Origin of the sequence: Dolichospermum sp. UHCC 0406 (genome assembly GCF_009712025.1) — a bacterium.
In the GTDB taxonomy this organism is placed as follows: Bacteria; Cyanobacteriota; Cyanobacteriia; order Cyanobacteriales; family Nostocaceae; genus Dolichospermum; species Dolichospermum lemmermannii.
Map to the genome: position 1 here is coordinate 1 of NZ_VILA01000026.1, position 57671 is coordinate 57671.

At 38.5% G+C, this 57671-nt stretch carries 54 protein-coding genes and 2 pseudogenes (1 of these 56 running past the window's edge); 40 read left to right on the forward strand and 16 right to left on the reverse strand.

The features are described from left to right. Positions 1 to 134: 134 nt before the first annotated feature. The 7 genes from FJR09_RS20190 (at position 135) to FJR09_RS20220 (ending at position 4816) form a co-directional block, all read left to right on the forward strand. Complete coding sequence (locus FJR09_RS20190) at positions 135 to 302, forward strand: hypothetical protein (RefSeq protein ID WP_371260342.1); 168 nt, start codon at positions 135 to 137, stop codon at positions 300 to 302. A 121-nt stretch (positions 303 to 423) separates the two neighbouring features. Next, on the forward strand, positions 424 to 1380 hold the full coding sequence (locus FJR09_RS20195) for a ribonuclease Z (protein ID WP_015080459.1): 957 nt from the start codon (positions 424 to 426) through the stop codon (positions 1378 to 1380). Positions 1381 to 1430: 50 nt separating this feature from the next. Continuing rightward, positions 1431 to 1907 carry a peroxiredoxin gene (locus FJR09_RS20200; protein ID WP_168650487.1) on the forward strand — a complete coding sequence of 159 codons (477 nt, stop codon included), beginning with the start codon at positions 1431 to 1433 and terminating at the stop codon, positions 1905 to 1907. 41 nt (positions 1908 to 1948) lie between these two features. After that, positions 1949 to 2314 (forward strand): four helix bundle protein, encoded by a 366-nt coding sequence (locus tag FJR09_RS20205; RefSeq protein WP_015080461.1) that lies wholly within the window; start codon positions 1949 to 1951, stop codon positions 2312 to 2314. A gap of 39 nt (positions 2315 to 2353) precedes the next feature. Then, on the forward strand, positions 2354 to 2980 hold the full coding sequence (locus FJR09_RS20210; RefSeq protein WP_015080462.1) for a type I restriction endonuclease: 627 nt from the start codon (positions 2354 to 2356) through the stop codon (positions 2978 to 2980). Between the two features lie 13 nt (positions 2981 to 2993). Then, entirely contained in the window at positions 2994 to 4166 is a 1173-nt protein-coding gene (locus FJR09_RS20215; RefSeq protein WP_015080463.1) for an IscS subfamily cysteine desulfurase, read from the forward strand. Between the two features lie 113 nt (positions 4167 to 4279). Next, positions 4280 to 4816 carry an amino acid permease gene (locus FJR09_RS20220; protein WP_051155184.1) on the forward strand — a complete coding sequence of 179 codons (537 nt, stop codon included), beginning with the start codon at positions 4280 to 4282 and terminating at the stop codon, positions 4814 to 4816. 218 nt (positions 4817 to 5034) lie between these two features. On the opposite strand, the gene FJR09_RS20225 is transcribed toward FJR09_RS20220, so the two are convergent. After that, positions 5035 to 10470 carry a translocation/assembly module TamB domain-containing protein gene (locus FJR09_RS20225; RefSeq protein ID WP_168653553.1) on the reverse strand — a complete coding sequence of 1812 codons (5436 nt, stop codon included), beginning with the start codon at positions 10468 to 10470 and terminating at the stop codon, positions 5035 to 5037. A gap of 357 nt (positions 10471 to 10827) precedes the next feature. Between FJR09_RS20225 and FJR09_RS20230 the strand changes: the two genes are divergently transcribed. Next, a complete protein-coding gene (locus FJR09_RS20230) occupies positions 10828 to 11247 on the forward strand; it encodes a DUF3110 domain-containing protein (protein ID WP_015080465.1) in 420 nt (139 codons plus the stop codon). A gap of 7 nt (positions 11248 to 11254) precedes the next feature. Here the strand turns inward: FJR09_RS20230 and FJR09_RS25530 are convergent, their stop codons facing one another. Beyond that, on the reverse strand, positions 11255 to 11485 hold the full coding sequence (locus FJR09_RS25530; protein WP_235081828.1) for a hypothetical protein: 231 nt from the start codon (positions 11483 to 11485) through the stop codon (positions 11255 to 11257). Then, on the reverse strand, positions 11476 to 11601 hold the full coding sequence (locus tag FJR09_RS26000; RefSeq protein ID WP_256370277.1) for a hypothetical protein: 126 nt from the start codon (positions 11599 to 11601) through the stop codon (positions 11476 to 11478). Before FJR09_RS26000 ends, FJR09_RS25530 begins: the two co-directional genes overlap by 10 nt. Positions 11602 to 11619: 18 nt before the next feature. On the opposite strand from FJR09_RS26000, the gene murQ reads away from it, so the two are divergent. Further along, positions 11620 to 12567, forward strand: coding sequence for an N-acetylmuramic acid 6-phosphate etherase (gene murQ, locus FJR09_RS20240; protein WP_015080466.1), 948 nt, complete (start codon positions 11620 to 11622; stop codon positions 12565 to 12567). Positions 12568 to 12733: 166 nt separating this feature from the next. Here murQ and rpiA read toward each other — a convergent pair whose 3' ends face one another. Then, positions 12734 to 13444 (reverse strand): ribose-5-phosphate isomerase RpiA, encoded by a 711-nt coding sequence (gene rpiA, locus FJR09_RS20245; protein ID WP_015080467.1) that lies wholly within the window; start codon positions 13442 to 13444, stop codon positions 12734 to 12736. A gap of 312 nt (positions 13445 to 13756) precedes the next feature. Here rpiA and FJR09_RS20250 point away from each other — a divergent pair, with 312 nt between their 5' ends. Continuing rightward, positions 13757 to 14428 carry an S-layer homology domain-containing protein gene (locus tag FJR09_RS20250; RefSeq protein ID WP_168653580.1) on the forward strand — a complete coding sequence of 224 codons (672 nt, stop codon included), beginning with the start codon at positions 13757 to 13759 and terminating at the stop codon, positions 14426 to 14428. On the opposite strand, the gene FJR09_RS20255 is transcribed toward FJR09_RS20250, so the two are convergent. From FJR09_RS20255 to FJR09_RS20270, 4 genes and pseudogenes are all read right to left on the reverse strand, one after another. After that, entirely contained in the window at positions 14425 to 15642 is a 1218-nt protein-coding gene (locus tag FJR09_RS20255) for a M20 family metallopeptidase (protein ID WP_015080468.1), read from the reverse strand. The genes FJR09_RS20250 and FJR09_RS20255 overlap by 4 nt on opposite strands. Positions 15643 to 15712: 70 nt before the next feature. Then, positions 15713 to 16390 carry a dethiobiotin synthase gene (bioD, locus tag FJR09_RS20260; protein ID WP_041458052.1) on the reverse strand — a complete coding sequence of 226 codons (678 nt, stop codon included), beginning with the start codon at positions 16388 to 16390 and terminating at the stop codon, positions 15713 to 15715. A 58-nt stretch (positions 16391 to 16448) separates the two neighbouring features. After that, a pseudogene (locus FJR09_RS20265) lies at positions 16449 to 17674 on the reverse strand (RNA-guided endonuclease InsQ/TnpB family protein). Between the two features lie 290 nt (positions 17675 to 17964). Further along, positions 17965 to 19647 (reverse strand): serine/threonine-protein kinase, encoded by a 1683-nt coding sequence (locus tag FJR09_RS20270; protein ID WP_015080471.1) that lies wholly within the window; start codon positions 19645 to 19647, stop codon positions 17965 to 17967. Positions 19648 to 20192: 545 nt separating this feature from the next. Between FJR09_RS20270 and FJR09_RS20275 the strand changes: the two genes are divergently transcribed. After that, positions 20193 to 21209: a ribose-phosphate pyrophosphokinase gene (locus FJR09_RS20275; protein ID WP_015080472.1), complete on the forward strand. Its 1017-nt coding sequence runs from the start codon at positions 20193 to 20195 to the stop codon at positions 21207 to 21209. 142 nt (positions 21210 to 21351) lie between these two features. Here FJR09_RS20275 and FJR09_RS20280 read toward each other — a convergent pair whose 3' ends face one another. Both FJR09_RS20280 and FJR09_RS25535 read right to left on the reverse strand, forming a co-directional pair. Next, positions 21352 to 21924: an HD domain-containing protein gene (locus FJR09_RS20280; RefSeq protein WP_015080473.1), complete on the reverse strand. Its 573-nt coding sequence runs from the start codon at positions 21922 to 21924 to the stop codon at positions 21352 to 21354. Between the two features lie 106 nt (positions 21925 to 22030). Then, complete coding sequence (locus FJR09_RS25535; RefSeq protein WP_254433170.1) at positions 22031 to 23323, reverse strand: serine/threonine-protein kinase; 1293 nt, start codon at positions 23321 to 23323, stop codon at positions 22031 to 22033. A 284-nt stretch (positions 23324 to 23607) separates the two neighbouring features. On the opposite strand from FJR09_RS25535, the gene typA reads away from it, so the two are divergent. Beyond that, positions 23608 to 25398 carry a translational GTPase TypA gene (typA, locus tag FJR09_RS20290; RefSeq protein WP_168652910.1) on the forward strand — a complete coding sequence of 597 codons (1791 nt, stop codon included), beginning with the start codon at positions 23608 to 23610 and terminating at the stop codon, positions 25396 to 25398. Positions 25399 to 25475: 77 nt separating this feature from the next. Here typA and FJR09_RS20295 read toward each other — a convergent pair whose 3' ends face one another. Next, positions 25476 to 28085, reverse strand: a complete 2610-nt coding sequence (locus FJR09_RS20295) for a chloride channel protein (RefSeq protein WP_168652911.1) — start codon at positions 28083 to 28085, stop codon at positions 25476 to 25478. Positions 28086 to 28489: 404 nt separating this feature from the next. Between FJR09_RS20295 and FJR09_RS20300 the strand changes: the two genes are divergently transcribed. Then, positions 28490 to 28720 carry a hypothetical protein gene (locus FJR09_RS20300; RefSeq protein ID WP_168652912.1) on the forward strand — a complete coding sequence of 77 codons (231 nt, stop codon included), beginning with the start codon at positions 28490 to 28492 and terminating at the stop codon, positions 28718 to 28720. Further along, positions 28717 to 28980, forward strand: a complete 264-nt coding sequence (locus tag FJR09_RS20305; RefSeq protein ID WP_168652913.1) for a type II toxin-antitoxin system RelE/ParE family toxin — start codon at positions 28717 to 28719, stop codon at positions 28978 to 28980. Before FJR09_RS20300 ends, FJR09_RS20305 begins: the two co-directional genes overlap by 4 nt. A gap of 412 nt (positions 28981 to 29392) precedes the next feature. Here the strand turns inward: FJR09_RS20305 and FJR09_RS20310 are convergent, their stop codons facing one another. The 5 genes from FJR09_RS20310 to FJR09_RS20330 form a co-directional block, all read right to left on the reverse strand. Then, on the reverse strand, positions 29393 to 30817 hold the full coding sequence (locus FJR09_RS20310) for a serine/threonine-protein kinase (protein ID WP_168652914.1): 1425 nt from the start codon (positions 30815 to 30817) through the stop codon (positions 29393 to 29395). 102 nt (positions 30818 to 30919) lie between these two features. Continuing rightward, positions 30920 to 32233, reverse strand: coding sequence for a TldD/PmbA family protein (locus tag FJR09_RS20315; RefSeq protein WP_015080480.1), 1314 nt, complete (start codon positions 32231 to 32233; stop codon positions 30920 to 30922). Positions 32234 to 32365: 132 nt separating this feature from the next. After that, a complete protein-coding gene (locus FJR09_RS20320) occupies positions 32366 to 33223 on the reverse strand; it encodes a Tab2/Atab2 family RNA-binding protein (protein ID WP_371260343.1) in 858 nt (285 codons plus the stop codon). 192 nt (positions 33224 to 33415) lie between these two features. Beyond that, positions 33416 to 34102, reverse strand: a complete 687-nt coding sequence (locus FJR09_RS20325; protein ID WP_015080482.1) for a uracil-DNA glycosylase family protein — start codon at positions 34100 to 34102, stop codon at positions 33416 to 33418. A 144-nt stretch (positions 34103 to 34246) separates the two neighbouring features. Further along, complete coding sequence (locus FJR09_RS20330) at positions 34247 to 34453, reverse strand: glycogen debranching protein (protein WP_168651771.1); 207 nt, start codon at positions 34451 to 34453, stop codon at positions 34247 to 34249. 218 nt (positions 34454 to 34671) lie between these two features. Here FJR09_RS20330 and FJR09_RS20335 point away from each other — a divergent pair, with 218 nt between their 5' ends. The 26 genes and pseudogenes from FJR09_RS20335 to FJR09_RS20455 form a co-directional block, all read left to right on the forward strand. Further along, positions 34672 to 35970, forward strand: coding sequence for a competence/damage-inducible protein A (locus FJR09_RS20335; RefSeq protein WP_015080484.1), 1299 nt, complete (start codon positions 34672 to 34674; stop codon positions 35968 to 35970). Positions 35971 to 36521: 551 nt separating this feature from the next. Further along, positions 36522 to 37787: a glycosyltransferase family 4 protein gene (locus tag FJR09_RS20340; protein ID WP_371725674.1), complete on the forward strand. Its 1266-nt coding sequence runs from the start codon at positions 36522 to 36524 to the stop codon at positions 37785 to 37787. Positions 37788 to 37977: 190 nt separating this feature from the next. Then, positions 37978 to 38403, forward strand: a complete 426-nt coding sequence (locus FJR09_RS20345) for a hypothetical protein (RefSeq protein WP_015080486.1) — start codon at positions 37978 to 37980, stop codon at positions 38401 to 38403. Between the two features lies 1 nt (position 38404). Beyond that, a complete protein-coding gene (locus FJR09_RS20350) occupies positions 38405 to 39361 on the forward strand; it encodes a GDP-mannose 4,6-dehydratase (protein WP_168652916.1) in 957 nt (318 codons plus the stop codon). Between the two features lie 103 nt (positions 39362 to 39464). After that, on the forward strand, positions 39465 to 39920 hold the full coding sequence (locus tag FJR09_RS20355; RefSeq protein ID WP_148764150.1) for a DUF29 domain-containing protein: 456 nt from the start codon (positions 39465 to 39467) through the stop codon (positions 39918 to 39920). Positions 39921 to 39977: 57 nt separating this feature from the next. Next, the gene (locus FJR09_RS20360; RefSeq protein ID WP_015080489.1) at positions 39978 to 40598 is read left to right on the forward strand and encodes a hypothetical protein; all 621 of its coding nucleotides are present in this window, start codon (positions 39978 to 39980) and stop codon (positions 40596 to 40598) included. 143 nt (positions 40599 to 40741) lie between these two features. Continuing rightward, the gene (locus FJR09_RS20365) at positions 40742 to 41578 is read left to right on the forward strand and encodes an ABC transporter permease (protein ID WP_168652917.1); all 837 of its coding nucleotides are present in this window, start codon (positions 40742 to 40744) and stop codon (positions 41576 to 41578) included. Between the two features lie 148 nt (positions 41579 to 41726). Continuing rightward, positions 41727 to 42560: a Uma2 family endonuclease gene (locus FJR09_RS20370; protein ID WP_015080491.1), complete on the forward strand. Its 834-nt coding sequence runs from the start codon at positions 41727 to 41729 to the stop codon at positions 42558 to 42560. 43 nt (positions 42561 to 42603) lie between these two features. Continuing rightward, positions 42604 to 43068 (forward strand): DUF29 domain-containing protein, encoded by a 465-nt coding sequence (locus FJR09_RS20375; RefSeq protein WP_041458422.1) that lies wholly within the window; start codon positions 42604 to 42606, stop codon positions 43066 to 43068. 14 nt (positions 43069 to 43082) lie between these two features. Continuing rightward, positions 43083 to 43172: a DUF29 domain-containing protein gene (locus FJR09_RS24825; RefSeq protein ID WP_148279050.1), complete on the forward strand. Its 90-nt coding sequence runs from the start codon at positions 43083 to 43085 to the stop codon at positions 43170 to 43172. 161 nt (positions 43173 to 43333) lie between these two features. After that, positions 43334 to 43645, forward strand: coding sequence for a DUF5678 domain-containing protein (locus FJR09_RS20380; protein WP_168652918.1), 312 nt, complete (start codon positions 43334 to 43336; stop codon positions 43643 to 43645). Positions 43646 to 43786: 141 nt separating this feature from the next. Next, positions 43787 to 44566 (forward strand): ABC transporter permease, encoded by a 780-nt coding sequence (locus FJR09_RS20385; RefSeq protein WP_168652968.1) that lies wholly within the window; start codon positions 43787 to 43789, stop codon positions 44564 to 44566. Positions 44567 to 44593: 27 nt separating this feature from the next. Continuing rightward, a complete protein-coding gene (locus FJR09_RS20390; protein WP_168652919.1) occupies positions 44594 to 45817 on the forward strand; it encodes an ABC transporter ATP-binding protein in 1224 nt (407 codons plus the stop codon). A 51-nt stretch (positions 45818 to 45868) separates the two neighbouring features. Beyond that, a complete protein-coding gene (locus FJR09_RS20395; protein ID WP_217361135.1) occupies positions 45869 to 46126 on the forward strand; it encodes a hypothetical protein in 258 nt (85 codons plus the stop codon). A 452-nt stretch (positions 46127 to 46578) separates the two neighbouring features. Then, positions 46579 to 47421, forward strand: coding sequence for a 3-deoxy-8-phosphooctulonate synthase (gene kdsA, locus FJR09_RS20400; protein WP_168652921.1), 843 nt, complete (start codon positions 46579 to 46581; stop codon positions 47419 to 47421). Next, the gene (locus tag FJR09_RS20405) at positions 47418 to 47930 is read left to right on the forward strand and encodes an HAD family hydrolase (RefSeq protein WP_168652922.1); all 513 of its coding nucleotides are present in this window, start codon (positions 47418 to 47420) and stop codon (positions 47928 to 47930) included. Before kdsA ends, FJR09_RS20405 begins: the two co-directional genes overlap by 4 nt. A gap of 148 nt (positions 47931 to 48078) precedes the next feature. Continuing rightward, positions 48079 to 49383, forward strand: a complete 1305-nt coding sequence (locus FJR09_RS20410; RefSeq protein ID WP_168652923.1) for a cytidylyltransferase domain-containing protein — start codon at positions 48079 to 48081, stop codon at positions 49381 to 49383. Then, a complete protein-coding gene (locus tag FJR09_RS20415; protein ID WP_168652924.1) occupies positions 49383 to 50327 on the forward strand; it encodes an SIS domain-containing protein in 945 nt (314 codons plus the stop codon). The genes FJR09_RS20410 and FJR09_RS20415 overlap by 1 nt, the downstream gene beginning before the upstream one ends. A gap of 97 nt (positions 50328 to 50424) precedes the next feature. Continuing rightward, positions 50425 to 51300, forward strand: coding sequence for a 6-hydroxymethylpterin diphosphokinase MptE-like protein (locus FJR09_RS20420; protein WP_168652925.1), 876 nt, complete (start codon positions 50425 to 50427; stop codon positions 51298 to 51300). Between the two features lie 315 nt (positions 51301 to 51615). Further along, a complete protein-coding gene (locus tag FJR09_RS20425) occupies positions 51616 to 52662 on the forward strand; it encodes a glycosyltransferase (protein WP_168652926.1) in 1047 nt (348 codons plus the stop codon). Positions 52663 to 52958: 296 nt separating this feature from the next. Next, positions 52959 to 54098, forward strand: coding sequence for a glycosyl transferase, group 1 (locus FJR09_RS20430; RefSeq protein ID WP_168652927.1), 1140 nt, complete (start codon positions 52959 to 52961; stop codon positions 54096 to 54098). Between the two features lie 12 nt (positions 54099 to 54110). Continuing rightward, positions 54111 to 55391: a glycosyltransferase family 1 protein gene (locus FJR09_RS20435; protein ID WP_168652928.1), complete on the forward strand. Its 1281-nt coding sequence runs from the start codon at positions 54111 to 54113 to the stop codon at positions 55389 to 55391. A gap of 43 nt (positions 55392 to 55434) precedes the next feature. After that, on the forward strand, positions 55435 to 56535 hold the full coding sequence (locus FJR09_RS20440) for a glycosyltransferase family 1 protein (protein WP_168652969.1): 1101 nt from the start codon (positions 55435 to 55437) through the stop codon (positions 56533 to 56535). Between the two features lie 62 nt (positions 56536 to 56597). Further along, a pseudogene (locus FJR09_RS26265) lies at positions 56598 to 56888 on the forward strand (DUF4351 domain-containing protein). 178 nt (positions 56889 to 57066) lie between these two features. Beyond that, positions 57067 to 57210 (forward strand): hypothetical protein, encoded by a 144-nt coding sequence (locus FJR09_RS20450; protein ID WP_168652826.1) that lies wholly within the window; start codon positions 57067 to 57069, stop codon positions 57208 to 57210. Between the two features lie 2 nt (positions 57211 to 57212). Continuing rightward, positions 57213 to 57671: the beginning of a DUF2887 domain-containing protein gene (locus FJR09_RS20455; protein ID WP_015080501.1), read on the forward strand. 525 nt of this gene lie beyond the right edge of the window; the window shows 459 of its 984 coding nt (coding positions 1-459); it begins with the start codon at positions 57213 to 57215; the stop codon falls past the right edge of the window.

Consider the following 57671-nt stretch of genomic DNA (forward strand, 5'->3'; position numbering starts at 1 on the left):
AACTGAGTTTCTCAAATATATACTTAGAAGATTTCCTTTTTTCATCTTTGCTATTTATGTATCAAATAAACTTCCTTTTTTTCGCTTTTTATGAATATTTTTTTTCGCTTGTGAGAAATCCGGGTCTAAGCATTATGGATAATGGTTTAGGAATTAACTCATCAAAAGAAGGTTGGGGGACAAAACAATTTAAAAATTTAGCCCAACAAATTAAAGGTAAATTTAGGCGAGTTTCCCTTTATCCTCAAGGTACTCTTTGTGAATTATCTTGGCCTTTAGCAAATTCTTTTTGGTGGCAATAAAAACTAGGAAAATTAGAAAATCTTGATATTTTACTTTTTCTCAAATAGCTGACTGTGCCAATACTGTGCCAAGATAGAGAATCAACAACTATATTGAGCAAAAGGACAGCTAAAAAACGCCGTGCAGATTACATTTTTAGGGACTAGTTCCGGTGTACCTACAAGATCACGCAACGTTTCCAGCGTGGCACTGAGGTTACCACAACGAGCAGAATTGTGGTTATTTGACTGTGGGGAAGGAACTCAGCATCAAATTTTGCGGAGTGATTTAAAAGTTAGCCAACTATCCCGAATTTTTGTCACCCATATGCACGGTGATCATATTTTTGGCTTAATGGGATTGCTTGCCAGTTGCGGTTTAGCAGGTAATGTAGACAAAATTGATATTTATGGTCCATCGGGATTAAACGAATACTTACAAGCCGCTTCCCGTTACTCTCATACCCATTTTTCTTACCCCATTAAAGTGCATACTGTGCAGTCGGGGGTAGTTTATGAAGATGATGAATTTACAGTTAGCTGTGGTCTTTTACATCACCGCATTCCTGCTTTTGGCTACCGAGTAGCAGAAAAAGATAGAACCGGACGCTTTGATATAGACAAAGCCAAAGCCTTAGAAATTCCTTCAGGTCCAATTTATGGACAACTCAAGCGCGGTGAAACAGTCACCCTGGCAGACGGAAGAGTAATTAATGGCAGTGAATTATGTGGTTCCACAGAAATTGGTCGGAAAATTGCCTATTGTACAGATACAGTTTATTGTGATGGTGCAGTACAATTAGCACAAGATGCAGATGTGTTAATTCATGAAGCAACGTTTGCTCATCAAGATTCAGAAATGGCTTTTCAGCGGTTACATTCTACAACCACAATGGCCGCGCAAACAGCATACATTGCCGGAGTTCGCAAACTGATTATGACACATTTTAGCCCCCGCTATGCTCCAGGTAATACCATTGAATTAAAAGACTTACTTAAAGAAGCAAAGGCAATTTTTCCGAAAACAATTATGGCTCATGATTTTATGGTTTATGATGTCCCTCGCAGACGAGAAATTGAATCCAGTGTGAGTGCCTAATTTCACTATAATTTTCATCTATTCCCAATTTATCACCCTCTAACTAATATATGAGCAATATTCCCCAAATTGGCCAACCTGCACCAGATTTTTCGACCCCAGACCAAAACAATAATTTAGTTAATATTGCCGATCTAAATCAGTGGCTAGTTCTCTATTTTTACCCTAAAGATAATACACCTGGCTGCACCACAGAAGCTCAAGACTTTACAGAATTATCCTCAGAATTTACTACAGTAGGCGCGAAAATTATCGGCGTTAGTCCCGACTCTGCCGCATCTCATTGTGAATTTATTGACAAACACAATTTATCAATTACCCTCTTAACTGATCCTAAACATCAATTAATAGAAGCTTATGGTGCATGGCGTTTAAAGAAGTTTATGGGTAAAGAATATATGGGGGTTGCCCGTTCCACCTTCCTGATTTCACCTAATAAAAGCATCGCCTACGCTTGGCCGAATGTCAAAACAAAAGGTCATGCTGAAGCTGTACTTAAAAAAATCAAGGAATTAGCAGCTATTTAAACTTTTATCAAACAGGAGTCAGGAGTCAGGAGTTAGAATAAATGCAACCTGCGAGAACATTTGAAGATTTAATAGTTTGGCAAAAAGCACATCAATTTGTGTTAGAAGTATATCAGATAACTGGGAATTTTCCTAAATCCGAAATATATGGACTCGCTTCTCAATTTAGACGCGCATCAATTTCTATTCCTGCAAATATCGCTGAGGGCTTTAAGAAAAAAGGAGATTTAGATAAAGTAAGATTTATGAATATTGCACAAGCTTCTCTGGAAGAATGTAGATACTATCTTATTCTCACAAAAGATTTAGGATATGCTAATACATCAGAATCAATGTTAAAACTACAAGAGGTTAGTAGATTATTAGATAGTTATGCAAAAGCTATTCTCAACAATTCTACCTCCTAACTCCTAACTCCTGACTCCTGACATCCTATTATTTGTATTATGGTTCAGTTCATCCAAGCACAAAATATAGGCATTGCCTATTTAGAAGAAAGATTTAGTTTAGAACAAACCGACAGTGAAGCGTTTTTTCCTGAATGGTGGGAACATTTGCCAGAAATTTCTGATTTAGAAAAGCAATATCTAGACAAAGTAAAATTTCATTTTCTCCGATTGGTTAAACATCCTCCTTTATCAGAAGAAACCGTAAAGTTAGTTGTTTTATCTCCCTTACTCAGTTTAGCTGGATTTTATGATGAACCTTTCTTGATTAGAAGTGAATCATCAATAGAAATTGCCGTCGAAAATGAAGACGAAGTTATCAGAGGCCGAATTGATGTTTTAGTGATTCAGCAACAATTATGGTTATTGGTAATTGAATCTAAAAAAACTGCTTTTTCCCTTGCACAAGCCATACCTCAAGCACTTACTTATATGCTGGCTAATCCTCATCCTGATTATCCTGTATATTCATTAGTCATTAATGGAGAAGATTTTCAATTTATCAAACTTCTGCAAAAAGATCAACCTAGATATGCTTTGTCAGACAGATTTACTTTGTATCGTCGAGAAAACGAACTTTATCAAGTTTTCCGAATCTTAAAAAAACTAAGTCAAATTTTGAATTAACTCTGAATTAATTATGTCCAGTCGTCCTATCTATCTCGATTGTCATGCTACTACCCCCGTTGATGAAAGGGTAATGGCTGCTATGATTCCCTATTTTACCGAAAAGTTTGGTAATGCGGCGAGTATTAGCCATATTTACGGTTGGGAATCGGAAGCTGCTGTTAGACAAACACGGGAAATTTTAGCAAAAGCAATTAATGCTACCCCCGAAGAAATTGTTTTTACCAGTGGTGCAACGGAAGCAAATAATTTAGCTATTAAAGGTATTGCTGAGGCTTATTTCCAAAAAGGTCAGCATATTGTGACTATTGCCACGGAACATAAAGCAGTTTTAGATCCTTGCGAATATTTAAAAAGTCTTGGTTTTGATATTACAATTTTGCCAGTACAAAAAGATGGACTAATTGATTTAAATCAGTTAGCAAAAGCTTTGCGTCATGATACAATTTTAGTATCTGTAATGGCTGCAAATAATGAAATTGGGGTTTTACAACCAATAGCCGAAATTGGAGAAATGTGCCGGCAAAGGCAAATTATTTTGCACACAGACGCAGCCCAAGCTATTGGTAAAATCCCTTTAGATGTAGAAGAGATGAATATTGATTTAATGTCTCTCACAGCCCATAAAGTCTATGGACCAAAGGGAATTGGGGCTTTATATGTCCGCAGACGTAACCCTAGAGTTAAACTTGCTTCCCAACAACATGGGGGAGGACATGAAAGAGGAATGCGTTCTGGGACTTTATACACACCGCAAATTGTCGGTTTTGGTAAAGCTGTAGAAATTGCTGATTCAGAACAAGAAACCGAAAATCACCGATTAACAGCATTAAGAGCAAGATTGTGGCAACAGTTATCTACTGTCGGGGGAATTCATGTAAATGGACATCCTCAAAACCGATTAGCAGGAAACTTAAATATTAGTGTGGAAGGTGTAGATGGTGCAGCACTTTCATTAGGGTTACAATCAACAGTAGCGGTATCTTCGGGTTCTGCTTGTTCTTCTAATAATGTTGCCCCTTCCTATGTGTTGAAAGCATTGGGACATTCGGATAAATTAGCTTATGCTTCCATGCGATTTGGGATGGGGAGATTTAATACAGTTGAGGAAATTGATCAAGTTGCCAACCAAGTAATTTCTACCATTCAAGGTTTAAGAAGTGCTTCAGTAGTTAGTTTTCAGTAGCAATTATTAGTTAATTTGTCATAAATCTGCCAGAATTGTTATATTCTGTAAACTTAGGTTTGAGTTTACTTTCAGACAAGTATCAATTAACTTATTTACTAAGTGGACTTTTTATGTCCTTTTACCCACAGGTTAAAGAATTTTTTCTCGGTAAATCCTTACCAACAAGCGAGGCAATATCTGATGGGGTGTTAGCTTTTAAACCTCCAGAATCGAAAAATGCTCGGCTGACTTTGTTGTATTTAGGAGTAATTTTGGGATTCATGTTTGTAGGTATCACTTACTTGGCAAACATTTATCATATTGTTCCCGGAGAAGGACAAACAGTAGTTTCTCTTTTGGGGAGAGCAATTTTGGGAACAGGGCCTGTTTACTATTTCCTGCAAGTTGTTACCCTGTTGGTTTTGATGTTAGCTGCTAATACCAGTTATGCAGATTTTCCCAGACTGTGTTATTTTTTAGCCAGAGATGGATTTTTACCCCGCCAATTGTCTCTATTAGGCGATCGCTTGGTCTACTCTAACGGGATTATTCTCCTTAGTACCTGTGCAGGAATTTTAGCCATTATCTTCAAAGGTCAAGTTAACGCCATTATCCCTCTCTACGCAGTTGGTGTATTTACTTCCTTTACCTTATCGTTCAGTAATTGAGCCAATTGTAGATTTTATTGGTCAGTTCCAGGAAAGTCACTCAGGTGTTTTCACAACTATCATTATTCCCGTTTTTGTCCCTCGAAATTGGTGGGATAGTATTTTACATAACCAAACAACTTTGTTTTTGAAGACTGCTTTACGAGCAAACAAGAGTCGTATTGTCACAACTGTTAGATATTACTTGTGATTATTGGTAATTATCAATGATCAATTTTTTAAAACCTCCGTTCAAACTCAATTACAGCCCGGGTATCATCAGTTAAATTAGTGGAAGAACGAAGACGAAATTGATTATTTATCCGGTAATTAATCCCCCATTGTAAAGGATCATTTGCTGTTAAAATCTTAATAGTAGAAAGGGAAAATTTCGGAGAAATATCAATTCCGGCTTCTAAAGCTAATTCTAAAGATGAGTTATTTCTTCCCGCTTCTGGTCTTTCCGAAACAATAGTCGGAAATATCCGCAATTCACTTAAACCAAAAGCATCACCAATTTCATTAAATGCACCTTGGAAATTACTGAAAACAGCCGAACTAGCAATATTAATTAAACCCAGATTACTGTCACTACGTCCTTGATTGTCAATAAGTCCACCTCCTAACAAAGTGACAATTTGTGTTTGTGAACGAGAAGGATTACTTTTTAGTTGTAAGTTATCATTAATTTGACTAGCTAAACCATTAATACTGGCTTCAACTCGGACTGTTTCCAACCCGGCTAAACCTGTAGAACCTTGTCTGCTAATATCACTATTTTGAGTTACATCTAGAATCTTCGCAAATAGCCGAATATCCAAATTAGGATCACGGGGTTGACGAGGGCTAAAAGTAGCGGTGTGTTCATGACCTTTTGCTAAATTTAATTGGGTAGTAAATAAATTTACTGCACCTTTATTTAACTTAATAGTTCCTTCTGGTATCGGTTCAACTAAAGAACCGTTAACAATTAGATCTCCAGAAGCTTGGAATTTAAAAACTGGTGATTTGACAATTTGGATATTTCTACCTAATTTTAATCCTAAATTATTTAACCTAGTAATTTTATTTTCTGGATCTGGTTTGTTTTGGTTGCCAATTTTATTAGCTGCTGAATTCTCATCTGGAGATTCTGTTAACAATACTTGACCATCAAATAATTCTATATTACCGCCAATTATTGGTTTCAGAATAGAACCAGTAATTTCTAAATTACCATTAGCACCTCCTTGATATAACCCCTTGAGATTTAAAACTAATTGTTTTAAAGTCACAATTAGCGGCACATCTATTTTGGTATCTCGACTATTAAAAATTGGCAATTCTCCAGCAGCTTGAATATTACCATCACTAAATTTACCTTCGAGACTTTTTATAAACACACGGGTTAAATCAAAAATTGCTTTACCATTCACATTGGTTAACTTTCCTGGTAAGGTTGGGGATCTAAAAGTAGCATTATCGAGAGAAGCAGTTCCTTTAACGAAAGGTTGTTGTTGAGTTCCCCGAACTTTTAAATCTAATTCCCCTTGTCCTTTTTCAAAAGATATCTCATTAGTAAACAGATTGAGAATTGTTAAACCTTCATTTTTGACATTGATATCTAAGGTAATTTGATTACTGTTTGATTTTTCAGAAGCAAAGGGCAAAGTATAGGGAATACTACCATTAATATTTGCAGGTTCAGTCCCTACTCCCACTCCCGTTACCTGACTACCAAAGTTTAAACGTCCGTCAGCATAACTGAAACTAGTATTAGCTGATTCCACTGATTTCTGATCAATTGTTCCTTCTGTAATGTTTAATTCTCCTCTAGCTTGAGGATTGATAATACTCCCAGCTATTGCTGCGGTAATATTCAGCTTACCGCCAATTCCCAGTGGCAGTTTCACCAAATTATTTAGTCGCTGAATGGGAAAGTTTTCGATTTTTAATTGACCTGATTGCGCCTGACCACCAATGTTACCTGTAAAGGCAATTATTTTTTGCTGAGATTGAATTCGTAAAGGTCGGAACCGGAAAATTCCTTCTTCAAAACTACCTTTAGCTATGACTTGTTCCGCACGATAAAAGCGGCTTGGTTCTGTTGATTTACCCCAGGTGAAGTTTTCTCCTTGGAGGTTAAATTTTATCCTGGGTTCGTCCGTTGTGGCAGTATTAATAAAAATATTCCCATTCAAAATCCCCTTTAAGTCTCTTAAATCTGGGATAGGTTTAGCCGTAGACCGTTGTTGTTGTTGGGTAGTTAGTAGGGTATCAATTTCTGATAACCGTTGGATTTGGGTCAATAGAGACTCTAAAGGTAATCCTTGGGAGTTGGTGGTTAAGTCCGCAGACTTGCCGTAAGTCGGTGCTTTTAAACCACGTTGGAAGTCTTCTATGTCAAAGATTTGAGCCGCATTCAAAAAGTCTTGAATGTTGCCTTTTTCAATGTTGATTTTTGCTCGCAGTTGCGGTTTTTTTGCCCACGGTTTGATATTGGCATCAAAGCTATATCTGCTTTCACCTTTGCGAAGTTCGCTATCACGAAGGACGAATGTATTGTTATCATAGCGCAGTTCGGTCCTAAAGCGATCGCCTTTAATCCGGCCAAGTTCGGGTTTTTCAATGGCTATATTTCCTGCTGTGGCAAATGTCTGCGAATTAATTTGCAAATTTGCTGTTAATAATCCTCTCACTCCTCCCGGACTTAAAGGAGTATTTGCTGGTACAGGTATATTTAAAGCTTTTAATGGGAAATTAGCCACATTCACACCCCAGTCAGATCCCGTTGCTGCACCTGATAGCAATGCTTGTTGCCACTGAACTAAAAACGATTTGGGGCGATTGTTACCATCTAAATTAATTGCTATCCGTTCCTTTACACCTGCAACATCTAAACTTAACCCCTGTCCTGATCCAGAATTCACATTACCAGTCAATAATGGTTCAAAAGCAAATTCCTGAACTTGGAAATTCCGTAACCCCAACTTACCTATAATATTTGGTGCAGTGGGTTTTCCTGTCACTTGTCCGCTAAAATCTAAGTTGCCAGCAATATCCGCAGTATCAGGTAGTTGCACTGGCAACCGTTGCAGACTATAATTTTTTGCCTGAACATTAAAATTTAATTGCGTAATTTCTGGGATACCTGCTTTCTTAGCATTAGCTAATAAATAACCTTTAGCTTGAAAGTTAGCATTATTAGAACTATCAACAGTTAGCTTTTCTCCATTCCACCCGATATCAGCTTGAATAGGTGAATCAAAACCTTGTAAACCTTGACTAAAGCGCACCTGACCAACAGCAGCCACATCTGCTAATTTAGAAGCAGTCACATTTCCCGATACTTGCAACTTTCCTCCCAACTGTCCTTTTAACTGCTGATTGAAAGGGTTTAATTGTAAACCTGAAGTAGCCAACAATGCTTGATAATTACCATTATTAAGTTGAATAGAAGAGGCTGTAACTGTACCACTTGGTAATTTCAAGCTGCCTTTTCCCTCCCCTTGAATAGTTTCTGGTTGGAACGACTCGACCGAACCAGTTACTTGCAACTGACCGGCTATATTTCCTTGGAATTGTGGTGGTACAGATGCTAACTTTGTCAGGGGGACATTTTCCGCTTGAATTTTCGCCTGATAGCGACCTTCTGCAACTTGAATATTAGCAGCTTTAATTCTCCCTCCACCAACAGAGAGGAATCCTTCACCTGTTCCAGCAAAGGTTTTGAGGTTAAAATTTTCCCTATTACCGACAATAGTGAAATTACCTGCGAGGAGATTATTTAAAATTGGGTTAGCCTGTTTTAAAATTGTTCCTAAACGTAAATCTTTCCCAACTAATAAAGTTGTAAAATTTTGGTCTTGTAACTTAATTTGCGAAATATTAACTGTGCCACCAGCAATGTTGATATTGGCATTTTTAGGAATAATCGTCTCTATTTGAAATGGTGAAGAATTTCCTGATAATTGCAAATTACCGTTAAATTCTACCCCAGCTAGAGAAATATTTTCCTGCTGTTTTTGGTCAACAAAAGATGTTAATTTAATCTTGCTAGATTGAGCCGAAGCCTGCCAACGCTTGCTATCATGACTATAAATACCACTACCATTCACTACACCTCCACCAACAGTTGCAACTACATCACGAAAAGAAACTGTGCGGTCAGGATTAATAATACTTGTCCCTGTTACTGGATATTGGGCTTGAGGAGCTTGCCATTTAACGAAAGTGTGGGTATTATCAGCTACACCTTTTATTTCTGCGGTGGCTGTGATCATGCCAATGGGGAATCCTGTTTTGATATTATATACTTGAGCGATCGCATCCCCTGGCATATTTTCCGCTCGGAGTTGAAAATTCAGTGCAGATACTTTACCAAGTTTAATAATTCCCCCGCCTTTAACCTCACCCCCATAGGTAGTTTTGCCTTGAATATCCGTAATTCTCAGGAGAGATTTACTACTAATAAGCTCAAATTTACTACTAACTTTCCCAAAATCAACTTGATCAATTCGAGCAGTTTTCAACGTCCTCACATTACCAGATAGCACTGGTTTAGTAGTTGCTCCCATTAGCTGCAAATCGGCTTGAGCTATACCACTCACAGGAAATGGTAACTTTACCTTTAAAGTTGCTTGAGCATTGGCCAAACTTACCGCATTCACACGTGCTTTTAAATTAAACCCTGCTTGTTGATCAATAGTCCCCGATGTTGTGAACGGGATTTGTCCGTAGTTTGTGACTATATTATCTAATTTAATTACCAGTCCATCAAAAATGAGATTTCCCTGACTATGATTGAATAATTCGGGGATTTTTGCGATTTGTAGTGTTACCCCCTCCATCATAGCATTGCCATAGAGTAAGGTTTTCTGCTTTGGTGTTATCTTAATTCGCAAATCACCATTTACTCTCCCACTTTGTAAAGTCAGTGGTAAAGTTACAAGCCGAGTAATATCTGCGGACAGGAGATTTTGCCCTCGCACTCGAAAATCCCCTGCTAAAACTTTCTGAGGAATTAAATCTCCGACAATGGAAATATCACCCCCACTTACTGCCTTAGCAGCCAAGTCTAATTTAATTAGTTTATTTTGATTTAAGAGTTGAGCAGTTCCATTAATCCCAGAAAATTTTACAGGAACTTGTAAAGAAAAATCTCCCCCCATTTTTCTCGGTACTAATACCAAATTTGCATCCCGAAACCGTAACTTATCCAAATCAGTTTTAATCAATCCCTTACCAGTAGCTGGGGTGATAGTAGTCGTTAACCAGCGGGCTTGGGGATCTTGTTGAACATAAACATCTGGATTAATTAAAGTTACATCCAATCGGAGATTGCGGTTAATAACTAACTTCCAAATATCAAAACCTACATCTACTGCTTTGATATTTGCCCTATCTGGATCTGTGGCTGTAGCGGGAATCTCAGAAGCGGCAAACTGAACGCCAGTCAGGGAAAAGGACTCAATTGCTCCCAGTTTTACCGGACGGTTGAGAGTAGTAGTCAGACTTTGGGTAGCTAATGGTACTAGTTCCTGGTAAACAAAATTCTGCAATCGCCAAATACTGAAAATAATTCCTATCAATAGCAAAGCACCTACACCTAAACAACTACGGTTCAATATCATTAACCATAGAAGCCTAAGCCCAGAATCAGCGGGGCGAGAATTTTGACTAGGAGAGTTAGACATAGGTTTTCACTCTTGGATTACCAGATATCTGGAAGAATACAAAATACTAATTTTGACATAATTTTACGTTTAACTACTAGTAGTTTGTTGTAGTGTGAGCGTCTCGCTCACGCGGGCAAGATGCCCACACTACTGTAGTGTCTTGCTGACCCGTATTTAATTTTCACCAGATGTCTATTAGAGTATAGCCAAATGATGGCAAAAATTACAGCTAGGTTTTTGGCAAAATTAGAGAACTATATCTTTTGGTCTATGCCTGATTTCCCGCAATCACACAAAAATTATTAGAGATTTTCCCGAATGTACAACCTAGAACTTTAAGATAAATTAGAGAACTAATCAATCAAGGGATGGATAATGCGTGTTTTTGTACTGATTTTCAATGCTGGTACTGATAATGAAGGAATTCACAGCATTCGGATTAGCAATGGCCAAGGTTTAGAAGGCAATAAAATCCTCATGTTTGAATCAGAGGACGATGCCACCCGTTTTGCTTTAATGTTAGAAGCTCAAGACTTCGCTATCCCGACAGTGGAGATGATGAATGCTGATGATGTTCAGGAATTTTGCCAAAGCACTGGCTATACTTGGGAAATTGTGGCTGAAAACAGTGAATTAGTAATTCCACCCGAAACGAACGTGGAACAAACTGATTGGCAAGCCCAAGCACAAATAGAGGATGCTGATAAAAACTTCTTCCCTACCAGTCTATCTGCCCCAGAAAGTGTTAATTCTGATTTAGACAGTATTCGTCGTCAACTGGAAGGTTTATTGTAGTTTGTTATTAGTTATTAGTTATTGGTGATTGGTGATTGGTGATTGGTGATTGGTGATTGGTGATTGGTGATTGGTGATTGGTGATTGGTGATTGGTGATTGGTGATTGGTGATTGGTGATTGGTCGTAAATAACAACTGACAACTGACAACTGACAACTGTACGGGCGAAGCATTTGGAGAACTATTTTTGGCAATGACCGATAATTTATCTTCCAAATGCTTCGCCCCTACTGACAACTGACAACTGACAACTGTACGGGCGAAGCATTTGGAGAACTATTTTTGGCAATGACCGATAATTTATCTTCCAAATGCTTCGCCCCTACTGACAACGGACAACTGACAACTAACAACTGACACAGTATACACAAATGACAAATTTCCAGGAACGCGGGCATCTGCTCACCGAACAAGTTAATCCCCATAGTCTCAATTTAGACCAGCTCAACTCTTTAGAATTGGTAGAATTATTTAATAGCGAAGACCAAAAGGCAGTAGCAGCAGTAGCAGCGGCTAAAGTTCAGTTAGCAGCAGCTATTGACCTCGCAGCAGAAAAACTGCGTCAAGGTGGCCGTTTATTTTATGTGGGTGCAGGGACAAGTGGCAGATTAGGAGTATTAGATGCTGCCGAGTGTCCACCTACTTTCTGTACTTCCCCAGAATTGGTACAAGGGATTATTGCTGGTGGTGCGGGAGCATTAGTCCGCAGTTCCGAGGATTTGGAAGATCGAGCGGAAGATGGGGAAACTGCGATCGCGCAACGACAAATCACGCAACTGGATGTAGTCGTCGGCATCACGGCTGGGGGAACAACGCCTTTCGTTCACGGTGCCATTAATGCAGCGCGTCAACGGGGGGCTAAGACTATTTTTATAGCCTGTGTTCCCACAGAACAAGTCGGTATTGAAGTTGATATTGATATTCGTTTATTGACAGGACCAGAAATTTTAGCTGGTTCTACTCGCTTAAAAGCGGGGACGGTGACAAAATTAGTGTTAAATACCCTTTCGACTGGGGTAATGGTTAAACTAGGTAAAGTGTATGGGAATCGCATGGTTGATGTCGCTGTCACGAATCAAAAATTACATGATCGCGCTTTACGGATCTTACAAGACTTAACTAGTTTAAGTCGAGAAGCAGCCGGGTTTTTACTAGAACATAGTGGTAAATCGGTTAAATTGGCATTATTAATGCACTGGACTGGTTTAGACCAAGAATTTGGGAAACAACTACTAGCCAGCCATCAAGGCAATCTTCGACTGGCTGTAACTAGCTGTCAACCAGACATAAAAGCCAAGAATAAGAAAAGTCAGGAATAATTCAATCTAAATTCTGATTCGGTGACGAACTGTTTTTTTCGGGCTACGCATCTTTTAAAAACATCTTTTTTTTGACAGAAGCTCTAAACTGGTGCAAATGAGTGTTTCTTATCTGTTCCCAGTTAAGAGTTTCCTTCTTTTGTAATTTATGTGATTAGGTACTAATTTAAAGTTGTCTGACTACAGGTTTACCGTCAATAACTTCACCAACAAGCACGATATCTGCACAATTGACGAAAATGCCATTTTCCAAAACACCAGGAATATTATTCAGGGTTTTTTCCAGGTTTACAGGGTCATCAATGCTATCGAATGTGACATCCAAAACCATGTTACCTTGATCAGTGATCACAGGTCCGGCTTTTCTCACACCCATCCGCAATTCTGGCTTACCACCAAGTGCTTTAATGGCATTAGTGACGGGGGTAAGTGCCATAGGAATAACTTCAACTGGTACAGCGAAACTAGAACCCAAGCGCTCTACTAACTTACCACCATCAACGACGACAATAAACTGTGTTGCTAGGTAATCTACAACTTTTTCGCGGGTATGTGCCGCACCACCACCTTTAATCAAGTTTTTGTGGGGGTCTACCTCATCTGCCCCATCTATGGCAATATCAATATGGTCTACAGCGTCTAAAGTGGTGAGGGGAACGCCATACTCTTTTGCTAACACTTCTGATTGAAATGAGGTGGGGATACCGACAATATCTTTGAGTTCCCCTGATTTGAGGCGTTCTCCTAAATACTGAATGGTGTAAGCTGTGGTTGAACCTGTACCCAAACCAACTATTGAACCGGATTTTACTAAATTGGCGGCCGCTTTGCCAACTTCTTGCTTCATCAATTTAACTGGATCTGCTGGTATGGACATTCTTTAACTCCTGAACAATTAAGGCTATAGAAAATACTATCACAGCCAACTATATTATAAAATTGGTAATGAGAATTTAGAATTTAGAATTTAGAATTTAGAATTTAGAATTGAGGATTGAGAACTAAAACTCCCTTGATTTTTGATTTCTGAGCGAAATTTTGGATTTTATTTACAGACAATTTGTTATAAAGATAAAGGTTTATCAATTATATTTAAAAAATCTTTATTTTTAATTATCTAGAAAATCAGCAACTTCAATTATGCAATCACCGTCAATATTAGTAATACAGTTATAAAATAATAGTCGCAATGAAAAAATTACTAGGGATATTGACTTTAATCACACTTCTCCAAAATTCCCCAATTATTGCCCAAGAACAATCACTAGATCCAATACCTGTTACCAGTTCAGAATATATCCAAAAGGTAGTTGATTCTAAGTTAATGGATAATTTTCCCGATGGTAAATTTTATCAGGATAAGTTAATTAGTCGTGCAGAATTAGCGTCAATTTTAGTGAAGGCATTTTATTTAGATAAACGGGCTATTCTGCCAGAAAAAAAATCTGTATTCATCCCGGATGTTCCTCCTTCTCATTGGGCATATAAAGATGTTCAGATAGTTTTGAAAACTGATATTATGAAAGGTTATCGAGGAAATCTATTTTTCCCAAATCAACGGGTTACTAGAGGTGAAGGTTTAGCGATTTTTGCCCAAGCTTATGGGGTTTTCCAATTTCCTGATCAAAGCGTTGATAAGATTCTCTCATCACATCCAGATGCCATAAATATACCTGATTGGTCTAGAAAAGCGATCGCTACAGTCATTGCTGAAGAATTTGTGAATATGGATACACAAGGTAATATTTACCCACTAAGCCCCATGACAAGAGGAGATTTAGCTTATGTGCTGAGTAAGTATTTACAACGTCAACAGCAGGAATCAGAAACACCTGTAATTCCCAGTATTTCTCCATTTTAAGCCAAAAACTTGTTTACACAGCGAACAAACATTTCCACACCCATTGGTAAAGCCGTTTCATCAAAATCAAATCGGGGATGATGATGAGGATAATCTAATTTTTTCTCTGGATTTGCAGAACCAAGAAAAAAGTAACAACCGGGAACTTCTTGCAAGAAAAATGACATATCTTCCCCACCCATTGTTTGACACTCAGGAACGATACCAATGGGGGTTTCTATCACTTCCTCTGCAACTGAACGAACTAATGCCGCGATTTCCGTATCATTGATAACTGGTGGATAAAGATGAATATAATCTAAGTCATAATTTGCACCGTGACTTTGACAAATTCCCCCAACAATTTGTTGAATGCGTTCTTTAAAAAAACCTGCTAAATCAGGATTAAAATATCTCACTGTCCCACCCATTCTTGCGGTATCAGCAATCACATTAACTGCTGTGCCGGCGTGGAGTTCTCCCACTGTCACCACAGCCGCATCAATGGGGTTAATATTACGGGAAACAATAGTTTGTAAAGCATTGACTATTTGCGCCGCTATCACGATAGAATCTACTGTTTGCTGAGGAATTGCCCCATGTCCACCTTTACCAAAAATGGTGCAGCGAAACAATTCTACAGCGGCCATTAATGCCCCAGCGCGGACTCCCACAGTTGCCAATGGCAGATTATTCCATAAGTGTAAACCGATAATGGCATCAACATCAGGGTTCTTCAATACACCTGCTGCGATCATCGGTTTTGCCCCACCGGGACCTTCTTCGGCGGGTTGGAAGATAATTTTTACTGTGCCACTAAAGTCTTGTCGGTGTTGATTGAGGTAATATGCCGTACCGAGAGCGATCGCTGTATGTCCATCATGTCCACAAGCGTGCATCACACCATCATGTTGAGAACAATAGGGAACTTCATTCTCTTCTTGAATAGGTAAAGCATCCATATCCGCCCGTATTGCTAATACTTTACCATGTCCAGATTTTTCACCTTTAATAATCGCCACAATTCCCGTTTCTGCAATACCTGTTTGATGTGCAATTCCCCAACTTTGCAACTTTTCGGCAATAAACTCAGCGGTAATTTTTTCCTGAAAACCTAATTCTGGTTTTTGGTGAATTTGTCTTCTCCACTCTACTAATTGCGGTTGCAAAGCCCGAATTGCTAACCGCACATTTTTAAGATTTACCGTTGAAGCCAAAGGAAATGTAGAAACCATATTTATCAATTAAAAATTAAAAAAACTCTTCCCCATTACCTATTACCAATCACCAATTACCAATCACCCATTAGCTACAATATATTTCCCAATCTAAAGCCGCAGCAACTTTTGCAAGTTGTTCCAAATCTCTGGGATTTTCCAGATAGGGAACATAACCTAAAACGGGAATATTTGTCAATGATTGAATTAACTCTGGTGGTGTTAAATCAGCAATTTCTTCCTTGGTGCGGGGTTGGGTGTAATTAAGAATAATTCCGCGCAGATTGATTTTATGTTGCCTAGCTAATGCTACATTAGCAACAGCCTGAGCGATCGCCCCCAATCTGACCGGCACCACCAAAAAAGTCTGTAATCGCCATTCACCCGCCAAATCAGCCACCGTCAACTCATCAGTAATCGGTGAACCCAAACCCCCCAAAGATTCCACCAACACAAAATCACGTTGTTTCTGCAAAGCCAACAAAGTTCGCCAAACTATCGCTAAATCAATTTGACGATTTTCCTTAGCCGCAGCTATGGGAGGGGCTAAAGGGGCTTGAAAATACAAAGGTGTAATTTCTTCTGGTGACTGGTCCAAATTAAACAGAGTTTGGTACAGTTCCCTATCACCCAACCCCGATTGAATTGGCTTCATCATCCCCAAACTACGCTGGGGATAATATTTTTGCCAATAAGCGGCTATTGCTGCTGTGATAACAGTTTTACCAGCATCCGTATCAGTTCCCGCAATCAGTAAAGTATTCAACAACGTTTTTTGCTAAAAATGACAACTTAATTTGCTTCTTTTCTTGACACTCCCCGGTCTAAAGACACGGGGATTCTACATTCACTGACTCGCCATTAGACGACAGGTTTGCACCAATCGCCCAAGAGGGCAAATCTCCTGTAGCGTAGCTGACCGTATCCCTACCGTAGTTAATCCTAATCTTAGGATGTTGATACTAGCATTAATATCTCTATCTTCTACAAACCCGCAATGATGACAATTATGGGTTCTGGTTGATAGGGATTTTTTCACTTTTTGACCACAATTAGCACAATTTTGAGAAGTATTATGGGGAGGAACAGCAACTGTTGCCTTCCCATATTTGAGTCCAAAATATTCTACCCATTGCCGAAAAGTTGCCCAGCCAGCATCAGAAATTGATTTAGCTAAATGTCGGTTTCTTACCATGCCTTTAATATTTAAGTCTTCATAAGCTACCAAATCGTTAGACTGGATCACGGAATATGCTAATCTCTTGCAATATTCTTTTCGCTGCCTACTTACTCTTAAATGTTTACGGGCATACCTATTTTTAGCTTTTAAATAGTTCTTAGATTGTGGTTGTTTAGCTTTTTTCTTATCTCTGTCAAACTTCTTAGATTTTTTACGATTAGCTCGACTTAACTGTTTCTCTGATTTTCTATAGAATTGTGGGGCAGGTTCTACATTACCTTTTGAATCGGCAATAAAGTATTTTAACCCCACATCTAAGCCAACTATTTGATTCGTTGGTTGAGATTCGATTCTAATCTTGACATCAATTGCAAATTGAGCATAATATCCATCAGCCCGACGGACTAAACGAACTCGCTTAATTTGCTTGATGTCATAGAAATTAAGATCATAAGTACCTTTTAATTTCAGAGTACCTATACCTTTTTTATCAGAAAAAGTAATTGCTTTTCTGGTTTCAGATAACTTCCAGCCGCTAACCTTATATTCAACTGAACGGCAATTCTTTTTGAATTTTGGAAATCCCTTTTTACCCTTAACTTTCTTTTTACAATTGTCGTAAAATCGAGCTATTGTACTCCAAGAACGCTCCGCAGCAGATTGTCTTGCCATTGAATTAAGTTCATCGGCGAAAGGAAATTCAGATGCCAAAATCGCGCAATATTTATTGAGATCATATTTCGTCGCACCTTTATTGTCCATCCAATATCTTAAACATTTATTTTGGATGAATTGAGATGCACGAATAGCCTCATCTATTGCGCGATACTGCCTATCTTTTCCTTTGACTTTGAACTCATAAATTATCATGGTTACTGAGCCTGTCGATAGCGTAGCGTGGCGTTAGCCATAGTATGGCTACGACCTAAACACCACGAAGCTATGCTAACTCACAAAGTATAATCTTGTCAACAGGAAAAACTTTCAGTGGAGGCTGAAGCCTCTATCTGGCTTTCATCCCTTGCCTAAAGGACAGTTGAGTTTTTCCGCAGTTCGACAAGTGTTACAGTGAGCTTGCCGAACTGCTCACTGACCACTACGCTCCAAAACTCAACTTCAAGGGTTTTCAGCCTAGTCTCTTATAATTTAACGTTAAAACGTTAATTTGTCCCATTAAACCCTGGAGTTGACGTTTCTGTAGGAGTTGGTGTTTCTGTGGGAGTTGGCGTTTCTGTGGGAGTAGGGGAAGTCGTAGGAGTTGGCGTTTCTGTGGGGGTTGGCGTTTCTGTAGGAGTTGGCGTTTCTGTGGGGGTTGGCGTTTCTGTGGGAGTTGGCGTTTCCGTTGGCATTGGTGCTTCTAAAGCTACATTCAAACTATAATTAACCTCCGAAACACCCCCAGACAAACCTAATCGAATAATATATCTCCCATCATTAGCTAATATTCCTTCATAAGAAGTAGATTGTTGATCTTGAGTATTAATGATTTCACCATTAGCAGTTAAAATCGTCAGTACAATCCCACTGTTTTCATTTACAGATACAGTTAATTTTTCCCCAACCTTACCTTGTAAACTATATTCAACCAATTCATTTTCCCTCAGTGTTCCGTCAATTGTCGCCTTGTTAGATTTGTCTAATCTCAGCCGTTGACGATTAATCACAGGTTCACTATTAGTTACTGTGGGTGTTGGAGTTGGTGTTGGTGTTAATAATGTCCCACTAGGAATAACTGGAGAAGGAAATGATTGTGGGGTTGTGATTGTTTCTGTTGCTGGACGAGACTGATTTTTCAGTGAATTCACCAAAGTCCAAGAACCAAACCCTGCTAAAATAATCACAACACCGCCAATTCCTGCCAACGCCCAAGCATTATCCAAAATAGAGCTACTTTGTCCAGAATTAACTGAAGGTTGCGGCTTTTCCGATGTTTTTGATATCGGCTCAGGACGATGCCCGATAGCGATAGTTTGTAGATGAGATAAATTAGCAGCAGGTTGGCTACTATAACCTAAGTTAAGCAGTGCCTGAGTAACATCAGCGGCACTTTGATACCGTTCCCCCGGCAGATAACTCAACATTCGCTGCAAAATTTGAGCGAATTCCGGTTTTACTGTTGCCCACTGTTGCCAATTCCATATTAGTTCCTGCTCATCAAATAAATCTGCGGGTTCTTTCCCCGTCAACAAAACTATCGTCGTCACAGCCAACGCATACAAATCACTACTAGGATATGCCCTACCCGTTTGCATTTGCTCACTAGGCGCATAACCCAATTTACCTACAGTAGTTACTGATGTGGGGACTGAGGATTGTAATTTTGTGACTAACTCCTTGACTACTCCAAAGTCAATTAATACAGGCAGGGAATCACTTTCCCGTAAAATCATATTCTCTGGGGAGATATCCCGATGAATAATTCCCTGACCGTGAATATAACTAAGAACAGGCAACAAAGTGCGTAATAAATGCAATACCTCTGCTTCAGTAAAAGTTGTGCCAACATCTTGGCGTTCTCTGAGCAAATTCCGGTAAGTCTTGCCAACGACAAAATCTTGCACTAAAAATAACTTTTCGTTTTGGGCAAATTTTTCCCGAAATTTGGGAATTTGTGGATGCTCAATTTGATACAAGATAGCAGCCTCTCGTTCAAATAACTCTTGTGCCTTTTCTCCACCGGATGTTCCCGTGCTTGGGGCAATTAACTCTTTAAGCACACAAAGTTCATTAAAGCGTCTTTGGTCTTCTGCTAGATAGGTTCTACCAAATCCCCCCTGTCCAATAATGTGAATTATGTGGTAACGATTTTGTAGGATAGTACCAACTGTAATCGGTGATTGCATGGTCTATTGATTGAATATAATAATAACAACAGAGCTAGAACTTAACAAAACTATCGCCTGTCCACAACATGACTCAAAGTGTCTCAATTGTGGCTTCCGTAATTTTCCTCAGTTACCCCGCCCACAAGGAAGTGTATACTAGAAACAAGTCTGGCATTATTCTATTCTGACATTCGGACTTTAGTCAGGACTTGTCCAATATAGTAGCAGGTATAATCCGGGATAAATAAATCAATTGGCATCCACAGCAATGTCAAAGTTGATCTTTAATGGTAGGCATTCAGCCGTCAGCTTTCCGGGAAATATATAAATATGGAAGTTCAAGGTATAGATAATTTTGCTAGGTTCTTTTTGATTCATAACATAAATATTTAATCTTCAATTCACGAGGTCGTTAATTGGTAATAAGTATCATAGAATAATTGTTTGCACTTTCGCTGCTATTTAATCGTCGGTTTTCTAACACCCCCAGGGTTAACTTGAAGATCAATATTATTTGTTTAATCCATTTTGGCTAAATTTGCTCAATCTCTGATGATATTTCTATGAATGCACTTCGAGGATCTGCTGTGCTAAGTTCTGCCACTTTACCAGTCCAGTCAATAGCAACGGGACTACCTGACAATAATCGTCTGCGGCTTTTTTCCGGTTCTGCCAATATAGCGCTGTCGCAAGAAGTCGCTCGTTATCTAGGTATGGACTTGGGACCAATGATTCGCAAAAGATTTGCGGACGGAGAACTTTATGTTCAAATCCAAGAATCTATTCGGGGTTGTGATGTCTATTTAATCCAGCCCAGTTGTCAACCCGTCAATGATCATTTGATGGAATTACTAATTATGATTGATGCCTGTCGTCGAGCATCTGCACGCCAGATTACAGCAGTAATTCCTTACTATGGTTATGCTCGTGCTGATAGAAAAACAGCAGGGAGAGAATCTATCACTGCTAAATTAGTCGCTAACTTGATTACCCAAGCAGGTGCTAACCGAGTTCTAGCAATGGATTTGCACGCAGCTCAAATTCAGGGTTATTTCGATATCCCCTTTGATCATGTATATGGTTCACCAGTTATCCTCGATTATCTCATTAGTAAAGGATTACAGGATATTGTGGTTGTTTCCCCTGATGTGGGTGGGGTCGCACGGGCTAGGGCATTTGCGAAAAAATTGAATGATGCACCTCTAGCAATTATTGACAAACGTCGTCAGGCTCATAATGTGGCCGAAGTCTTAAATGTGATTGGTGATGTGAGAGGCAAAATTGCCATATTGGTGGATGACATGATTGATACTGGCGGTACGATTGCGGCGGGGGCTAATTTACTGCGTCAAGAAGGAGCTAGTCAGGTATATGCCTGTGCTACTCATGCTGTGTTTTCACCACCGGCTATTGAAAGGTTATCAAGTGGGGTGTTTGAGGAGGTTATAGTCACTAATACTATTCCCATCCCAGAGGCTAATCAGTTTCCCCAATTAGTGACGCTTTCAGTCGCTAATCTGCTGGGAGAAGCAATTTGGCGGATTCACGAAGATAGTTCACTCAGTAGTTTATTCCGTTAATCAACAAATAACTATCTTCCCAAAGGAAGAAAAAAGGAGTCAGGAAGAAGAAAGAAGAAAGAAGGAGTAAAAGCATGATAACTTTGTACCTCCTGTAACCTGCAATATGCTGTAAATAATGAAGGATGAAAGTTTTCGTTCTTCATTTTTTGTATGCAGCTAATATTTCTAATTCGGACACTACTCTTTCTAATTCTGCCACTAAGGGCGTAATTTGATGTTTTTGGAAAGCATCTGCTAGAGAACGATAATACCAAAGTGTCCCTTCTTTGCCACCTTGAAACCGTTCCCAAACTGCATCACCAATCATGCGATAATCTTTGAGAATTGAGCGGACATTATGGAGTTTGTCAGCAGCAGAAACTAGCAATACTTCTGGGGAAGCGGTGGCAATATGGGCAATATAGGCTTCTTTCCGGGGTTTCCAAGGGGGTTTGGGTGTGGTGTCTGCGTCTGTACAACCATCAACTATAGCAGTGACATGATCCCCAAACCGCCGGCGAATTTCTGCTCTGGTGGCTGCTCCACCTTGGTCTTCTATGGCATCATGTAGTAAGGCAGCGATCGCTTCATCTTCGTTTGCACCATATTCTAAGGCTATACTGGCTACTCCTAGTAAATGGGTAATATAGGGAATATCCCCAGCTTTGCGTTTTTGCGTGGCGTGGAGTTCATGGGCGTAGGTAAGCGCTTGGGTAAATCTTTCTGATAGCATTTTTAGTTGGATGATGTTAAGAGGAAATGAACCACGAAGGAGCGAAGGACACGAAGGAAGAGAAAGAGAAGGAAGAGAAAGAAAGAGGTTAGTGTTTTTAACTAAATTAGTATTTTGCAGTTCGACAAGCTTTATCCATCATTTCTTTTGCTAATGGATGATAACCATTATTATTTAAAAATGCTAATATTGACTCTTTTACTTGATAACTAATTGCTTCTCCTGTTGTGACTAATCTAGCAAAGTGTTCACAGTTCCAACCCAATAAACCATAATCCCAAGTTTTGAATAATTCATAAGCAATTAAACATCTATCAAGGACTTCTTTTTTCGGCAATAATGTCACTGATTCTACGCTATATGATACTGTCGGAATTCGGAATACAGCAAATCCATTTCCACCAAAGTTAAAGGCGTGGGTATCAGAGATAGTTATATGATAATGCAATGCGAGGTCTGAGCTACTTTCTTTATGATGAATTAGCAATCCTGCTGTAGAACTTTTATAATCAACATGAGTTTTAAACTCATGAATAATCTTATCTTCAATAATTTGTGTGGCGGAAAGAATAGTATTATTGCTGGTTTTTTGGATATTCAAAAGAGATAACCACTCATTTATTGACTGAGAACGATTTTCTGGCTTTAATTCCATTCCTTTAATTATCGCCTGATTTACTTTATCGCTAATACTAGAATTTATCTTTTTTGCTTCTTCTAATTCTGTACCAATTGCTCTCATTGGTGATATAGTTGGTAATTCTCCAGTTAACACAGAATACAAAGTTGCAGCTAAAGCATAAACATCTGTAAATGCTCCCCGTTTTGCTTTTTTATCATATTGTTCAATTGGTGCAAAACCATCAGCTAACATTTGCGTATGTGTTTGAGTTAAATTCTGGGAAAACTCTCGCGCAATCCCAAAATCAATTAACACTGCTTCTGATTTACCAGAACGCAACATGATATTTTGTGGTTTAATATCTCGATGTAATAAGCCATTATCATGAACTACAGTTAATGCTGATCCAATTTGCTGAATATAGCGTAATGCTTCAGTTTCAGATAAAATACCTTGATTTTCTACTATAGTTCCTAAATCTTCCCCATCAATATATTCCATCACCATACACCAAAGATCATTTTCATGAATGACTTCGTAAATTTGGACAATATGAGGATGACTACATTTAGCTAATTTAATGGCTTCGTTGAGAAAGTCTTGTTGAAATTTAGCAAAATCAGCACGTTTTTGGATTGCATCATTTAGAGTTTTGATAACAACGAAATTTCCCTGATTATCTCTAGCGCGATAAGTGATCCCAAAACCACCTTCACCTAATTCTTTTTCTATGGTATATTTACCATTTTGTAATTCCTGTCCTGATAACCAAGCCATAACCTGTAAATTTATAGATTTATAAGTTCATTTTGGCACAATTTTAGTTTTAAGTGCTAATTTCACGTCGTTTAGGGGTATACGCGAGTTAGCTTTATTGAAGCAAGTACCCTATATCTTAAAAATGCTCTTAATATTTATTATCAAAATAACAATATTTGTGACAATTACGCTAGAATCATTACAAGGTTCGTTACAGATGTGGTAGATAATCTCCACTTCTGTTAAAACGACCAAAAATAAGCCTCTTAATCTAAAAACCTTAAAGTTTACCCAAATCATCTATGACGCTCCCAATTCGTAACGTCGCCATTATCGCCCACGTTGACCACGGTAAAACCACCCTGGTTGACGCTCTCCTCAAACAGTCCGGCATTTTCCGCGAAGGCGAAGACGTTCCGGATTGTGTCATGGACTCCAATGATTTGGAAAGGGAACGAGGCATTACAATTCTTTCTAAAAATACAGCGGTTCGCTACAAAGACACCCTGATTAATATTGTTGATACCCCTGGACACGCTGACTTCGGCGGAGAAGTAGAACGGGTACTCGGCATGGTAGACGGTTGTATTCTGATTGTTGATGCCAATGAAGGACCAATGCCCCAAACCCGCTTTGTCTTGAAAAAAGCTTTGGAAAAAGGTCTCCGTCCTATCGTCGTTATTAACAAGATTGACCGGGGACAAGCTGACCCCCACATTGCTGTTGATAAGGTCTTGGATCTGTTCTTAGAATTAGGTGCAGATGAAGACCAGTGTGACTTTAAATATTTGTTTGCTTCCGGTATGGCTGGTTTCGCTAAAGAAAGCTTAGAAGCAGAATCAGTAGATATGCAGCCGCTATTTAATGCCATTCTCCGTCACGTCCCCGCACCTGTGGGAGATCCTAACAAGCCTCTACAATTGCAAGTTACCACCCTAGATTATTCAGAATATTTAGGCCGGATTGTCATTGGTAAAATCCACAATGGAACTATCCGCGCTGGACAACAAGCTGCTTTGGTAGTAGAAGATGGCAGCATTGTCAAGGGCAAAGTTACCAAGTTGATGGGGTTTGAAGGTTTAAAACGGATAGAGATGCAAGAAGCTACCGCAGGTTATATTGTGGCTGTAGCTGGTTTTGCTGATGCTTATATTGGTGAAACTATTACAGATCCTAATGAACCTCTGGCTCTACCATTAATTAAGGTGGATGAACCAACGTTACAAATGACCTTCTGGGTGAATGATTCACCTTTTGCTGGCCAAGAAGGTAAATTGGTAACATCTCGCCAAATCCGCGATCGCTTATACCGCGAATTAGAAACCAACGTAGCTTTGCGCGTTGAAGACACCGACTCTCCCGATAAATTCCTGGTTTCTGGTCGTGGTGAATTACACCTAGGTATCTTAATCGAAACCATGCGCCGTGAGGGTTTTGAGTTCCAAGTATCTCAACCTCAAGTAATTTACCGTACAGTTAACGGTCAAAATTGCGAACCTTTTGAACTTCTAGCTTTAGACGTTCCCGCGGATGCAGTTGGTAGCTGTATTGAACGCTTAGGACAACGGAAAGCGGAAATGCAAGATATGCAGCCTGGTGGTGGCGATCGCACCCAACTAGAGTTTATCGTAGCAGCCCGTGGTTTAATCGGTTTCCGAGGTGAATTCATGCGAATGACTCGCGGTGAAGGCATCATGAACCACAGTTTCCTTGATTATCGTCCCCTTTGTGGTGATATTGAAGCCCGGAACAAAGGCGTTCTCATCTCCTTTGAAGAAGGTGTTTCTACTTCCTACGCGATGAAAAACTGTGAAGATAGAGGCGCATTCTTTATCAGTGAAGGAACTAAGGTTTACAAAGGGATGATTATTGGTGAACATAATCGTCCCCAAGATTTGGAATTGAACGTTTGTAAAACGAAGCAGTTAACCAACCACCGTTCATCTGGTGGTGAAGAACTTACTCAGTTACAAACACCCATAGACATGAATTTGGAAAGAGCTTTGGAATACATTGCTCAAGATGAATTGGTGGAAGTTACACCTGAATCTATTCGTCTTCGGAAGATGTCCAAGAAATTGGTGAAACGTTAATATCTGTAGGGGTGGGTTTTCCCACCCTGATTAAATTTATAAACTCATATAAATCAGGTAAATCACACAAATCATAGTTAAGAAATTGCACTTCTGACTAAAATTACGGTACTATCAACACCAGATGCGATTGCTTCGGGAATATTACCTTGAATTGCTTGTTGTAATAATCCCTCACGAGAAGCACCCAAAACTACAACGTCGAAATCTTCAGTTTTGACTAATTCAATGACTCCAGCGGTAACAGATTCAGCTTGCAAAGATGCAGCGACAACATTACTTTGTAAATCGCGGTGACGCATGAATTGGCGAGTAGATTCCTCTAAAACCGTCATATCTGGTGCAACTTCCCCAGGTTTAACTACCTGAGTTAAGCGGATTTCTATGTCGTTTTCCAAAGTTACTAAAGCAGGTAATAATTTAATGGCAATAGGTGCATTTGGTCCTCCAGCCATTGGTATTAACCAGCGTTTAAATTGCTGGTAGGAATGGAAATTATTGCCTAATTTGACCAAGACAACATCACAGTTTGCTTGACGAATTATAGTATCTACTACGCTGCCAAAAATCCTGCCAGGGGTAGATGTATTTCCCTTCCAACCCATGAAAATTAAGTCTATATATCGTTCCTTAGTAGTTTCTAAAATAGCTTGGGCGATATCATGGGCGACACGAATTTGGGTATGAATGGGAATGTGCAGTTTTTTGGCCAAACCTTCGGCTTGTCGGAGTAAGCGGCGACTTTTAGCGGTGTTAACTGGGGTTTCCGCTGGAGAAACATGACGGGATACTAAGATGATTTGTAAACATTCTATTTCATAATGGCGATCGCGGGCGATCGCAGCAGCCATTTCTAGTAATGCGGGGGCGGTTTCCGGGTTAGCAATGGTAACTAATAATCTCCCTCTCCCAATACTAGGCGATCGAGTTTGGTATACTAGATAGGAAGGTTCAGCTTGGGGACCTGTCACCCCGGTTTCACCATTCAAATGATTTGCTTCCGTACGGATAATATCTGCACGGGTAATAATCCCAATTAATTTTTGTCCATCTACCACAGGTAAGCGACTAATTTGATATCTATTTAATAAATAGAGAACATGACTTAATCTATCTGCTGGTGTGACTGTCACCGGTTTGGGTGTCATAATCTCTCTTAAAAGAGTCTCATGGGGTGAGAGATGATTACGGATTTTCTGTAAATCTGTCTGGGAAACTAATCCTACTAATTTATTATTTTCTACCACAGGAAAGCCGCGATGATGGGAACGGGAAAAGGCTTTAATAACTTCATCTCCTGTCATTTCTGCTTCTAGGGTTTCCACGGAGGGCTGCATTACATCCTTAGCAGTTAATTGAGTTAATATTCCCTCTGTGGGGCTATCTTTTTTAATAATGATACCATTTAATGTGAGCAGTTTTTCATACAGTGAACCCGGAACAACCTTCTCAGCCACCAGATAAGATGTCACACATACCACCATTAAAGGTAATACTAAATTGAAATCTGTCGTCATTTCAAAAACAATGACAATCGCCGTTATCGGAACTTTGGAAACCGCGCTAAAAAATCCCCCCATTCCGGCTAATGCGTAGGTAGTCGGTGAACCAAATCCAAATACTTGCAATTCACATACGCCAATAATATGTCCTAAACAAGAACCTAAAATTAAACTTGGTGCAAATAATCCTCCTGGTGCGCCCGAACCAAAGGCAATTAAGGTTAAAATAAATTGGGCAATAAAGACAATTCCCGCTAAAGGTATATTCGGTTCACTAGCAATCATAAACTCCCGCAAACCTGTATTATCCCGAAAGGTTTCTGGTAGTAAGGACATAATCAAACCAGAAGCCAAACCAGCTAAAGCCACTCGTAAAGGTAAACTAATATGTAAACGGCGATAAGCTTGAATACTGAAAATTAATCCCCGATTAAATAAAGCTGCTAATAAACCCGCTAAAATTCCTAAAATTAATAAAGCCGGAATTTCTAATAAAGAAAAACTGCTAGAATAGTCAATTAGTTTTAAGTCTAATTGCAGACTCCCACCACCCAACCACCGGGAAATTACACCACCAATAAAAGCAGCAATAATTGCCGTTCCTAAAGTTAAACCTGATAGATCTTGTAATAACTCTTCAATAATAAATAATACCCCGGCTAGAGGTGCATTAAAAGCCGCTGCTAAACCAGCCCCAGCCCCCGCTGCAATCATCTGTCGGCGATGATCTGGAGAGGTAGGAACTAAGCGACTCATTCCCGCTGCTAACCCCGCACCAACTTGAACTGTGGGTCCCTGTCTTCCCAAGGTTAACCCCGAACCCAAGGCGATTATCGAACTGATTAACTTGACAAAAGCTACTCTCCATGATAGTTTAATTGGCACATTTGCCAAAGCAGCTTTAACTTGGGGAATGCCACTACCAGCCGCTTCTGGTGCTAATCGCTGCACTAACCAACCAGAAAGAAACCCCAAACTTAGACCAATAAATGGTAGAGATATCCAGGCTGGGAAAATGTGAGTTGTATGCACTCGCCATGTCCCCAACCAGCCTGAACCTTGTTTGAGTAATACCGCAGATAAAGCGGCTACTATCCCAATTATAGATGCTTCTGCAATAGCTAAACCCTTTCTAGGTTGCCAAAAGTTCCGAAAATACTGAGTTAGCATTGTCAGGGAAATCATAATTTTTAAGTTTAAATTTTTAATCTTTAAATTTTAATTTAAAACTAACTCTTTCTTGAGTTTTTTAGATGGGTATCTTATTTCGCTTATTAAGTATTTTTACTGATAAGCTTGAATAAGAAAAGACAGTAAAATTATTAAAAAATACTATTGACAAGTTTCCAAGTTTCAGTTATAGTTTAAATATAGTGGAAATCTGTGCGCCCATATATATAGGGGTTTGCTTTTCCAAAAGTATTTTTGGCTGATAGCGAAGCGTGGCGCAAGCCATATCAGGATGTCCAGGATTTGAGAATTTACAGGATAAAGTCAAGATGCCATTTGTGGAATGTGGGTTATAATGATTCATGATATTGATTGAGTTAGTTTTTCAGTAAAGATAAAGTTGCCAAGGATATTCTATTATGTCATCTCCAGCAATTACTACTGTAATCAAAATGATGGAATCTTTATCTGAAGATGTACAAGACAGAGTTGCAGAACATTTGAGAGAATATTTAGAAGATTTGCAAGATGAATTAAAATGGGATAATTCATTTAAGAAGACTCAACAAAAATTAATTGCATCTGCTCAACGTGCTAAAAAAGAGATTGCAGAAGGATTAGCTAAAGCAATGGATTATGATAAGTTATGAAGTCCGCAACTCTTGCTTCTTTTTGGGATGAATATAAGTCTCTTGATAAGCAAGTTAGACAGAGTGCGAGAAAAGCTTATCGGTTATGGAGAGAAAATCCTTTTTATCCATCTTTGCATTTTAAATGTATAAATAACCAGGAAAATATTTGGTCTGTGAGAATAACCCGTAATTATCGAGCAATTGGGGTTTTAGATGGTGATACAATTACATGGTTCTGGGTTGGTAGTCATGATGATTATGAGAGTTTTTTCTCATAGTTTGAATCATAATTTTAACTGTCAGAATCAGCATTTCCAGGATTTGAGGATGTAGAGGATTTTATTGAATGATTTTTGGTGGGGAGTTGATGATTTTTTTTGTCTGATAGCGTAGCGTGGCGTTAGCCATATCAGGATTTCCAGGATTTGAGGATTTACAGGATGTTGTTGGATGATTGTTTTTTGGAACTTGGGGATTTTTCAGGATGTTTTTGAATGATTGTTTTTGAATAATTTAAACCATCTATAAATTACTATCCTGTTAATCCTTTAATCCTGGTTATCCTGATTCAGACAAATGCAATTTTCATCACCAAACAAACCATCTATAAATTACCATCCTGTAAATCCTTAAATCCTGGACATCCTGATTCAGACTTAATAATTTTCTGTAACCCTTAAATATTACGATCTACAAGTCTCGACGCGAGAGAAGACCCACCACCCGCACGCTAACTAACGGGTGTCCTGGTAGGTGGCCTTCTGGTGCTTTCTTGTCAAAAGTAATATCACTGTAGTACAACCAAAAAGCGTTCCAGCTGCTTCCTCCTTTTCTCCATCCTACCTTGTCCCCGAACTTCTCCCAGATTTCTTGGTTATATTCTCTCGTTCCACCAAAACCTTGATAAATTCGTTTCTGCACAGAAAAACCAAACTTACCACCACTGTATTTTACCCACAACTGGTCAATGGTGCGGAGGTCTGCACAGGGAAAATTATCAATACTTTTATCATCTAACCAACCTACCTTTTCCCGTTTCGCAACTGCTAACATTACTCTTTCTGTTTCCTCGTCTGCTTCCTTCCATTTCCCTGCTTTGAGTAAATCACGCAATGTGCTGTAGTCCATTCCTACATCTGATTTTAATTGTACCTCTTGGTTATTTGGTTGAGGTGTGGAACTTTGAGGAATGAAAATTTCCTTTATCTTAGATAAAAAAGAGGAAGAATTTTCTGGTTGTGGTTGAGGTGTAGAAATAGCTGGTGTCACAGCTTGAACAACTAAACCCAAATTTTCCCGAAACTCCAACACCGTCGGAGTCCGTTTTTCCGGTTCTATTTCCATACCCTGCAAAATAGCATCATTCACCCTCTGACTAATGCGAGAATTATAATGTTTTGGTGCGAGTAAAGGTTCATCATCATATTTCCGGTTTTGTGCGGGTACGGGACTAAATTCACCCTCTTTGTTGAGTCCGTCAGCCGTCAGCAGATAATATAAAGTAGCAGCTAAAGCATAAACATCGGTATGGGGTCCAAAACTCCCTTTGCGACGATATTGTTCAATAGGTGCATAACCTTCTGTTAAAGAAGCTGTCATACTTTTAGTAGCAATACTGCGAGTTAAACCAAAATCAATTAAAACCGCTTCTTGTTTATTTTGGCGTAAAAGAATATTCGCAGGTTTAATATCTCTGTGTAAACTGCCTTTGGCGTGAATATATTCTAAAGCCTGACCAATTTGATCTATATATAATAGTGCTTCGCTTTCGGCAAGTTGTCCCTTTTGTCGAAGATATTGAAATAAAGTTACTCCATCAATATATTCCATCACCACGCCAAAAAGCTCACCTGCTTGAATGACTTCATGGACTTTGAGAATATGCTTATGATCAAAACCTTTAATTGTCAAGGCTTCGTTAATAAACTTAACCTGTTGTTCTGCAAAGTCCTCTTGCAATTGCATTTGCTGATTGAGAGTTTTAATGGCGTATAATTTACCCGTGCTAGGTTCTAAGGCTTTGTAGGTAGTCCCAAAACCACCGCTACCCAAAGGTTTACCTTGAATGATAAATCTACCGTTATTAATTTGTTGCCCTGGTTGCCAAATAATCATACCCTTGATAGTAGATACGGTGGAGATGAATCTAATTATATCATTGCGTTGTGTTAGATCCCCGACTTCTTGAAGAAGTCGGGGATCTGGGATGTTATAATATTAACTATTTTTCCCAGTAATGGATAGTCCTTCTACTATCAGAGATGGTGTATAACAAGAACCATTCCAATCCGCATCTCCACCTAGTTGCACCACTTGTTTCAGGGCTGTGTAGACATTCCCTGCCACCATCGTATCTTTTACCCTGCCAATTATTTGACTATTTTTGACCCGATATCCCAAATCCACATTGATGGAAAAATCACCTGATAGTCCGCTACAACTACCTAGCATTTGATCGATAATTAAGCCATCATCCATCTTGCTAATTAAGTCTAAGAGGGAAAGATCACCAGGTTGAATTAGGAAGTTAAATAGCCCTGGTGTGGGATAACTACCTAAACCGGGACGAAAACCATTACCAGTGCTACCACTGTTTAATTGTCGTCCAGTAGTGCGATCGCTATAAAAATTCCGTAAAATCCCATTTTCGATAAATACTAATGACTGGGTAGGTTGACCTTCATCATCAAAGGGACAGCTATAAGGTCCTGCTGCTGGATTTTGGTACAGGGTAAGGGTGGGGGCAATAACTGGTTTACCCAATCTATCAGCCCAGGGAGAAGCTTTTTCCAAGATGTGCTTACCATTCAAAGCTGATTGCACAGTTCCCCACAGCATATCTGCTGCTTTAGAAGTGAACAATACAGGACAGCGACCACTGGGACTAGGAATGTTATCTTTAGCCCAATTTAATCGCTGTAAAATTTGATTGGCTACTTTCTCTGGATTGAGTTGATCGCGTTGGGTTTGACCATCAGCAACACTGAGAAAATCATCACCTCTGACCCATTCTGCTGACATATAGCAGCTAAGAGTAGTGTCAGTGTGGTGAGAATTTAAACCCTTGCTGTTAATGAGTTTGGTGTTTTCTATATCGCATTCCCAGTCACTATGACAAAGAATATCTGGATAGACATCACGAATTAGGGCGATCGCCTCCTTGCCCCATTTAATCAACATTTCTACGGATACAGATGTGCCTAAATCGGGATAGGATGTCCCAGCATGAGTCCCTAATTCTACTATTTCTGGTGGATTTAATTGACTCAGTGCCAAAGATTTTTCCACCATAGCTTGGGGATCAACATCGCCATAAGCCACCGCCAAACCGGGACAACCATCCCGCCATAGCCGCAGGGCTGTCCCCTCAGCTTGACTGGTTTCTAGTTGTTTGAGACGGTTGGCTTCAAAAAAAACTGGTCGAGAAAGCGATCGTGATTGATACACTTCCGCAGCCTCAGCACCAGACTTGAGGGCAAGTTCTAGCAGTTGTTGAGCCAGTGTATCTTGTAACAAATTTTCAGAACCCATGTCCCTTTATGAATTATGGATTTTGGATATAAATCGCTTAATCGTCGCAGTCTATTATCCCATTAGCGTGTCATCAACTTACCAAATTCCAAATAATGGACAACTGACCACTGACAACAGACCACTGACAAATTAGGGCAAATTGATTTCTTGTAATAGCCAAAATCCCGCAAAATCTTGAGATTGAGGATCAGACTGGACACCAATAAAATGCACCCCATTAGCCTGTTCCTTAGCTACAGTAAAGCCCTGTGCTTCTGCTAAAAGTTCGGGAGTGCGAATATTAGCCACAACCCAACTTTCCGTAGCCCCCGTTTCTAAAATCAGGCGATTTCCTTGCTTAGTGTCAAAGTGCAAATAAGCCATTTCTAAACCAGACATCCAACCTGCTATGGGTAAAGCCCTGGGTGAGAAAATCAAAATTCCCGGAATCCGAGTTTCTGGGCGTAATTCCGCCAACTCTAGGGGAAAAGCTTCACCAAAGCCAATTTCCCAATCCGGCATTTGAGCCAAATCACTAGCCTCTAATGTCACAAAAGCCCATTGTTTTCCTTCTAAAGCATCTGGTAAACGTTGAGGTAAGGGCTTATCCAAACGCACAGAAGGATTGGCTACTCCCTGATATCCCGGTTCTTGGGGGTAGACTTCCTTCATGCGCTGCTGTATCCACTGATTAAGAACCAAAGTCCGCCGACTTGGTACAGCGGGTACTCCCACATCTTCACAGGATTTTGTAATCATGTTATTCATTTGGCGGCGGAAAAAGCGGATTTTGGTGGGGGAAGCACCGGCTTCTTCTATCGCTTCCTGGATTGCTGTCCGTAGCCAACCCGAATTTACCTGGGTACTTGGGCAATATTTAGCATAGCGAAACAGAGAATCCGTTTGTGTACCAATATCTACAGGACTTTCACACACTAACATTTCCCATACTTTTTTCTGATTTTCGTCCAAAATCGGACGGGAGTAAAAATCGAGTTCCCAATACATTTTTCTCTGGCTGCCCATGTTTTAGTGGTAAAAATCTGATGACTTGATATTTTGTAATTTCCTAACTTTACCAACTTACAGGAGCATTGGTAATTGGTCATTGGTAATTGGTAATTGGTAATTGGGAAAATTATTCCCTATTCCCTGTTCCCTGTTCCCTAGTCATAACGACAATTTTTAACGCCAACCTACTTAATTTTGATCCTGATTTTTGAATTCATCAAACTTAGCCCGAACCACCTGTATATCTTGCCACATTAACCATTTAGGCTTTCCTTGTTCCCGTGAAGGGTTACGCAACAAGTAAGAGGGATGAAAAATAGGCATACATAAACGCCCTTCCCACTCTAACCATTGACCGCGAATTTTAGTAATCGGGCGTTTGTCACCAATGACACCTTTCACAGAAGTTGCACCTGTTAATAAGATAATTTTGGGGTCAACTAGGCGAATCTGCTCAAATAAATATGGTTTACAAGCAGCAGCTTCTTCATTAGTTGGTACACGGTTTTCCGGTGGTCTACACTTGCAAATATTGGCAATATATATATCTGTTTCTGTACTTAAATTTACTGAAGCTAAGATACTTTCTAGTAATTGTCCTGATCTACCTACAAATGGTAAACCTGTTTCATCCTCATTTTTTCCCGGTGCTTCCCCAATAATCATAATTTCCGCTTGGAGATTACCACGTCCGACCACAGCATGAGTCCGGTTTTCACTTAATGCACAACGCTGACAGCCATTGCAATGTTTTGTCAATTCCTCTACATTGTCATAAGTTCCCGGCGGAATGGGAATTTTATTACTGGTAGTAATTAGCTCTTTTTGGTTTAAGCTAGAGTTATCAAATAAACTAAGTTGAGTTTCATGCTGCATGGAATTTAGAATGGTAACTGGAAACTCCAGAATATTAACGCAAATATTACCACCCATCCTATCAATTAATAGAGACAGAATTAGATTGGGGCTTTGTCTACCTCCTCACAAGTATCGCCCTTTTTTCCAGACAGCACACTCTAATTAATCAAGTTTTAAAGCATTAACTGGCACATCATCCCAAGATTTAACTATCCTTAATTTGGCAATCCAGCCCTCTGCCTTTTGAGAGTTGGTGAGATTAGTCTTAAACGACTCATGACAATCTTTAGCCTGAGATTCATCACAACAGGCAATACAGGCGTGAATCAGCCCAGAAGGATCAATTTGTTCATTTACCCAAATATTCATAGTTTATACTTTGAAAATATCGTGTTAAAACCGCCATCTTTAATTTTATAATGTTTGTTGAATTTATGTACAAAAATAGTTAACAGGGAAAGAAGCGTGATAGATATAGATATGGAAATACCTGATTGTTAAAATCAAATATTAGTCCTATATTTAACCGAGTATTTAATATCACCAGTTCCTCCCAAATTCCCATTCCTAATTCCTTCTTAACCCCCATGAGTGCAGAAATTATTTGCGTTGGTACAGAAATGCTGCTAGGAGATATCCTCAACAGCAATGCTCAATATCTTGCCCAGCAGTTAGCACAGTTAGGCATTCCTCACTACTATCAAACCGTCGTCGGGGATAATCCAGACAGACTCAAAGAAGTGATCGAAATTGCCGCTTCCAGAGTACAAATTCTCATTTTTACCGGTGGTTTAGGCCCCACACCCGATGATCTCACCTGCGAAACTATCGCTGATTTTTTTGGCGTACCTTTAATAGAACGAGCCGATATTATCGAAGATATAACCGAAAAATTTGCCCAACGGGGACGAGTAATGTCTGCCAATAATCGCAAACAAGCCTTAATTCCCCAAGGTGCAGAAATTTTACCCAACCCCACAGGAACAGCACCAGGTATTATTTGGCAACCTCGTCCGGGATTAACTATTTTTACCTTCCCTGGTGTTCCCAGCGAAATGTATCGAATGTGGACAGAAACCGCCGTACCTTTTCTGAAAAGTCAAGGTTGGGGAAAGGAAATTATTTATAGTCGTAGTTTAAGATTTTGGGGAATTGGAGAATCTGCTTTAGCCGAAAAAGTAGCCCCTTATTTTGACTTAACTAACCCCACAGTAGCCCCCTATGCGGGCAAGGGAGAGGTCAGACTGCGAATTTCCGCCAAAGCCACAGACGCAACAACCGCAGAAGCTTTAATTACACCCATTGAAAAACAACTCATAGAAATTGCTGGCTTAGATTATTATGGCATTGATAATGACACCCTCGCTGCTGTTGTTGGTAATTTATTAAGGTCTGCGGGAGAAACCCTATCTGTCGCTGAATCTTGCACCGGTGGGGGACTGGGGCAAATGTTAACAGAAATTTCCGGTAGTTCTGATTACTTTTGGGGTGGAGTAATTTCCTACGCCAACTCCGTAAAAATTGGACTATTAGGGGTCAAAGCAGAGGATTTAGAGGAATTTGGCGCAGTGAGTGCGACAGTAGCTGAACAAATGGCTATTGGTGTTAAAAATCGGCTCTCAACTACTTGGGGATTAAGTATTACAGGCATTGCTGGACCGACCGGGGGAACCCAAACCAAACCAGTGGGTTTAGTCTATATTGGTTTGGCTGGTCCTGGCAACGAAGTAATCAGTTTTGAACATCGCTTCGGAACAATTCGGGGACGGTCTTTAATTCGTTATGTGAGTGCAAATGCAGCTTTGGATAATCTGCGGCGACAGTTGCAAAAAAGGCTAGTACCGCAGGGCGGAAGTCAAAAGTCAAAAGTCAAAAGTCAAAACTAATATACAGTAGACTTTTTGGCGATTGAATATGGTTGCTTTATTTACGCCGTGATGTACTAGTACCGCAAGCCGGAATTAAAAATTAAAACACCAGATTACACAGTCCTTGTATCTATTTTTAATGATGCCTTACTTGCGATTCAGATGTCTCTTTTATACTGATTTTCCATGACTCAATATTTATACTTTGTGACAGTTTCATCCAGATAATGCTTGACAATAGCTAATGAAGAGGGTAAGGTTATGACGGTTATAGAGTTAAACTTTTGACGCAGAGATTCATAAAACATCGGGGTAAGTGGTAAACTCAGCGGCTTTAGCCCTGAAAGTATCAATATTAGTGGTTTGTTTCATTTTCAAGTTTTTTAATGGACTTATAATAAAGAATGGCACCAAATTAAAGGCAGAAAAATTCCAATTCTTATCTTCTCATCAACGAGAATCAATATTTAACAAAAACTCATACAGAGTTAAATAGTGATAGCGTATCTACTATTACAACTAAAACAATGTCAAATCATAAGAGTTCTCTAAAATCTTCTTTGCATTCAATGCAGGCTGTTATGCCTTCTGAAGTTAGTGATACTTTATATCATAAACTAACTACTTTGTCTGTAATCACCGAGTTTTTTCCTCCAGACTATGCTGCAACCGGACAGTTGATTGAAGAACTAGTGAAACAGCTTGAGAAACAAGGAATCATGATTAGAGTATTTACTGGACAACCAGGGTACGCTTTTACTACGGCTAAAGCCCCAGCCTTAGAGCAATTAGGCAACATTCGCGTCCAAAGATCCCGATCTACTCAGCTTTGGTCTAAGAGGATTCGCGGGAAGGCTGTGAATGGTGTTTTATTTACATTGCGGACTTTTCTCCATATTATCAAGAATGCTCGCAAAAATGATGTATTTCTATTAACTTCAGCACCTCCTTTTTTATCAATAGCCGGATATTTCGCTCATTTGTTATTAAAATTTCCCTATATATGCTTAATTTATGATCTATATCCGGATATTGCGATCGCTTTAGGAGTAGTTTCCAAAAAGCACTGGTTAGCTAAGTTTTGGTGGGCAGTCAACCGCCAGATTTGGCAAAAATCCCAAGGAATTATTGTGCTGAGTCCTGCTATGAAAGAGAGAGTCATAGCAATCTGTCCAGAAGTGGCTGATAAGGTGTCTGTGATTCACAGTTGGGGGGATTCTGAGTTAATTGTCCCCATTGCCAAAGAAAAAAACTGGTTTGCCAAACAACATAATTTGGACACCAAATTTACAATTCTTTATTCTGGTAATATGGGTCGGTGTCATGATACGGATACAATTTTGGCAACTGCTCAAAAATTACAAGATGAACCGATTCAATTCGTTTGTATTGGTGGTGGACCCAAACGTGAAAGCTTTATTCAAGATGTGACTGGTTTAGGATTAAAAAACTTTCTCTTTCTCCCCTATCAAGACAAAAGTGTGCTACCCTATTCCTTGACAGCTTGCGATTTATCCTTAGTCAGTGTAGAAGCAGGTTTAGAAAGTTTAGTTGCTCCTAGCAAACTCTATCCAGCTTTAGCTGCGGGAAGACCCATAGCAGCTATTTGTCCAAAAGATTCCTACTTGCGACAGCTAATAGCAGATGGTGAGTTTGGTATTAGCATTGACAATGGAGACAGTGATAGTCTATCTAAGTTTATTCTCAACTTAAAGAGCGATCGCCAACTTGCAGAAAAAATGGGTAATGCCTCCCGCGAATATTTGCAGTCAAACTTTACGCCAGAAATCATCGCTAAACAATACATCAATGTGTTAGAACAAGCTATAATTTGAAATGTCACTCCAGCGTTATCAACGTCAGTGTGTGAACAAATTCAGTAAATTTAAGACAACTCAGTTAACAAAATTTAATACCTCAGACGATGTTGAATCAGGAGTTGGGCTTTGATGGTCTTTTTGATCTCAGTCCCTCCCATGCAACCTTCTTACGATCTATTGTTTAGTTAGTGATCAGGAGGCCAAAGTGCAGAAAAGGTGTGAGCGAAATCGGAAACGTTCCCAACGCAGGGCTATCCATTGTCCCATACATAGCTGCTATATAGATAGTGTTAGCCAAAAATACGGACTATTTGCCGAACAAGCCGGACAACTACAAGAGCGGGGTATTGCTCGTCGAGAAGCGATGATTTTAGTCGCCAATAAAACTACAGTTTCTTTAACTGGTGAGTGGTTAGAGGCTTTTTGGTGCGAAGAGTGCCAGGAAACAAAATGGTATCATGTGCATAAGCATGGATCTAAATATGAAATATCTCTTGCCCCAGCCGAACTTTGGCAACAAGCAACAGGTGTAATTCATCCCCATCGGAATCCTTCTGTGGGAGAATTTACCTACAGACAATCTCGAATGCTTGGGGGTAACAGTGTTAAAGACTTCTGGGTAATGAATTGACATGAAAAAAGCTCTCATTTGTGGAGTATCTGGACAAGATGGAGCTTATCTGGCGCAATTGCTGCTAAAACAAGGCTATACAGTCTGTGGAACTTCCAGAGATGCCCAAATTTCTCCTTTCCAGAATTTAGTCCACTTAGGAATTAAAGACCAAGTAAAGCTGGAGTCAATGTCCTTGACTGACTTCCGTAGCGTCTTACAGGTACTGACAAAAATCCAACCAGATGAAGTCTATAATTTGGCCGGACAAACTTCCGTCGGTTTATCTTTTGGACAACCTGTAGAAACCCTAGAAAGCATAGCTACAGGCACACTAAATTTATTAGAAGCTATTCGTTTTTTAGGCGCGACCATTAAACTTTATAATGCAGGTTCGAGTGAATGCTTTGGTGATACTGGCAATGTAGCAGCAGCAGAAAATACTCCATTCCGTCCTAGAAGTCCTTATGCTGTAGCTAAATCCGCTGCTTTTTGGGAAGTAGCTAACTACCGAGAAGCTTACGGATTATTTGCCTGTTCTGGCATTTTATTTAATCATGAATCTCCCCTGCGTCCAGAAAGATTTGTCACTCAAAAAATTGTAGCTACTGCCTGTCGCATTGCCCAAGGTAGTAAGGAAAAATTATATTTAGGTAATATGTCAATTCAGCGGGACTGGGGTTGGGCGCAAGAATATGTGGAAGCCATGTATTTAATGTTGCAACAATCACAGCCAGATGATTATGTAATTGCAACGGGAGAAAGCACTTCCCTGGAAGATTTTGTCGCAGCAGCATTTGTATCTGTAAATTTAGATTGGCATGATCATGTAGTAGTTGATAGTAACCTGTTCAGACCTACAGATTTGGCTGTGGGGAAAGGTAATCCTAGTAAGGCTAAGAAACAATTAGGATGGGAAGCTAGATATAAGATGCAGGATGTGGTGAAAATGATGGTAGACGCGAGGTCAGAATCATGAAAAAAATCTGATCCAGTCGGGAACTTTTGCTAAAATAGTTAGGTGAAACATCGCTGAGATTGAAATCAAACATCAATATTTAAACTGTAATTGAGTAAGTAAAATGCCACCTACACAAGCAAATGGCGAAATTTATGAACAAGATTATCCTGAGTGGTTGGATATTACCCTTACCCAACTGCAAAATCGGGATTTAGAAAATATTGACTGGGAACATTTGATTGAGGAAATCACTGCATTGGGAAACGAACAAAGGCGTAAAGTAGAAAGTTACTTGAGACAACTTATTAAGCATTTACTTCTTTATCAATATTGGGAAGCAGAGAGATTCTATTGTGCCAAAGGATGGATTGAAGAAATTGATAATTTTAGGTCTGAATTAGATTTATTATTAGAGTCTAAAGTTCTTTATAATCATTGTGAAAAAATCATAGATAAAATTTACACCAAAGCTAGAAATAATACAATTCGTAAATCTGAACTATCTCCAACAATATTCCCTGAAACTTGTCCTTATTCTTTAACAGAAATTCTCAATCCTGAATGGTTGCCATCATAATATTTATTATGTTTATAAACTTAGCCAAAACATTAAGCAAAATTAAGGTTATAAGAAATGGCTTATAGTGACTTTACTCTAGAGAGAATCACTAAAATATTTGGCATTAATATTGAAGAAAGAACAAATGTTTTCACTGCTTTCGACCAGTTAACAGTTGATGCTTTTTTTATCAAATACTTACAAAATAATATTCCCTTAGCTCAAGCAATTAGTACAGAGAAAGCCAAATCAGAAATGATTATTGCCCCTGTTTTAATTGAAGTAAGAAGATTATTAGATAATAAAATTAGTTTATTCTCAGGAATTGATTTTAATGTTAATATTGAGCAAGGTTTAAATGGATTTTGCGATTTCTTAATCGGTTTATCATCTCAACAGTTATATGTAACATCTCCTGTGATTGCTTTGGTGGAGGCGAAAAATGATAATCTTAAACAAGGATTTGCTCAATGTATTGCCGAAATGATTGCTGCTGCTCAATTAAATCAATCGGAGGGAAATAATGTTGAAAATATTTATGGTTGTGTTACCAATGGCAATCAATGGGTGTTTTTGCAATTAACTGGTAATCTAGTGGTAGTTGATTTAGATGAGTATTATATAAATCAACCAGAAAAAATTATTAGTGTATTTGTGAGTCTAATTAAGTCAGAGTTCAATCGGAAGCAAATCTAGTTTTTGAAAGGAATTAGATAAACCTAACTGCTATTGAAAAACAGAAAACTACGAGTTAATTCCGGGGTTTTCAGCCTATGTTCTTATAAAATACAAGATGTCGTGAAAATGATGGTAAATATGAGGTTAGCTAGATCAGAGTCATGAAAGAAACCACTTCTCCACCAGAACTAATAATTGAAGCAGGGCGGACAGAAAAGCAATACTGGCAAGATTTATGGCGATATAGAGAACTATTTTACTTCCTAGCTTGGCGAGATATTTTAGTTAGATATAAACAAACAGCCATTGGGATTGTTTGGGCGCTAATTCGCCCTTTTTTGACAATGGTAGTATTTACAGTAGTATTTGGGCAATTGGCAAAATTACCTTCTGAAGGTGCGCCCTATCCAATTCTCGTATTTTCTGCCATGTTACCTTGGCAATTCTTTTCCAATTCCCTCTCAGAGTGTAGTAATAGTTTAATTACCAATGCCAATTTACTATCAAAAGTCTATTTTCCTAGATTGGTAGTACCTACTAGCGCGGTAGTAGTTAGCTTTGTGGATTTTATGATTTCTGGGATAATTTTATTGGCTTTAATGGCTTGGTATAACTTTGTTCCCACTTGGCGAATTTTAACCTTACCATTATTTATTGGTGTGGCCTTTGCTGCTTCAATGGGTGCAGGATTATGGTTGGCTTCCTTGAATGTGCAGTATCGAGATTTCCGGTTTATTGTCCCATTTATTGTCCAGTTTGGTTTATACATTTCACCCGTAGGATTTAGTAGCACTATTGTTCCTGAAAAGTGGCGGTTTCTCTACTCCTTAAATCCAATGGTGGGAGTAATTGATGGTTTTCGGTGGGCAATTTTGGGCGGTAACTCCCAGTTATATTTACCAGGTTTTATTCTCTCTATGGCTCTAGTTGTTTTACTATTAGTGAGTGGAATTTGGTATTTTCGGAAGATGGAACGAACGTTTGCAGATGTTATTTAAGATCATTTGCTAGAATGGAAAAGTTATTTTCACTGATATTTTCTGTCTGAATTCTCTCTCTAAGAACAAGATTTCATGGTTATGTCAGTGATAATCAATCTATAGTTGAATCTTGGCAACATTGATTAAATACAGGAGATAATTAACAATGTATCAAAGCGATGTGTATAACAAACCCAGCTATGAGCCATTACCTCCTCAACAAACACTGCCAACCATGTATGATTTACCTAGCGAAGATCCAGAGGAGCCAGGGTTGCCAGACGAATTTCACCTTTTACAACCAGAATTATTGCGTAGCACTTTTCGTCCACCTTCTTATGCAGAAGATAATGTATTTACAGGTAGTGACTTAAATTTATACTATGACAGCAAGCATACACAATGGTACAAACGCCCTGATTGGTTTGCAGTTTTGGGGGTATCCCGTTTTTATGAACAAACAGAATTAAGATTAAGTTATGTTACTTGGTATGAAGGAACATACCCCTTTGTGGTAGTAGAATTAATATCTCCAGGAACAGAAAACGAAGACTTAGGCAGAAATTTACGGGAAGTTAATCAACCTCCTAATAAATGGACAGTATATGAGCAAATTCTCAGAATCCCCTATTATTTTGTCTATAACCGTTATACTAATGAATTTAACTGTTTTGGTTTGGTAATGAACCGTTATCAACCGCTCTCTATTAATGGATTAGGGGTATGGCTAGAAGAAGCTGAATTAGGTTTAGGATTATGGGAGGGAGAATATCAAGGACTAACTAGACAGTGGTTACGTTGGTATGATAAAGAGAATAATTGGTTGCCTACTCCAGAAGAACGAGAAAAGCAACGGGCAGAACAGGAAAAGCAACGAGCAGAACAGGAAAAGCAACGGGCAGAACAAGAAAAGCAACGGGCAGATTCTGCTGAATTAGAAGTAGCTAAATTACGACAATTGTTATTAGAACAAGGTATCAGCTTACCTAATGATCAATAGGGTTGAAAAATTGTCCGGTACAAAGGTAATCATTACTAATTTTATGTCTAAATCACCTCTCTACGAAACAGATTTCATGGATTGGTTAACTCAACAAAAATTAGCTTTAGCCAGTCAAGATATCACAGCTTTGGATTGGGAGAACTTGGCAGAAGAATTAGATAGTATGGGCATTAGTGAAAAAAATGAGTTGAAAAATCGGTTAATAATTTTATTAACTCATTTGCTAAAATGGCAATACCAATCTTCTAAACGTTCTATTAGTTGGTTTACCACCATTGCCAACCAAAGAGATGATTTACAAGATATACTCAATGAAAAACCAAGTTTAAAACAATATATTCCTGATATTTTACCCAAAGCTTATCGAAATGCGAGAAGAGAAGCATCAGCAGAAACAGGTTTAGTATTAAGTACGTTTTCAGAAATTTGTCCTTATGATATACAAGAAATATTAAATCCTGAATTCTTGTGTAACACTACAGATGATTTTGAAAAAGCTATGTAGTGAGCTAATCAATCATGTATCAGATAAATCCACCATTATCTTTCCCTGAAACTTGTCCTTATTCTTTAAGAGAAATTCTCAATCCTGAATGGTTTCCATCATAATAGTTATTACAGCAGATTTCGCTCTAATGAGGTACAAACTTGAACCATGAAACTATTGTAGTGCGGGCATACTTCGACAAGCTCAGTACAAGTCTTGCCCGCTGGATATGTACCTCATAACACCGGAAAGTGCTGTATGATGTTTATAAACTCAGTTAAATATGAACGAAAAATACAATAGTGCCAAAGAATGGCGTAAAGCAAATTACCGAAAACTAAAACAATATCGTGGAGAATGGATTATTTACACTAAGGATGGTGTAATAGCTCATCACCAAGATTATAGAATCATGACACAGCAAATTGACCTTCAGAACTTAAAATCTTCTGACTACATCACTGAACGGATCTACGAGAACGAATTTATTGAGCCAGTGAAGTTTTTACCAGTGCGTTTTAGAACAGTCAAAAAACATGATTGGCAGCCAAAATACGATGACCAAAATCTGGAACTTTGTCTACAAGACATCTAATATTGTCAGCAATTAGGCGATTAAAAAAATATATAAATATAATTGGAAGATTTTCAGGTGAAGAAACCAAGTGCATTGTCTAATAAAGTTATTTACACCCCCGAAAGCCGGATTCGTCACCCAAAGCAACTATTACAGGAGATGGTAAGGGATTTACTGGCTTCTAGGGAATTGGCATGGCGGTTATTAGTGCGAGATATTAGCGCCCAATATCGTCAGTCTTTGTTGGGTGTGTTGTGGGCGTTTTTTCCACCCATTATCACAGCCTTGGGGCTGGTAGTTGCTAAAAATGCTGGGGCGGTAAATATTGGTATGACCGAGATTCCCTATCCGGCCTATGTGATGTTTAGTATGTCACTATGGCAGACCTTTGTGGAGGCTTTGAGTGGTCCTTTGGCGGCTGTGGGTGGGGCTAGGTCAATGCTGGCAAAAATTAACTTCCCCAAGGAAGCGATTATTTTGGCTAAATTAGGCGAAGTGTTTTTTAATTTTGGTATTAAGTTAATTTTAATTTTCGGGTTATTCCTCTGGTTTCATATTCCCGTTACCTGGAGTGTGTTTCTAGCGCCTGTAGCTTTGATTCATTTGATAATATTAGGAACAGCAATTGGCTTACTTCTTGCCCCTTTGGGGACTTTGTATGGGGATGTGGGCAGGGTGATACCGTTAATTGTGACTCCTTGGATGTTGTTAACTCCTGTGATTTTTCCCGTTCCTAAGCAAGGGTGGTTTAGTGTGGTGGTGAGTTGGAATCCTGTTACACCGTTGTTAGTCACAGCCAGGGATTTGGCGATAAGTGGAGTGGTATCCAATCCCACTGGATTTTGGCTAGTGAGTGGTTTGAGTTTTGTGTTGTTATTTGTGGCTTGGATTTTGTATCGGTTGTCAATGCCGTTTATTGTTGAAAGAATGAGTTCTTAGAATTTCTTAATTTTAAATTAATGTATTATGTTAAACACAGAAGAGCAGAATTTACACCATCACACAAATGACGGGGAAGTTTTAGTCAGGGTTGAGAATGTATCAAAGAAGTTTTGCCGTAGTTTAAAGAAGTCCCTGTGGTATGGGGTGCAGGATATTGGCTCAGAGATGATGGGAATCAAGTATGACCATGAACTTAGACCCGATGAGTTTTGGTCAGTGAAAGATGTAAGTTTTGAGTTACGTCGTGGGGAGTGTTTGGGGTTAGTTGGTCGTAATGGTGCAGGGAAGAGTACGCTTTTGAGAATGTTGAATGGCTTGATTAAGCCGGATCGCGGTTGCATTGAAATGCAGGGGCGAGTGGGGGCGTTGATTGCCCTAGGAACAGGGTTCAACCCAATTTTGACTGGTCGGGAAAACATTTATGTCAATGGCTCTGTTTTGGGACTTAGCAAAACAGATATTGATGGAAAAATTGAAGAAATTATTGAATTTGCTGGGATTGAAGGTTTTATTGATTCGCCAGTACAAGGCTATAGTTCAGGTATGCAGGTGCGATTAGGTTTTGCTGTAGCGACGGCTCTTTCCCCGGATGTGCTAATTTTAGATGAGGTATTAGCGGTTGGTGATGCGGCATTCCGCAATAAGTGTTACCGAAGAATTGCCAATGTACGTAAAAATGCGGCGGTTATTTTTGTTTCACATAACATGGAGCAAGTAGCGCGAATTTGTGACAAGATACTAGTGATGTCTGTGGGGGAAGTTGCCTTTTCAGGAAGCTTAGAACAAGGAATAGCGGTTTATGATCGGCTCAATGATGATGGGGAAGAGCAGGATGAGTCTTTTCTATCAGTAAGTGATCCGTTGACTTATTTTCAAGCTCAACTATCCCATGATGTTTTGTCTTCTGGTTCTCCTTTAGACATTCAAGTTTCTATTGAAAGTTCTGATTTTCTGGAAGACTTTCTCCTACGCATAAGTTTTTATGATGCTTCTGGGGCTTTTGCCGCTGATTGTAACTTTTTTGCGCGTGACTATAAAATTTCGCTTCTAGCTGGAACTTCCCATTGGGATGTTTCTCTTAGCTCTATCCCCTTAAAAAATGGACTTTATCGAATTAGTTTCAGTGTCATTGATAGACAGGGTGATCTTGTTGTTTGGTCTCATAAACAGCAAAAAATAAAAATAGTGGATGCCTATCCTGGGGCAAATGCTAATTGCCAATTACAATTAGGACATTGGCTGACCTAATTTCATTAGACTAATTAAATAACACAAGTATTAAAACTGACACTAAGCTTTATGACTCCTATTCAAATTATAAAAAACTGTGAAAATTTAGTTTACGAGTCACTCCCTCAGGTGTTAAATCGACGTTATGAGATTACCTATAAACCTGATGGTAGTCCTGTTACTACTGCCGATGTGCTACTAGAGAACATCATTAAAAATTATCTGGTTAGTCAAATTGCTAATCTTAATTTTATTGGTAGAGCATCTCAATATAGTTTGAACGATAGAGCGCTTTTATCTGAAAATCTGCACTTTTTACTATTCTAAGTATGACTAAATCAAACATCGATCTGGTTAGAGAAAAAAGTTTGCTTTTAAAGAAAAAAGTTAGATATGAAAGTATCAGAAGGAATGTGTTATTAATGATAAAATTAACTTATTTTAGTCGCTTAGTCCGATTATTTGCACGGTGGCAAAATTCTTCAGAGATAAAGAGACTTAGAAATATACACAAAGGTGAGCGATGCGTAATTGTTGGGATGGGTCCTAGCTTAAAAATTGAAGACCTTGAGAAGTTAAAGGGTACTATAACTTTTGCCTGCAATAAAGTCTTTCTCGCTTACGAAAAGACTAATTGGCGTCCCAACTATTACACGGTTTCTGATTGTTTTTGATGAGCTTACAGCCTCCTAATCAAGCTGATCTTTCAATACTCAGGCTTTGCACAATAAAACACTTCGAGTATCACATTCTACCAATATCACAACAAGGGAAAATTGATGGCTTATATTAATGTTAGTCCATCCTTGAAAATCGGAGATGATCAACCTCTAACTTTGATTGGAGGCCCCTGTGTCATAGAGTCAGAAGACTTTACCCTTAAAATGGCAGATTCTATCAATGAAATTTGTATTTCATTAGGGATATCTTATATTTTTAAGTCTTCCTTTGATAAGGCTAACCGTACCTCTATCAATTCTTTCCGAGGATCTTCTTTAGAAGAAGGTCTCAGAATACTCCAAAAAGTTCAAGATAAGATTGGGGTTCCAGTCTTAACCGATATTCATGAAAGCTATCAAGCAGAAATAGTAGCGCAGGTTGTTGATGTCTTACAAATCCCTGCTTTTCTCTGTCGTCAAACTGATCTTCTTCTAGCGGCAGCGGCAACGGGGCGGGCTATTAATGTGAAGAAGGGACAATTTTTAGCCCCTTGGGACATGAAAAATGTAGTTCAGAAGCTTGAATCTGGAGGAGCAAAAAATATTCTCCTCACTGAACGGGGAACTAGCTTTGGATACAACACTCTAGTTGTAGATTTTCGGTCTCTACCCCAAATGCGAGATTTAGGGTATCCAGTTGTTTTTGATGCAACTCATAGCGTTCAAATGCCTGGAGGACAGGGGACTAAATCAGGAGGTCAAAGACAATTTGTGCCATATTTAGCTCGAGCAGCAGCATCCATTGGAATTGATGCCTTGTTTATGGAAGTTCATGAAGATCCAGATTCCGCCCCAAGTGATGGACCAAATATGATACCTCTGAATCAACTTGAGACGGTTTTAAGTCAAGTGTTACGTATTCATCAGCAACAGCGTTCTATGGAGGTAGTAGAACTTAAATGATTAAGCTATTAGACGGTGATTTGAGACGACGATTGCAAAACGTTAGACTGTTAGCTCTAGATGTTGATGGAGTTTTAACAGATGGTGGGCTTTATTACACTGAGACAGGTGAAGAATTTAAAAAATTTAATGTTAAAGATGGAATGGGTATTAAACTCATTATGGAAGCTGCTATTGAGGTGGCGATTCTCACATCTAGCTCTTCTTCCTCAGTTCTTTATCGAGCAAAAAAATTAGGGATTCCTCATGTATTTCTTGGAGTAGAAGAGAAGTTACCTGAGTTAAAGAAGTTATGCCATAAGTTAGGGACTTCATTAGAACAAGTAGCTTACATGGGTGATGATATTAACGATCTACCTATTCTTAGGGTAGTTGGTTGTCCAGTAACTGTTTCAGATGGCGTAGCAGAGAATCAAGAGTGCGCAGTATATACTACTGAATGCTTGGGTGGATGCGGCGCAGTGCGTGAAGTTTGTGATTTGCTACTCAAAGCTAAAAACTCAAATTAATAAATCATCTAGTTTTTCAATAAATAATCTCATGTAAGTTAACACTATGCAGTCTTTTAATCTTGAATTTTAAAATTCTGTCTTCACCTTTATCGCCAGATCCTTGCTGGATTGTCAAAAAATAACCTTTTTGTAGCTTTATTGTTCTATGACTCCTAGAGTAGTAGCGTTTGTACCTGCAAAGGGTACCAGCCATCGTGTTCCAAACAAGAATACAAGAATTTTTAATGGAGAACCTTTCTTCTTATTTACTGTTCGTAAACTCTTAAAGTGTGATTTTATTGATGAGGTATATGTAGATTCTGAAAATATGGAGATTTTAGAAAGGGCTAAACTAATTGGAGCAAAGCCACTTTTGAGAAATATTGAACTGGCATCTAATAAAACAGATGGGCATCAGCTTTTCTACAATGAAGTCGTTCAAGTAGATGCAGACATCTATATTCAGCACCTTTGTACTAGTCCTTTTGTTAAGGAAGAGACTATTAAAACTGCTATTGATATCCTGATTCAGCAACCAGCACATGATTCCGTTGTACTTGTAGCAAAGGAGAAACGGTATCGCTGGGAAAATGGTTTACCTCTTTACAATCTAGAACACATTCCAAATAGTGTTGATCTTCCAGATGACATTGCCGAAGCGATGTCCCTCTACTGTGTAAGACGGGAAGCAGTTTTAGCTACGAAACGTCGAATTGGTAATTCTCCCTATTTGCTATTTGCAGATCCGATGGAGAGAATCGATGTTAACACAGAAGAAGATCTTTCCCTTGCTCGTACAGTTGGTGCTGGTTTAATTGCAGAAGAGGAGAAGCGTTTACGGATTATCGCTAAGTTTTTAACAAGTCCGATTCTATCGGATGTAGCGGATGAATTAGGTCTTCATTGTGTTCTTCCCCCTGAATACAGCCCTAACATACCAGGTGCAAAGTTGTTTGGTCGAGCGCGTACACTCCACATCCGGGAGTCCTTACCTGAAGATCCTCCAGACAGTATCTACGAAGCGTTGAAGTCTTATGCCCATGTTGTGAGCAACGATATAATTGTAGTCCGCAATGAGAGACCAGATCTAGCTTATTTTGGTGACCTCAATATGTCTTTGGCAATTCGCTCTGGTGCTATAGGGGCAATCGTTGGTGGCTTTACTCGTGACACTCAATCAACTGCTAATTTTGGTTTTCCTGTTTATGCCAAAGGTCGCTATTGTCGAGATATTAAAGGTCAGGGAGCAGTGCAGTCCATCAATCAGTCAATTGAATTAGATGGAATTAAAATCCATCCAAGTGATCTAGTTTTTGCTGATGAAGATGGAGTAGTAGTGATTCCTCGAAAAGAAGAATCTAAATTTTTGCAAGCTGCGCTTGAGAAAGTTTCGAGTGAAAAGAGCTTGTTAGCGGATATATGCAAAGATGTTAAAGTACAATCTCTCGTTGAGAAGTATGGTTTTTTCTAATGAGCTTATATAAATTTTTTTTAGACAAGCTGATTTCTAACATTCAGCGTATTGAGGATCTAAGCTGCAAAGTAGAGAAGGCATCTGAACTAGTAGATTCGGTTTCTTCAGTAGTAATCATTGGTGTTGGGAAAAGTGGGTACGTAGGGCGAAAATTTGCAGCTTCTCTTCAAAGTATTTCCGTCCAAGCTTGCTTCATTCACGCAGGAGAGGCGGGTCATGGGGATTTGGGCTTTGTCACTCCTGGCGCTCTTGTGTTTGCGCTTTCAAAAAGCGGCAATTCATCTGAGATAAATCTTTTGTTGCCAATTCTTAGATCGCGTAATTGTACAATCGTTGCGATAACCAATCGAGTAGATTCTGAGTTGGCTAATATGTCTGACTTAGTGTTTCCCTTAAAGACAGAGGATGAAGGCGACAATCTAAACATACTTCCTCTGATTTCTACAGAAATTAGCCTTGTTATTTGTGACTGTATTGTTGCCTATGTTGCTGAACTAAAAGGATACAGTGAAAAAAGCTTTGCTGTTAACCATCCCTGTGGACAGCTAGGCTTTAACATTTCTTACCTTCTCAAAGATTTATCTACTTGGAAAACGAGGAAGCCATTTCTATCAGCAGAAGCGAATATGTTTGAATGTCTCTTAAAAATCTCTGAACATAAAGCTGGGATTCTTTGCGTTGTTGATTCAGAATCGAGAATTATCGGAATAGTATCTGATGGTGATATTCGTCGTGCCATCACAGAGCGACTAGATTTTTCTGCAATTTCTGTTGGCGGTTTAATGAATCAAAATCCGTTGCTCCTTAAGAAAGATTTTACGGTTGGAGAAGCATTGGAGGCAATGGAACGCCAGAATAGGAAAGTTTTTGCTGCACCTGTTGTTAATCAGGATGGATTTTGTGAAGGTGTAGTCACACTCCATGACCTACTAAGAGTATAATAAACTTCATTGTGACGTGTTTTATTCACCGATTCAGGATATACTACCAACGAATCATCCAACTATTTAGAACCAATTAATTATTATTATTTGAAGTATGACTAAATCAAAAATTGATCTGGTTAAAGAAAAAATTCTGCTTTTAAAGAAAAAAGTTAGATATGAAAGTATCAGAAGGAATGTGTTATTAATGATAAAATTAACTTATTTTAGTCGCTTAGTCCGATTATTTGCACGGTGGCAAAATTCTTCAGAGATAAAGAGACTTAGAAATATACACAAAGGTGAGCGATGCGTAATTGTTGGGATGGGTCCTAGCTTAAAAATTGAAGACCTTGAGAAGTTAAAGGGTACTATAACTTTTGCCTGCAATAAAGTCTTTCTTGCTTACGAAAAGACTAATTGGCGTCCCAACTATTACACGGTTTCTGATGTTTTGATAGCAAAAAATAGTTCAGAAGAGATTGCTTTAACATTACAGCAATCTAAGGGAATATTTCCTGAATGGGTAAGACACTGCCTGCCTGAAAATAACGATATTCTATGGATTCCAGTTGCTGAAAAAAAAGAATACTTTCCTGGTTCAGGTGTTGGTTTTTCTATAAACCTTGAAAATGGGATACAGCCTGGGGGGTGTACAGTTCTCTATGATCAAATCCAAATTGCCTTTCATATGGGTTTTTCAGAAGTAATTCTTATTGGAGTAGATTTTTACTACAGCGGTTTGAAGAAGACAGGTGAGTTCTCAGAACAGGGCGAGATTGTTACAAGTACAGGTGATGTAAACCATTTTCACAAAGACTATTTGAGACCTGGTGAATCTAGTACTGTCCCGAAAATTGAAGAACAAAAAATTGCCTATAGGGTAGCGAAAAAAGTTTTTGAGGATTCAGGGAGAAAGCTAATAAATGGATCTCGTAAAACTTTTTTAGAAGAGCTTGAGAGAGGCGACTTTGATGAACTATTTTCATGAAAATACCTTACCTTTACCAAAAATAGAGTATGAAGAGATATCTGATGCAAGTAGGTGGTTGGATTTAAATATAAGATTGATATTATTGAAAGCCTTGCTGTGACTTGATTCTCTGAAAAATTAATTATACCTATCTACTTATTAGATAGAGTTATAGTCTTCCAAAATAACAACGGAAAACACACACACATCCCATGCCCGACAGCCTAACACCATTACAATCCTTACTAATGGCTATAGACTTAACCGATTTAATATTCTCTAGGAATATTTGCGCCCAACACATTTTCTTAAAATCCCTATAAATAAAAATAAATGGATATATTTGATTGCCCACTAGTTAGTGTTGTTATACCTGCATACAACGCTCAAGCCTTTGTTAAAGAGGCAATTGACTCTGTTCTTGCACAAAGCTATAAAAATTTTGAAGTTATTGTTATTGATGATGGTTCGTCTGATTCAACCTTAGCAATTTTGGATCAATATAAACATTGCCACCAGATAAAAGTATTAACACATGAGAATAATCAAAATCTTGGGGTTAGCAAATCAAGACAACTGGGAGTAAAGCACTCTCAGGGTAACTATATTGCATTCTTAGATGCTGACGATGTTTTCTTGCCAGAAAAACTTCAAATTCAAGTTAATACTTTTAGTCAATTTGAAGATATTGTTCTTTGCCATACTGCGGTTAAAACTAAGTCAAATGTCGAGGAATATTGTCCTGATTTCGCCAGTAATTTTTCAATTTCATCAGACGTACATAACTATTATCTTAATGAGAAAAGTTACTTTCTAAAATCGAATCATATTTGCAATTCAACTACATTAATTAAAACTGATGTTATAAAGAAATTATCATTTGCCTCAGATCAAGTTTTTCAGTATGAAGACTGGCTCCTATGGATAATGCTTTCTGACAAAGGAAAGTTTCTGTTTTTACCTCAACAGCTAATTGAATATCGCTATCATCCTGCCTCTGCTACTAACTTACTATTGTCCCAGCCCCTAAAGATACTTTATTCTAGGATGGAATTGTTTCTATCGGTGATTACAAAGATAGATGAAAAAAAGATTAGAAATCTAGTCGCCATTGAACTTAGAGATACTCTCATAGACTTGGCAACTAATTATGCTAATTCTTCAACATCAGATAATAATCTCGAACTAGTTTATGAATTCATGTTAGACCTTTTCGATAAAAATTCAGAGAGTCCTAATTTTTCTCAAGATATCGGGTTGAATATTTATCAAAAAAAGATATATGAGCTTGAGTCACAAATTTATACGATGCAAAACAGCAAAATATGGCGATTGAGAAATAAACTAATTTTTCTGAGAAAAAAACTTTTCAATGTGTAAAATTAGGTAATATGATCTGGTTTAAATGATCACGTGGTATCCTTATAGATGCGATCATATAAAGAAAAATTATTTTCTTTAATGCTATTAATTCAATTAATGGTATGATAAAGATAATAACTGGTTGCCTACACCAGAAAAACGAGAAAAACAACGGGCAGAACAGGAAAAGCAACGGGCAGAAAGGGTAGGGTGGCGAGTTTATTGGAAGTAGGCTCAAAGTTCACTTTACCAGTCTAATATTGTGGTTTTTCAAAAATAAATTTAGACTAGATATTTAAGCTAAGAGTAGATAAATGAGTAAAAATGCAGTATGTACAGTTATAACTAAGAGTTACTTGCCCTATGCCCGTACTCTAGCTAGTTCTTTAGCGGAACATAATCCTGATGTTGACTTATACGTTTTACTCGCTGATAAAGTAGATGATTATTTTGATCCCACCTTAGAACCTTTTAAATTTATATATCTAGAAGATTTATCCGACATTCAAACAGTCGAACAGATGTGTTTTTATTACACTCCTTTTGAGCTATGTTGTGCCTTGAGAGGATTTCTTCATGAGTATATGTTTGAACAAACTGATGCCCAAAAGTGGCTATTTCTTGATTCAGACATTATGGTTTTCAACTCTCTTGATCTAATTTTTGAGCAATTAGAGAATTCATCAATTTTATTGACTCCCCATAGGAATAATCATTTACCTATTGATTATGTTGGCTATGAAATTAACTTTTTAAAAAATGGTTTGTACAATGCTGGTTTTTTAGGATTGCAGAGAACAAGTATTTCTCAAAAATTTATCTCTTGGTTTAAGGACAGGCTAAAAAGTTTTGCTTTTAATGATTTTTTTGAACAAACTATTCTTTATAGAGGATTATTTGTCGATCAATTATGGCTTAACCTTGTGCCTTTATATTTTGATGAAGTAAGCTTTTGTTTAGAGCCAGGAGCTAATTTAGGACATTGGAATCTTTTTGGTAAGACTTTAAGCAAAGATAAACTTGGAAATATTAATGTTGACCAGAAACCTGTATTATTTGTTCATTTTAGTGGGTGGGATATTAATAATACAAATAAAGTTTCTAAATATGCACCCATGTATGAACAAGATTCGCCATCACTTTGGAGTGAAATATCAAAAAACTACAGAGATAGATTAATAGTAAATGACTATGAAAAATTCATGAATTATCCCTATGCTTTTAACTACTTCCATAATGGTGAATTTTTAACCACTGCAATGCGCCGTCAATATTACAATAATTTCGACCACGATAAAAATTCAAAATATTCTCCTTTTTCCAATGAAATTTATTGTCAATTAAAAACTAAACTAATTAATGACTCCCAAAAAACCTCAAGTTTCACATATTTAGTGAATCGTATTAAGTCAGTGATTAAAAAAATCCGAGGCAGATTTTTCTTAGAAAATTAGGTACTTAAAACAATGAAAATTCTATACGATATATCGGTACTGGGCATGGGTCACTATCATCCTCGTGCCAGAACTGGAATTTTTAGAGTTGTAGAAAACTTAGCTAATGGGCTTGTAGATTCTCCCGAAATTGACTTAAACTTCTGCTCTAGTCTGTCATTAAAATCTGTAAACGAATCTAGAGATTATTTGCTGGCCAACTCAAAGTTTTCTAATATGTCATTCATCGCTCCGAGTTGGCAAAATGATATATATATAGAAATTTCTAAGCTAATTAGTAATATTGGTCAACAAAAGAAAATTGGTATAGCATCAAAAGTAAAGCGTAGATTACTATATTCTATAATGAACACGATTGAGCAAAATACTAAGACGATAAACAATAAGCAAATACCTGAAATCGAGTTATTCCATTCTCCTTTTTATCCAATACCTGAGTATTTGCAATCACACAAAAGAATTAAAAAAATTCTAACAGTTTATGACTTAATACCAATTCTATACCCACAATTTTTTGAATTCCAAGAAGATCATCTAATTAAAAAGGCATTGCATGGCTTAAAACCAGATAACTGGGTTACCTGCATATCTCACGCAACAAAAAACGATCTCTGTAACTATCTACCAACAATTGATCCTGACCAAGTTATAGTTACCCCCTTAGCAGCATCTGAACTCTTCTATCCATGTCATAATCATCAAGAAATTGAATCTATCAAGAAAAAATACCAGATTCCTAATGGTGTAAATTACATCCTCAGCCTTAGCACTCTGGAACCCAGAAAAAATATAGACCATACTATTCGTTGCTTTGCGAAATTAGTTGAGCAAGAAAATATTAAAGACCTATATCTTGTTCTTGTTGGTACTAAAGGATGGGACTACGAAAAAATCTTTAACGAATTATCTAACTTATCCACATTGAAAGCTCGTATCATCGTCACTGGATATGTAGCCGATGAAGATTTAGCTGCCTTGTATAGTGGTGCTATGGCATTTGTATATCCGTCTTTTTATGAAGGATTTGGACTTCCTCCCTTAGAAGCTATGCAATGTGGCGTGCCAGTAATCACTTCAAATACATCTTCTCTACCTGAAGTTGTCGGCGATGCAGGAATTATGGTTTCTCCTACAGATACAGATGCACTATGCCAAAGTATGCTTGATATTTATACTCAGTCCTCACTCCGAGAGACAATGGCATTGCAATCAATAAAACAAGCTAAAAAATTTAGTTGGCAAAAGTGTACTCAAGAAACTATTAATGCTTACAAAGCAGCTTTAAATACTTAATCAGTTAAGTTGCTTTTATTCTAATTATGTTTAGGTGAAATTCATGAAAATTCTATATGATGGCGAGATCTATGGTGCCCAAAAAGTAGGAGGAATTAGTCGCTACTTTGACAATATTATTAGCAGATTGCCAGAAAACTATCAGCCAATCCTAACAAGTCCACGCTCGCGGAATGAACCCCATCCTCATCATCCAAATTTAAAGATATTTAACTATAACCGATTTGCCTTTAAACCAGGGAGGGTGTCTTATTGGCTAGAAAAATATTATTTTCGAGCCGTTGAAGCAACAACCAACAACCCTCAAATTTTTCATCCAACCTACTATAGCTTATTAACACGTCAAGAATTCAAAGAAAAGCGTTGTCCAATTGTTCTAACCGTTTATGATATGATTCATGAAGCTTTTCCTCATTTAATTGATAAAGACGGACAATTTGCAACAATAAAGCGTCAAGCAATATCAAAATCTGATGTGATTTTATGTATTTCTGAAAGCACTAAAAGAGATTTATTGCATTGGTATCCATTACTGGAAGAAAAAATATGGGTAACTCATCTCGCAACAGAGTTTGATCCTTGCTTAGAAGATGGTGACGAGCCTATTCCCTCTCGCCCATTTTTCCTTTATGTAGGCTCAAGAGGGACTTATAAAAACTTTAATAATTTGTTAATTGCTTTGGCAAAAATAGGTTCTAAAATTCCAGATGTCCTACTTTGCGTCGTTGGTTCTCCATTTGATTCTACAGAAAAAGAACAAATTAGCGAACTTAATCTAGATAATCATATTGAAAACTTTAGTTACGCTAGTGATGCTCACTTAGCTAAACTTTATCGAAATTGTGTTGCTTTTGTCTATCCATCTTTGTATGAAGGTTTTGGTATTCCTCTTTTGGAGGCAATGATTTGTCAAGCACCAATAATTGCTTCTAATACCTCCAGTTTCCCCGAAGTAGTTGGCGATGCGGGCTTACTTTTCGATCCTACTTCTGTAGCAGACCTTGCTGATAGATTATTATTTATGCTTGATAATCCAGCAGAAAGGGATATTTTAATCACGAAAGGTCTAAAGCGAGTTAAACATTTTAGCTGGGATAAGACGGCTGCTCAGACTGTGGAAGCCTATCGTTCTGTCTTGGGTTGACCTTAGATAAATTGACGAAAACTGTTGGGCGATCGCCCTTAAAAAATATACTTTAGAACTAAATGCTTAATCTCAAAGAGGCTGATATTACTCAAACACGGTTTTATCAAGAGGTGTTAGAAATTGGTGAGAAAAAAGGTTTACAACAAGGAGAAGCAAATCTAACTATTCGTTTGCTAAAACACCGTTGTGGTAATTTAACTGCTATTCAAGAGCAAAAAGTGCGTTTGCGTAGCATTCCGTAGGAATCGCTCTCGATTTCTCAATTAGAATCATTAGGAGAGGGATTATTGGATTTTCAAAGTATGTCAGATTTGGAAAATTGGTTTCAAGATAATCGCCGTTTATCTTGAAAGCGATCGCTAATTTATGAAATCTCAAATTAGTCCTTGGGGAAATTCTTTAGCCTTCACTCTATAAATAAAATAAGAAAATCAGATCCCCGACTTCTTAGAGAAGTCGGGGATCTGAAGCTCTAGAGTGGCGGCAATTGAGATATACTTTGTTTATCTTGAAAGCGATCGCTAATTTATGAAATCTCAAATTAGTCCTTGGGGAAATTCTTTGGCCTTGAGAATCCCCAAATATATTGCAGATGAAAATGAGGAATGGGAACTGCTCGCAGCAGCACTTGTGCGATCGCTTATATACGCTCATATACTAGAATGTAAATAAGCATGAAGACCGACAAACTATTTTACCGGATATTTCTCAATCAACCAGGTCTTCTTGCCGAACTCCTCCCCGGAATCCCCCCAGATTGTCAATTCGATTACTCAGCACCAGTCATTAAAGAACAGGAATTTCGTCATGATGGGATTTTAACCCCTTTAGGAAAAGACCCCAATCTTCCCCTAGTGTTTCTAGAAGCGCAAATGCAGCCAGACACAGACTTTTATGGACGCTACTTTGCCGAAACCTACCTTTATTTAAAACAGTATAAAATTATCAGACCTTGGCGAGGATTACTAATTCTCAAATCCCGTGGTCATGACCTGGGTTCAGAAATTCCTTACCAATTCCAGTTAGATAACCAAGTCCAAAGACTCTACTTACAAGACCTCCTACATCAAAATTGCCTAAGTCCCAATCTAGCATTACTGCAACTGATTATCCTCCCGAAAACAAAAACCATT

Coding starts and splice junctions, on each gene's coding strand:
- FJR09_RS20190 (WP_371260342.1), top strand. CDS start 135: ATGGATAATGGTTTAGGAATTAACTCATCAAAAGAAGGTTGGGGGACA.
- FJR09_RS20200 (WP_168650487.1), top strand. CDS start 1,431: ATGAGCAATATTCCCCAAATTGGCCAACCTGCACCAGATTTTTCGACC.
- FJR09_RS20205 (WP_015080461.1), top strand. CDS start 1,949: ATGCAACCTGCGAGAACATTTGAAGATTTAATAGTTTGGCAAAAAGCA.
- FJR09_RS20210 (WP_015080462.1), top strand. CDS start 2,354: ATGGTTCAGTTCATCCAAGCACAAAATATAGGCATTGCCTATTTAGAA.
- FJR09_RS20215 (WP_015080463.1), top strand. CDS start 2,994: ATGTCCAGTCGTCCTATCTATCTCGATTGTCATGCTACTACCCCCGTT.
- FJR09_RS20220 (WP_051155184.1), top strand. CDS start 4,280: ATGTCCTTTTACCCACAGGTTAAAGAATTTTTTCTCGGTAAATCCTTA.
- FJR09_RS20225 (WP_168653553.1), bottom strand. CDS start 10,470: ATGTCTAACTCTCCTAGTCAAAATTCTCGCCCCGCTGATTCTGGGCTT.
- FJR09_RS20230 (WP_015080465.1), top strand. CDS start 10,828: ATGCGTGTTTTTGTACTGATTTTCAATGCTGGTACTGATAATGAAGGA.
- murQ (WP_015080466.1), top strand. CDS start 11,620: ATGACAAATTTCCAGGAACGCGGGCATCTGCTCACCGAACAAGTTAAT.
- rpiA (WP_015080467.1), bottom strand. CDS start 13,444: ATGTCCATACCAGCAGATCCAGTTAAATTGATGAAGCAAGAAGTTGGC.
- FJR09_RS20250 (WP_168653580.1), top strand. CDS start 13,757: ATGAAAAAATTACTAGGGATATTGACTTTAATCACACTTCTCCAAAAT.
- FJR09_RS20255 (WP_015080468.1), bottom strand. CDS start 15,642: ATGGTTTCTACATTTCCTTTGGCTTCAACGGTAAATCTTAAAAATGTG.
- FJR09_RS20270 (WP_015080471.1), bottom strand. CDS start 19,647: ATGCAATCACCGATTACAGTTGGTACTATCCTACAAAATCGTTACCAC.
- FJR09_RS20275 (WP_015080472.1), top strand. CDS start 20,193: ATGAATGCACTTCGAGGATCTGCTGTGCTAAGTTCTGCCACTTTACCA.
- FJR09_RS20280 (WP_015080473.1), bottom strand. CDS start 21,924: ATGCTATCAGAAAGATTTACCCAAGCGCTTACCTACGCCCATGAACTC.
- FJR09_RS25535 (WP_254433170.1), bottom strand. CDS start 23,323: ATGGCTTGGTTATCAGGACAGGAATTACAAAATGGTAAATATACCATA.
- typA (WP_168652910.1), top strand. CDS start 23,608: ATGACGCTCCCAATTCGTAACGTCGCCATTATCGCCCACGTTGACCAC.
- FJR09_RS20295 (WP_168652911.1), bottom strand. CDS start 28,085: ATGATTTCCCTGACAATGCTAACTCAGTATTTTCGGAACTTTTGGCAA.
- FJR09_RS20300 (WP_168652912.1), top strand. CDS start 28,490: ATGTCATCTCCAGCAATTACTACTGTAATCAAAATGATGGAATCTTTA.
- FJR09_RS20305 (WP_168652913.1), top strand. CDS start 28,717: ATGAAGTCCGCAACTCTTGCTTCTTTTTGGGATGAATATAAGTCTCTT.
- FJR09_RS20310 (WP_168652914.1), bottom strand. CDS start 30,817: ATGATTATTTGGCAACCAGGGCAACAAATTAATAACGGTAGATTTATC.
- FJR09_RS20315 (WP_015080480.1), bottom strand. CDS start 32,233: ATGGGTTCTGAAAATTTGTTACAAGATACACTGGCTCAACAACTGCTA.
- FJR09_RS20320 (WP_371260343.1), bottom strand. CDS start 33,223: ATGTATTGGGAACTCGATTTTTACTCCCGTCCGATTTTGGACGAAAAT.
- FJR09_RS20325 (WP_015080482.1), bottom strand. CDS start 34,102: ATGCAGCATGAAACTCAACTTAGTTTATTTGATAACTCTAGCTTAAAC.
- FJR09_RS20330 (WP_168651771.1), bottom strand. CDS start 34,453: ATGAATATTTGGGTAAATGAACAAATTGATCCTTCTGGGCTGATTCAC.
- FJR09_RS20335 (WP_015080484.1), top strand. CDS start 34,672: ATGAGTGCAGAAATTATTTGCGTTGGTACAGAAATGCTGCTAGGAGAT.
- FJR09_RS20340 (WP_371725674.1), top strand. CDS start 36,522: ATGCAGGCTGTTATGCCTTCTGAAGTTAGTGATACTTTATATCATAAA.
- FJR09_RS20350 (WP_168652916.1), top strand. CDS start 38,405: ATGAAAAAAGCTCTCATTTGTGGAGTATCTGGACAAGATGGAGCTTAT.
- FJR09_RS20355 (WP_148764150.1), top strand. CDS start 39,465: ATGCCACCTACACAAGCAAATGGCGAAATTTATGAACAAGATTATCCT.
- FJR09_RS20360 (WP_015080489.1), top strand. CDS start 39,978: ATGGCTTATAGTGACTTTACTCTAGAGAGAATCACTAAAATATTTGGC.
- FJR09_RS20365 (WP_168652917.1), top strand. CDS start 40,742: ATGAAAGAAACCACTTCTCCACCAGAACTAATAATTGAAGCAGGGCGG.
- FJR09_RS20370 (WP_015080491.1), top strand. CDS start 41,727: ATGTATCAAAGCGATGTGTATAACAAACCCAGCTATGAGCCATTACCT.
- FJR09_RS20375 (WP_041458422.1), top strand. CDS start 42,604: ATGTCTAAATCACCTCTCTACGAAACAGATTTCATGGATTGGTTAACT.
- FJR09_RS24825 (WP_148279050.1), top strand. CDS start 43,083: ATGTATCAGATAAATCCACCATTATCTTTCCCTGAAACTTGTCCTTAT.
- FJR09_RS20380 (WP_168652918.1), top strand. CDS start 43,334: ATGAACGAAAAATACAATAGTGCCAAAGAATGGCGTAAAGCAAATTAC.
- FJR09_RS20385 (WP_168652968.1), top strand. CDS start 43,787: ATGGTAAGGGATTTACTGGCTTCTAGGGAATTGGCATGGCGGTTATTA.
- FJR09_RS20390 (WP_168652919.1), top strand. CDS start 44,594: ATGTTAAACACAGAAGAGCAGAATTTACACCATCACACAAATGACGGG.
- FJR09_RS20395 (WP_217361135.1), top strand. CDS start 45,869: ATGACTCCTATTCAAATTATAAAAAACTGTGAAAATTTAGTTTACGAG.
- kdsA (WP_168652921.1), top strand. CDS start 46,579: ATGGCTTATATTAATGTTAGTCCATCCTTGAAAATCGGAGATGATCAA.
- FJR09_RS20405 (WP_168652922.1), top strand. CDS start 47,418: ATGATTAAGCTATTAGACGGTGATTTGAGACGACGATTGCAAAACGTT.
- FJR09_RS20410 (WP_168652923.1), top strand. CDS start 48,079: ATGACTCCTAGAGTAGTAGCGTTTGTACCTGCAAAGGGTACCAGCCAT.
- FJR09_RS20415 (WP_168652924.1), top strand. CDS start 49,383: ATGAGCTTATATAAATTTTTTTTAGACAAGCTGATTTCTAACATTCAG.
- FJR09_RS20420 (WP_168652925.1), top strand. CDS start 50,425: ATGACTAAATCAAAAATTGATCTGGTTAAAGAAAAAATTCTGCTTTTA.
- FJR09_RS20425 (WP_168652926.1), top strand. CDS start 51,616: ATGGATATATTTGATTGCCCACTAGTTAGTGTTGTTATACCTGCATAC.
- FJR09_RS20430 (WP_168652927.1), top strand. CDS start 52,959: ATGAGTAAAAATGCAGTATGTACAGTTATAACTAAGAGTTACTTGCCC.
- FJR09_RS20435 (WP_168652928.1), top strand. CDS start 54,111: ATGAAAATTCTATACGATATATCGGTACTGGGCATGGGTCACTATCAT.
- FJR09_RS20440 (WP_168652969.1), top strand. CDS start 55,435: ATGAAAATTCTATATGATGGCGAGATCTATGGTGCCCAAAAAGTAGGA.
- FJR09_RS20450 (WP_168652826.1), top strand. CDS start 57,067: ATGAAATCTCAAATTAGTCCTTGGGGAAATTCTTTGGCCTTGAGAATC.